Source organism: Pantoea sp. E2023-21, from assembly GCF_051302795.1.
Taxonomy (GTDB): domain Bacteria; phylum Pseudomonadota; class Gammaproteobacteria; order Enterobacterales; family Enterobacteriaceae; genus Pantoea; species Pantoea ludwigii_A.
Map to the genome: position 1 here is coordinate 1,772,506 of NZ_CP195344.1, position 57,671 is coordinate 1,830,176.

Consider the following 57,671-nt stretch of genomic DNA (forward strand, 5'->3'; position numbering starts at 1 on the left):
ATGTATGAGCTGTTTGGCCTCAGCCCACAGCAAACCCCCACCTACGATCTGTGGGTGCATCTGCTCGATCCGGACGAACGGGAAAGCGCCGCGCTGGCGGTGCAGCAAGCCATCGAACGCCGCAGCGCTTTCCAACTGGAATACCGGATCAATTTGCCGGAGGGTCCGCGCTACGTGCGCTCCGAGGCCAACCGCATCCTCAGCCAGGATGGGCACATCGAACGTATGCTCGGCATTTGTCAGGACATCACGCCGCTGCGCGCCTTGAATGAAGCGCTGTTCCAGGAAAAAGAGCGCATGGCGATCACCCTCGATTCGATCGGGGAAGCGGTGATCAGCACCGATGATGAAATGCGTGTCACCTTTATGAATCCCGTGGCTGAAACGCTGAGCGGCTGGCCCCAGGAAAAAGCCGCGGGCGTGCCGATTACAGAGCTGCTTAACATCACGCGCGGCGCGAATGGCCCGCGCGTCGATAACGTATTGCTGTGTCAGCTGCCGGGCGAAAAAATCTCACCCGATCTCGACGAAGAGTTGGTGCTGCACACGCCAGAGGGTGCGCGCGTTGAGATTCACTACAGCATCACACCGCTGAAAACGTTAACCGGCGCCAGCATTGGTGCGGTGATGGTTATTCAAGACGTTAGTGAATCGCGCAAGGTAATGAAACGCCTCAGCTACAGCGCCTCACACGATATGCTGACGCGCCTGCCGAATCGCCAGAGCTTCGAGCAGCGTTTAAAACATTTGGTTAACGATGCGGCGACCAACAAGACGCAGCACGTGCTGGTGTTTATCGATCTCGACAAGTTTAAAGCGGTGAACGATACCGCTGGGCACGCAGCAGGTGATGCACTGCTGCGCGAACTGGCTGAGCTGATGCCACATCATCTGCGCAGCAGCGATATGCTTGCGCGTTTGGGCGGTGATGAATTTGGCGTGTTGCTGCCGAATTGCGAGGTGGATCAGGTGCGCGATGTGGTGCAGCGCATTGTCACGGCGGTGAACGAATATTGTTTTGTGTGGAAGGAGCAGCCTTATCACGTCGGCGCGAGTGCCGGCATCACGCAAATTGATCAACATAACTTCATCAGCAATGTGGTGATGTCACAGGCTGATGTTGCCTGTTACAGCGCAAAACACGCGGGCCGTGGTCAGTATCACGTTTATCAGGAAGTGCAGCGGTAATCTGCCGCTTCTGCCCATTGCCAGCCCGCGCTGGCTGCGCTAAAGTCGCCCCCTTTTTTCCGGCATGGGGGATAAATATGTTTATCGGATTCGATTACGGCACAGCAAACTGTTCAATTGCAGTCAGTGATAATGGTACGCCGCGCCTGCTGACACTGGAGAATGGTCAGCGCCTGCTTCCCTCCATGATTTGTGCCCCGACGCGCGAAGCGATCAGCGAATGGTTATACCGTCATCATCAGGTCCCAACGCCAGACAGCGAAGGCACCGCCTTATTGCAGCGTGCGCTGCGCTATAACCGTGAAGAAGACATTGAGGTTCTGCCGGGCAGCGTGCAGTTCGGTTTGACGGCGTTGCAGCAATATATGGTCGATCCCGAAGAAGTGTGGTTCGTGAAATCACCTAAATCCTTCCTTGGTGCTAACGGCCTGAAGCCGCAGCAGATCGCCTTCTTTGAAGATCTGGTGTGCGCCATGATGCTGCACATCCGTCAGCAGGGTGAAACGCAGCTTGATCGCCCGATTGAGCAAGCGGTGATTGGTCGCCCGATTAACTTCCAGGGCTTAGGTGGCGAAGACGCCAACCAACAGGCGCAAGGTATTTTGCTGCGTGCCGCACAGCGCGCCGGTTTCCGTGATGTCGAGTTTCAGTTTGAACCCGTGGCAGCAGGGCTGGATTTTGAAGCCACGCTGCAGAAAGAGACGCGCGTGCTGGTGGTGGATATCGGCGGCGGCACCACCGACTGCTCGATGCTGCTGATGGGCCCGGAATGGCGCCATAAAACCGATCGCCGTGAAAGTTTGCTTGGCCACAGCGGTTGCCGCGTGGGCGGTAACGATCTCGACATTATGCTGGCGTTTAAAACCCTTATGCCGCTGCTGGGCCTTGGTGGCAATACGCAGAAAGGCACCGCGCTGCCCGCGCTGCCATGGTGGAATGCGGTCGCGATCAATGATGTTCCAGCGCAAAGCGATTTCTATTCTGCGGCCAGCGGCAAACTGCTGCGCGATTTGATTCGGGATGCCGAGCACAGTGACAAAGTGGCGCACCTGCTGAAAGTGTGGCAGCAGAAGCTGGGCTATCGTCTGGTGCGTGCGGCGGAAGAGAGCAAAATTGCGCTGTCTGATGTGAAAGAAACGGATGCGTCACTAACGTTTATCGCCGCACAATTGCAGGCGCAGATCAGCGCGACGCAGCTGGAAGAAGCGATTAATCAACCGCTGGAGCGTATTTTGGAGCAAGTGCATCTGGCGCTTGCCACCTGCGAAACCAAGCCGGAAGTGATTTATCTCACCGGCGGTAGCGCACGTTCTCCGGTGCTGCGTGCCGCATTGCAGCAGGCGCTGCCCGATACACCTATTGCCAGCGGTGATGATTTCGCATCGGTTACCGCCGGTCTTGCCCGCTGGGCAGAGGTGATGTTCGGTTAAGCGAATAGGGCGGCATAAATGCCGCCCCTACGATCGGATGAAGGGTCGTTATTGATGGCGACCCGCATTAAACATCAGAAATTCACGTTCGCACTGATCCCGCCGACAAACGCATCTTTCACTTCGCTCACCGCACCCGGCGCTACCACATATTGCAGGTTCGGACGCAGCTGCAGCCATTTGGTCAGCTGAGCGTTGTAGTAAATCTCATAGTTGTACTCAGAACCATCCTGAATCGGCAGATAGGTTGGGCTATTGAAGTCCGTTTCGCCGTTGGCGTTGTTCTGCTCACGCTGCGAGCGCGTATAAGCACTGTTGACGTGAATACGTGCCGCACCGACACCAATCTCATCCTGTGGACGCGCATCGAACGGCCCTTTCCAGGTAAAGCTCACCGACTGATAGTTATCGGTTTTTGAGGTTTTATGATCGTTCATCACCGCCTGCACGGTGACGCCTAAACCACGGCTGGCATCGCCGCCCTGCGCGGTCAACTGTTGTTGTAACAGCACGTAGCCGCCATACGCATGATCCTGGCTTTGATAAGCGCCATCGCGCCAGCTGCCGTAGTTGTCACCGTTAGCTGAGGAGTAGTAATAGCCAATGCGGTAGTTACCCGGCAGCTTGTCTGCACCTAAAGTCGGTTTCCAGCCCAACTCGACCGGCACCAGATTCCCTTCGGAGTTGCTGGTATCAAGACGGAAGCCGTCGCCGCGATCGTAGTTGGCGCGGTTCTGGTTATAGAAGCCCACCTGGAAGAACACGTCAGGTGTAAAGTTCACTTTTACGCGGCCGCCCCACTGGGAAACCGGCCAGTTGAACCAGCGATCGCCACGCCAGTTACCTGCCTGACCGCTACCGAATGCCAGGTTCTGGAATTTACTGTCAAAGTTATCGAAATCTTCACCGACGGTAACGCGACCGGCTTTCAGGTTAACCGTGTTATCGAACAGACCTTTGCTCAACCAGAATTGGGTTAAACGCCAGGTTTGGCCGCGACCGTAAACTTCCTGGGTCGAGGACAACATACCGGTACGACGATCGGCGACCTGGTCGGAGATGTTTTGACCATTACGATCGGTAATCGTCATCTGGAATTGCGCATCCTGCCAGTTGAGCAGTTTTTCCAGGTCAAAGTTGGCGCCAAACGCCCACTGATCGCTGTAACGCATTGAAGTATTGGTATCGGCGCCGCCCGCCAGATTGGAGGCGCTTTCCATGGTGTAGTTAACGTCGAATTTAATGCCGTCATTTTCCAACTGCGTGCGGTTGCCGCCCCAATCGCCAAACATATAGGGAGAGTCATAACTGAACGCATCAGCGGCTACCGCCGATGCACTCAGCATCGCAAACATCAGGGTTCCCGCTGCCAGGCGGGGTAAATGCTGCACTGCTTCTTTTCTGTTCATGATGGTTATTCTTATATGAAGTGACTGGAATGGATCGAACAGAGGATAGTGCTGAGGATTTGTCAATTTTTGCAAATATGTGCGCAGTTTACCGCAGGTTGATAGTGCGTCAACGCAATTGTGACGGTGGTCGATGATTGAAAATATTTTGCTGCAAATGGCATTTTTTGTGAGGCAGAGCAGAAAAATAGCGGGACGCCGCAGCGTCCCTGAAAACATTACAGTTTACTGGCGCTCACCAGCTCTTCAATTTCCTGCTTGCTGAGCTCCAGTTCGGTGGCTTTCACCAGCTCATCCAGCTGTTCCAGCGATGTCGCACTGACAATCGGCGCGGTAATGCTGGGACGCGCAATCTGCCACGCCAGCGCCACCTGCGTCGCCGATACATCGTGCGAGGCGGCGACATCTTCTAACGCTTCAACAATCCGCTTGCCGCGGTCGTTGAGGTATTTATCCACAATGCCCTGCCCGCGCTTACTTTTGCTGGCATCTTCCGGCTTTTTGTATTTACCGCTGAGGAAGCCGCTGGCCAGCGAATAGTAGTTGATCACGCCGAGGCCATTTTTCACCGCAACCTGCTCCAGACCGCTTTCATACTCCTGACGATCGTAGAGATTATATTCCGGCTGCAAGGTTTCGTAGCGTGCCAGTCCATGTTGCTTACTGACATCCAGCGCTTCCTGCAAGCGTGTAGCGTTGTAGTTGGAGGCGCCAATGGCACGAACTTTACCCTCTTTAATCAGCGAGTCGAAGGCTTTCAACGTATCAAGCAGCGGCGTGGTTTCATCATCACGGTGCGCTTGATAGAGATCGATGACGTCGGTTTGCAGACGGCGCAGTGAATCTTCCACCGCCTGACGAATGTATGCCGGTTTAAGGCCCGTTTTTTCCGGCGAAAGCTCCATGCCGACTTTAGTGGCCAGCACGATGCGGTCGCGCTTGCCGCTTTTCTTCAGCCATTTACCAATGATAGTTTCCGATTCGCCACCTTCGTTACCCGGCGCCCAGCGCGAATAGACGTCGGCAGTATCGATGAAGAACAAGCCCTTCTCAACCAGCGCATCCAGCAGTGAAAACGAGGTTTTCTCATCCACCGTCCAGCCAAATACGTTGCCGCCAAAGGTGAGACGGGGAACTTCGATACCGCTGTCGCCAAGCTGGCGGAGTTTCTGTTGACTCATTTTGTTCTCCTTATTCAAACGAGACAGGTCTGCATTGAGCTTAGCAAAGGAAAAACGGCACGCTTATGCGTATTCCTGCCAGAATATTTACAGAATATGAATACTTAGCATGGTTGGGGCGATATTCTTATTTCCTTCAATTTTTGCCCGGCCCGGGCGACTACAATCATTCGTTTGCGAAATAGGCGTGAGCCACAAGGGTATTTGATTTCGCATTTTGGGAAAACGACACGCTGGAGAGCACACACCTTGATCAACCGTCGACTTAAAACAACCTTACTGGCCGTAGCCGTGATTGCCGTGCTGGCGGGTGGATATTATTGGTGGCAGCATCCAGCGGAACCGAATAAACAGTCGCAGGCCGAAGGCCAGCAGCAACGTGGGCGCGGCGCGGGCAGCGGTGCGCGTCGTCCGTTAGCGCCGGTACAGGCGGCAAGTGCCACCACGCAAAGCGTGCCCTATTATCTCAGTGGCCTCGGCACCGTGACCGCCGCCAATACCGTCACGGTGCGCAGCCGTGTTGATGGGCAGTTGATGGCGCTGCACTTCCAGGAAGGACAGCAAGTGGCCGCTGGCGCACTATTAGCCGAAATCGATCCGCGTCCTTACCAGGTGGCATTAGCCCAAGCGCAGGGCCAACTGGCAAAAGACCAGGCAACACTCGCCAATGCGCGTCGCGATCTCAGTCGCTATGAAAAACTGGCAAAAACCTCGCTGGTGTCCCAGCAAGAACTCGATACGCAACGTTCGCTGGTGAGCGAAACGCTCGGCACCCTCAAAGCCGATGAAGGCAGTGTCGCCAGCGCCCAGCTTAATCTCACTTACAGCCGCATTACCGCGCCGATTGGGGGACGTGTGGGATTGAAGCAGGTCGATGTGGGTAACTACATTACGTCCGGCGATACCAGTGGTTTGGTGGTGATCACCGAAACACATCCAATTGACGTGGTATTCAGCGTCGCCGAGAACAACATTAGCCAAATCCTCAAGGCACAGAAAAGCGGGCAGCCGCTGATCGTTGAAGCCTGGGATCGCAGCAATAAAACGCGCCTGACCAGCGGTACGCTATTGAGTCTTGATAATCAGATTGATGCCACCACCGGCACCATCAAGCTCAAAGCGCGCTTCAGCAACGAAGATGACACGCTGTTCCCGAATCAGTTTGTGAATGCGCGTCTGAAAGTCGATACCTTACAGGATGCGGTGGTGATTCCGACCGCCGCACTGCAGATGAGCAACGATGGCCACTTTGTCTGGGTGGTGAACAGCGAAAATAAAGTCAGCAAAAAACGCGTCACCGCAGGTTTGCAGGATAGCCAGAAAGTGGTGATTAGCGCCGGTCTTGAAGCCGGCGATCGCGTGGTGACCGACGGGCTTGACCGCCTGACGGAAGGCGCCACCGTTGAAGTGGTGGCGCCGCAGAGCGCTGCAACACACAGCACGCGCGCCGCGCAGCCCGCACGCGGAGAGCGTCAATAATGCAGGTAATGCCTCCTGACCGCAGCGGCGGACCTTCGCGCCTGTTTATTCTGCGCCCGGTCGCCACCACGCTGCTGATGATAGCGATTCTGTTGGCGGGCGTGCTCGGCTACCGTTTTCTGCCGGTCTCCGCTTTGCCGGAAGTCGATTACCCCACCATTCAGGTGGTGACGCTCTATCCTGGTGCCAGCCCTGATGTGGTCACTTCGTCGATCACCGCGCCGCTGGAACGTCAGTTTGGCCAGATGTCGGGCTTGAAGCAGATGTCTTCGCAGAGTTCGGGCGGTGCTTCGGTAGTGACATTGCAGTTTCAGCTCACGCTGCCCCTGGATGTTGCCGAGCAGGAAGTGCAGGCGGCGATCAACTCCGCCACCAATCTGCTGCCGAGCGACCTTCCCAATCCGCCGGTTTACAGCAAAGTGAATCCGGCCGATCCGCCCATTATGACCCTCGCCGTCACCACCACCAGCATGCCGCTTACGCAGGTGCAGGACATGGTGGAAACCCGCGTGGCGCAGAAGATTTCTCAGGTCTCGGGCGTGGGTTTAGTGACGCTGTCCGGCGGACAACGTCCGGCGGTACGCGTGAAGATAAACACCCAGGCGCTGGCCGCGCTCGGCTTGACCAGTGAGTCAGTGCGCAGCGCCATCACCAATGCCAACGTCAACTCGGCGAAAGGCAGCCTCGACGGCCCAACGCGCTCGATTACCTTGTCGGCAAACGACCAGATGACCTCGGCGGAAGACTATCGCAAGCTGATCATCAGCTATACCAACGGTGCGCCAGTGCGCCTGGGCGATGTCGCCACCATCGAGCAAGGCGCCGAGAACAGCTGGCTGGGTGCCTGGGCAAACCGTCAGCAGGCGATTGTGCTTAACGTGCAGCGCCAGCCTGGGGCCAACATCATTGCTACCGCGGATAATATCCGCGCCATGTTGCCCGCGCTGACCGCCACGCTGCCGAAGTCGGTGGATGTGAAACTGCTGACCGACCGCACCACTAACATCCGCAATTCGGTCAGTGATACGCAGCACGAACTGATGCTGGCGATGGGCCTGGTGGTCATGATCATCTACTTGTTCCTGCGCAACGTCCCGGCAACCATCATTCCCGCCGTCGCCGTGCCGCTATCGCTGGTCGGTACCTTTGCCGCGATGTATTTCCTCGGCTTCTCAATCAACAATCTGACGTTGATGGCATTGACCATCGCGACCGGGTTTGTCGTCGATGACGCCATCGTGGTGATCGAGAACATCTCGCGCTATATCGAAAAAGGTGAAAAGCCTATGACGGCGGCCCTGAAGGGCGCAGGCGAGATTGGCTTCACCATTATCTCCCTCACCTTCTCGCTGATTGCGGTGCTGATCCCGCTGCTGTTTATGGGCGATGTCATTGGACGCCTGTTCCGCGAGTTTGCGGTGACCCTGGCGGTGGCGATTTTGATTTCTGCCGTGGTGTCGCTGACGCTGACGCCTATGATGTGCGCGCGCATGTTGAGCGCCGAATCACTGCGCAAGCAGAACCGTTTTTCGCGCGCCAGTGAAGCGATGTTTGAGCGCATCATTGCCCATTATGGTCGCGGTTTAACCCGCGTGCTGCTGCATCCGTGGATTACGCTATCGGTGGCGCTCGGCACCTTACTGATCACCGTGTTGCTGTGGATCATGATTCCAAAAGGCTTCTTCCCGCAGCAGGACAACAGCATCATTCAGGGCACCCTGCAGGCACCGCAGTCAGTTTCTTACGCCAACATGTCTGAGCGCACGCGCGATGTCGCTTCGATCATCATGAAAGATCCAGCGGTGCAGAGCATGACCTCGTTTGTGGGCGTCGATGGCACCAACGCCGCGCTCAACAGCGCCCGCCTGCAGATCAATCTCAAGCCGTTAAATGAGCGCGACGATCGTATCCCGGCCGTGCAACAGCGTTTGCAACAGGCGTTGGCCAAAGTGCCGGGCATCTCACTGTGGCTGCAACCGGTACAGGATTTAACCATTGATACTCAGGCGAGCCGCACGCCGTACCAGTTCACGCTGCAATCGGGCTCGCTGGAGTCGCTGAGTCTATGGGTGCCGAAATTGCTTGCGCAGTTGAACACGCTGCCACAGCTGCGCGACGTCAGCAGTGACTGGCAAGATCAAGGGCTGGAAGCCTTTGTGCGCGTCGATCGCGACAGCGCCAGCCGGTTAGGCATCAGCATGGCCGACGTCGATAACGCGCTGTATAACGCCTTTGGCCAGCGACTGATTTCCACCATTTACACCCAGGCCAACCAATATCGCGTGGTGCTGGAACAGAACAATGAGGCTACGCCCGGATTGGCAAGTCTCGACGGCATTCGCCTGACCAGTAGCGAGGGCGGCAGCGTGCCGCTGAGCGCCATCGCACAAATAGAGGAGCGCCACGCGGCGCTCAGCATCAACCACCTCGATCAGTTCCCGTCGGCGACCTTCTCGTTTGATGTCGCAGAAGGTTATTCGCTGGGCGACGCGGTGAAAGCGGTGAGCGCTGCGGAAGATCAGGTGGGCATGCCCGCGGAAATGATGACGCAGTTCCAGGGCAGCACGCTGGCTTTCGAAGCCGCGTTGTCCAGCACCGTATGGCTGATCGTGGCCGCCGTGGTGGCGATGTATATCGTGCTCGGCGTGCTGTACGAAAGCTTTATTCATCCAATCACCATTCTCTCCACGCTGCCCACCGCTGGCGTCGGCGCGTTACTGGCGCTGATGCTGAGCGGCAACGAGCTGGATATCATCGCCATCATTGGCATCATCTTGCTGATCGGTATCGTGAAGAAAAACGCCATCATGATGATCGACTTCGCGCTGGCGGCGGAGCGTGAGCAAGGCATGCCGCCGCGCGAGGCGATTTATCAGGCGTGTTTACTGCGTTTCCGTCCGATCCTGATGACCACATTGGCGGCGCTGCTTGGTGCGCTGCCGTTGATGCTGAGTACCGGCGTCGGCGCAGAGTTGCGTCGTCCATTGGGTATTGCGATGGTCGGCGGTTTGGTGGTGAGTCAAGTGCTGACCCTGTTCACCACGCCGGTGATCTACCTGCTGTTTGATCGCCTGTCGCACGCTACGCGCCGTCGCTTTAAGCGATCGGAGGCGCCGTCGTGAAGTTTTTCGCGCTGTTTATTCATCGCCCGGTCGCCACCACCTTGCTGACGCTGGCGATTGCACTGGCCGGTATTCTCGGTTTCCGCCTGCTGCCAGTGGCACCGCTGCCACAGCTCGATTTCCCGGTGATTCTGATTTCCGCCTCATTGCCCGGCGCGTCGCCGGAAACCATGGCGGCATCGGTGGCGACGCCGCTGGAGCGCTCACTTGGGCGCATTGCTGGCGTCAGCGAGATGACGTCCACCAGCTCGCTGGGTAGCACGCGCATCATTCTGGTGTTCGATTTTGACCGCGACATTAACGGCGCGGCACGTGATGTGCAGGCGGCGATCAATGCCGCTCAAAGCCTGTTGCCGACCGGCATGCCCAGCCGTCCGAGCTATCGTAAAGCCAACCCGTCCGATGCGCCGATCATGATTCTGACCATGACGTCCGACATTTATAATCCCGGTCAGCTGTATGATTACGCCTCAACGCAGCTGGCGCAGAAACTCTCGCAAATTGAGGGCGTGGGCGATGTGACGGTCGGCGGCAGCTCGCTGCCTGCGGTGCGCGTCGAGCTCAACCCGCAAGCGCTGTTCAATCAGGGCGTGTCGCTTGATGCCGTTCGCACCGCTATCAGCAACGCCAATCAGCGCCGTCCGCAGGGCGCCATTGATGATCTGCAGCAGCGCTGGCAGCTGCGTACCAACGGTGAATTACAAACGGCTAGCGAATATCAGCCGCTGGTGGTGCATTACAACAACGGTGCGGCGGTGCGCCTTAGCGATGTCGCCAACGTGCAGGATTCGGTGCAGGACGTACGTAACGCCGGTATGACCAACGGCAAAGCAGCGGTGCTGTTGGTGGTGCGCAAATCGCCGGAAGCCAACATTATCGATACCGTCGATCGTATCCGTAGCGAATTGCCAGAACTGCATGAGGTGATCCCCGCCGCTATCGACCTGCAAATTGCTCAGGATCGATCGCCCACCATTCGCGCCTCGCTGCATGAAGTTGAGCAGTCGCTGATCATCGCCGTGGCGCTGGTGATTCTGGTGGTGTTTGCCTTCCTGCGCGACTGGCGTGCCACGCTGATCCCCGCCGCCGCGGTGCCGGTTTCACTGATTGGCACCTTCGCCGCCATGTATCTGTGCGGGTTTAGCCTCAACAACCTGTCGCTGATGGCGCTGACCATCGCCACCGGTTTTGTCGTCGACGACGCGATTGTGGTGCTGGAGAACATTGCGCGCCACGTCGAAGCGGGCATGAAGCCGCTACAGGCGGCGCTGACCGGCGTGCGCGAAGTCGGTTTTACCGTGCTGTCGATGAGTCTGTCGCTGATTGCGGTGTTCCTGCCGCTGCTGATGATTGGCGGCATCATTGGCCGCTTCTTCTCTGAATTTGCCATCACGCTGTCGGTGGCGATTCTCATCTCGCTGTTTATCTCGGTCACGCTGACACCGATGATGTGTGCCTACCTGCTGAAGCCGCAGATCAAACGCAGTCAGCCGCGCACGCGTGGTTTCGGCAAACTGCTGATGAAAGTGCAAAACGGCTACGCGCGCTCGCTCGGCTGGGTGCTGAATCACGCCATTTGGGTGTTGATGCTGCTGCTCGGTACCGTGGCGCTCACCGTGTGGTTGTTCATCTCGATTCCGAAAACCTTTATGCCAGAGCAAGATACCGGCCGCTTACAAGGCTTTATTTCGGCGGACCAGAGCATTTCGTTCCAGGCGATGCGTGGCAAGCTACAGGATTTCATGAACATCATTAAGGCCGATCCGGCGGTGGATAACGTCACCGGCTTTACCGGCGGTTCGCGCACCAACAGCGGCTCAATGTTCGTCTCGCTCAAGCCGCTTTCCGAGCGCAGCGAAAGCGCGCAGGAAGTGATTGCACGGCTGCGCGTGAAACTGGCGAAAGAGCCAGGTGCCAATCTCTACCTCAATGCGGTGCAGGATATTCGTATTGGCGGACGTGAATCCAACGCCAGCTACCAGTACAGTTTGCTGTCGGATAACCTGAATGATTTACGTGAATGGGAGCCGAAGATTCGTCAGGCGTTCGCCGCCCTGCCCGAACTGGCGGACGTTAACTCCGATCAACAGGATAACGGCAGCGAAATGAATCTGACCTACGATCGTGAAAGCATGGCGCGACTCGGCATTGATGTTTCTGCCGCTAACGCCCTGCTGAATAACGCCTTTGGTCAACGCCAAATCTCCACCATTTATCAGCCGCTCAATCAGTACAAAGTAGTGATGGAAGTCGATCCGCGCTACACCCAGGACATCAGTTCACTCGATCAGATGTTTGTGATTAACAGCGACGGCAAAGCGATTCCGCTGAGCTGGTTTGCGAAGTGGCAACCGGCCAATGCACCGCTGTCGGTGAACCACGAAGGCCTGTCGGCGGCGTCGACCATTTCGTTCAACCTGCCGGAAGGTGTGTCGCTGTCACAGGCGTCGGAAGCGATCGATCGCTCGGTGACGGCGCTGGGCGTGCCTTCCACCGTGCGCGGCAGTTTTGCCGGCACCGCGCAGGTGTTCCAGCAGTCACAATCCAACCAGCTTTACCTGATGCTGGCGGCGATTGCGGCGGTGTATATCGTGTTGGGCATTCTGTATGAGAGCTACGTGCATCCGTTAACCATCCTCTCCACGCTACCCTCCGCAGGCGTTGGCGCGCTGCTGGCACTGGAACTGTTCAACACGCCGTTTAGCCTGATTGCGCTGATCGGCATTTTGCTGCTCATCGGCATCGTGAAGAAAAACGCCATCATGATGGTCGACTTTGCGCTTGATGCCGAACGCAACGGCAATTTGTCAGCGCGCGATGCGATTTTCCAGGCGTGCCAACTGCGTTTCCGCCCGATTCTGATGACCACCCTCGCCGCGCTGTTTGGTGCATTGCCGCTGGTATTAACCAGCGGTGACGGCGCCGAGCTGCGGCAACCGCTGGGTATCACCATCGCCGGTGGCCTGATAATGAGCCAGCTGCTGACGCTCTACACCACGCCGGTGGTCTATTTGATGATGGATAAGCTGCGGCGGCGGAAGAAAAAGGTATTGGTGACGGGTTAAGGGAGGTCGCCATGAATGGCGACCCTACGCATCCCATATTTGTAGGGTCGCCATTTATGGTGACCTAACGCATCCCACATTTGTAGGGTCGCCATTTATGGTGAGCGTATAACAGAGGAGATTCAGTGGACACGAAAAACGCCACCGTGCGCTGGCAGTTGTGGATCGTCGCGTTTGGCTTCTTTATGCAGGCGCTGGACACCACCATCGTGAATACCGCGATTCCGTCAATGGCGCGCGATCTCAACGTCAGCCCGCTGAATATGCACTCGGTGATCGTCTCCTATGTGCTGACCGTGGCGGTGACGCTGCCGATCAGCGGCTGGCTGGCGGATCGATTTGGCGTGCGCAATATCTTCTTCTGCGCCATTGTGCTGTTCAGCATCGGTTCGCTGCTGTGCGCCTTCTCCACCACGCTGGATGAGCTGATCATGGCGCGCGTGGTGCAAGGCATTGGTGGCGCGATGATGGTGCCGGTTGGCCGATTGACGGTGATGAAAATCGTGCCGCGCGAGCAATATATGTCAGCGATGACCTTCGTCACCACGCCGGGACAAATTGGCCCGCTGCTCGGCCCGGCGCTCGGCGGGATTTTGGTGCAGTACGCCAGCTGGCACTGGATCTTCCTGATCAACATTCCGGTCGGCATTATTGGCGCCATCGCTACGCTGACGCTGATGCCCAATTACACCATGCAGACGCGGCGTTTCGATTTCCTCGGCTTTGTGCTGCTGGCGGTGGGCATGGCCACGCTGACGCTGGCGCTCGACGGCCAGCGCAGTTCGGGCGGTTCGCCGCTGTTGCTCGGCTTACTGATAATGGTTGGGGTATTTTCGCTGCTGTTCTACCTGATGCATGGCCGCAACAACGATAACGCGCTGTTCAGCCTGAAACTATTTGATAACCGCATCTATTCGATTGGCCTGCTCGGCAGTTTTACCGGTCGCATCGGGAGCGGCATGTTGCCGTTTATAACGCCGATCTTCCTGCAGGTCGGCCTCGGCTACAGCCCGTTCCACGCCGGTTTAATGATGATTCCGATGGTGCTCGGCAACATGGGCACCAAACGCGTGGTGGTGCGCATCGTCAACCTGTTCGGCTATCGCAATGCGCTGGTCGGCGCCACCCTCGCGCTGGCGATGGTGGTGCTGCTATTCCCGCTGGTGGCGCTGCTCGGCTGGATCTGGCTGCTGCCGGTGGTGCTATTGCTGCAAGGCATGGTGAACGCCATCCGCTTCTCATCGATGAATACGCTGACGCTCAAAGAGCTGCCCGACGATCTGGCCTCGAGCGGTAACAGTTTGCTGTCGATGATTATGCAGCTGTCGATGAGTATCGGCGTAACCGTTGCCGGTTTGCTGCTCGGCGCTTTTGGCCACGGCGTCGTCACCGACAGCGCAGCCGCCCATCAAACCTTCATTTATACCTATCTGTGCATGGCGCTGGTCATTGTGCTGCCCGCGCTGGTGTTCTGGCGTGTACCGAAGAATGTCAGTAAAAACGTTGATCTTAGAGGCAGGAGTAAAGCATGAAGCGGCCGGTAAAATGGGGCATTGGCGCCAAACTGTTTGCGGCGATTTTCTCCACCTGCATGTTGGTGATCATCACCATGCATTGGGGCGTACGGCTTAGCTTTGAGCATGGTTTTGTCGATTACATTAAAAAAGGCAACGAGCAGCGTTTAACCCTGCTGAGCGATGCGCTGGCCGATCAGTATGAGCAGCATGGCAACTGGGATTTTCTGCGCAATAATGACCGGCTGATTTTCTCGATTTTGCGTTCGCTGGAGCAGAATCCTGGCAGCGTCAACCAGCTACCACCGCACGGCTGGCGCACGCAGTTCTGGATTATCGACCAGCAATACAAAGTGCTGTCTGGCCCACGTCAGCCGGTGCCACCGGAAGGGACCCGGCGCAACATCACCACCAGCAGCGGCAAGATTGTCGGCTGGGTGATTGCTTCCCCGGTCGAACGGCTAACGCGCAGCACCGATATCAACTTTGATCAGCAACAGCGGCGCACCAGTTGGCTGATTGTAGCGTTGACCGGTTTGCTGGCGGCGCTGGTCACCTGGCTACTGGCGCGCGGCCTGCTCGCCCCCGTTAAACGGCTAGTGGATGGTACGCACCATTTGGCGGCGGGCAATTTCGCGACCCGCGTGGAAGTGGGCAGCAGCGATGAACTGGGTCAGCTGGGCCGCGACTTCAACCAGCTCGCCAGCTCGCTGGAAAAGAATGAAAGCAACCGCCGCGCCTTTATGGCCGATATTTCCCATGAACTGCGTACGCCGCTGGCGATCCTGCGCGGTGAGCTGGAAGCGATGCAGGATGGCGTGCGCAAGCTGACGCCGGAAGCCATCAGCTCGTTACAAAGCGAAGTCTCGCTGCTGACCAAACTGGTCGACGATCTGCATCAGCTGTCGCTTTCCGACGCGGGCGCCCTCGCCTATCGCAAACAGCCGGTGGATCTGGTTAATCTGCTGGAAGTGGTGGCGGGCAGCTTCGGCGAACGTTACCGCAGCCGCGGTTTAACGCTCAATCTGGCGTTACCCGCGCAGGCGGAGAGCTTTGGCGATCCTGACCGCCTGATGCAGCTATTTACCAATTTGCTGGAAAACAGCCTGCGCTACACCGATGCCGGCGGCGCGGTGCAGCTTTCCATGCTGCGTGTTGGCGAATACTGGCAGCTGAGCTTTGCCGATAGCGCGCCGGGTGTTGATCCGCTCCATCAGGCCCAATTATTTGAGCGTTTTTTCCGCGCGGAAAGTTCACGTAATCGCGCCAGCGGCGGCTCTGGGCTTGGCCTGGCGATCTGTAAAAACATCGCCGAGGCCCATGCAGGCAATATTAGTGCGGATCACTCTGATTTAGGTGGACTGCAAATCACGCTAAACTTGCCGTATGTTCCTCACTAGACGCCACTTATGAGCCCGGAAAATAGCGATCCTCTGATCCTTGTTGTAGAAGATGAACCCAAACTGGCGCAGCTGATGATTGATTATCTGCAGGCGTCCAACTATCGCACTCACCACATTGCCGACGGTAACGAGGTGTTGAGTTACGTGCAACATACACCGCCGGATCTGGTGCTGCTGGATTTGATGCTGCCCGGCCGTGACGGCTTAACGTTGTGCCGCGAAATTCGCCGCTTCTCTGAGCTGCCGATTATTATGGTCACTGCACGCACTGAAGAGATCGATCGCCTGCTGGGACTGGAAATCGGCGCGGATGACTATGTCTGCAAGCCATTCAGCCCGCGTGAAGTGGTGGCGCGCGTGAAAACAATTTTACGCCGCGTCAAACGATCGCCGGAAGAGGCACAACAGGAATCGCATCTGCATATCGATGAGAGTCGTTTCCAGGCCAGCTGGCGTGAACAGCAGTTGGAATTAACCCCTGCGGAGTTTCGTCTGCTGAAAACCCTGGCGCTGGAGCCGGGCAAGGTATTCTCACGCGAGCAGTTGCTGAATCATCTTTACGATGATTACCGCGTGGTAACCGATCGTACCATTGATAGCCACATCAAAAATCTGCGTCGTAAGCTGGAAAGCCTCGATGCAGAACAGCCGTTTATCCGCGCGGTATACGGCATGGGTTATCGCTGGGAAGCTGACGTCTGCCGCTTGCTGTAGCCAGCAACGGTTTACATTGATCCAGGTCAATTTACATCGGGTGCGGCCCTGCCTACAATTCCCCACCTTTTGCAGGGCCGCTTGATGCGGCCGCTGCACCTGCCATCCGTGATGGCATGCTGACCTGACATCAGTGAGAAAATCCATGTTAAAACCTGAACTGCTTTCTCCAGCGGGATCGCTGAAGAATATGCGCTATGCCTTTGCCTACGGCGCTGACGCGGTGTATGCCGGGCAGCCGCGCTACAGCCTGCGCGTGCGCAACAACGAATTCACCCACGAGATTCTGGCGAAGGGCATCAATGAAGCCCATGAGCTCGGTAAAAAATTCTACGTGGTGGTCAATATCGCCCCACACAACGCCAAACTGAAAACCTTCATTCGCGATCTGACGCCGGTAGTGGCGATGCAGCCGGACGCGCTGATTATGTCCGATCCTGGTTTGATCATGCTGGTGCGCGAAGCCTTCCCGCAGATGCCGATTCACTTGTCGGTGCAGGCTAACGCGGTCAACTGGGCCACGGTGAAATTCTGGCAGCAAATGGGGCTGACGCGCGTAATTCTGTCACGCGAGCTGTCGCTGGATGAGATCGCCGAAATTCGCCAGCAGGTGCCAGCAATGGAGATTGAGATCTTCGTGCACGGCGCACTGTGCATGGCCTATTCCGGTCGCTGCCTGCTCTCGGGCTACCTCAATAAACGCGATCCTAACCAAGGTACCTGCACCAACGCTTGCCGCTGGGAATACAAAGTGGAAGAAGGCAAACAGGATGAGATTGGCAACATTGTCGGTTTCCATCAGCCGGTTAAGGTGCAGCAACCTACGCTGGGCGTGGGCGATACCACCGATCGCGTGTTCCTGCTGGAAGAGAAGATGAAGCCGGGTGAAGTGATGAGTGCCTTCGAGGATGAACACGGCACCTACATCATGAACTCAAAAGATTTGCGTGCGGTGGCGCACGTCGAACGCCTGAGCCAGATGGGCGTGCATTCGTTGAAAATTGAAGGCCGCACCAAATCCTTTTACTACTGCGCGCGCACGGCTCAGGTTTATCGCCGCGCCATTGATGATGCCGCGGCGGGTAAACCGTTTGATCCGGTGCTGCTCGAGACGCTGGAAGGTTTGGCGCATCGCGGTTACACCGAAGGTTTTTTGCGCCGTCATACGCACGACAGCTATCAAAACTATGAGCAAGGTTTCTCGATCTCCGAGCGCCAGCAGTTTGTTGGTGAATTCACTGGCGAACGTCGCGGCGACTGGGCGCAGATTGCGGTAAAGAACAAGTTTATGCTGGGTGATGCGGTTGAAATCATGACGCCGGAAGGCAACCTCAACTGTACGCTTGAAACCATGCAGAATGAGAAAGGATCGGCGGTGGACGTTGCGCCAGGTGATGGGCATCGCGTGTGGATCCCGGTGCCGGAATCGGTCAACCTTGCCTTTGCGCTGCTACTGCGTAACTTTACCGATGGCAATAGCACTTACGATCCACATGGAAAAAATCGCACTTAAAGAAAAGAAAATGGCGAAGTTAGATTAGGATCACAGACCCTCTCTTCGCCTCGCTTTAGAATCCCGCCTGCTGCTAACGAGTAACAATAAAAAGCAGGTAGTACCAGGAACCACCTCATTCACCCGCCCGGCTCCCCCGTGCGGGTTTTCTTTTTTTAATCCCCCACCGATAAAGTTCTCTCTGCAGCTATGCTATAACCTGTGCTCTGTATCTCGCATCAAGGAACTGATAATGCAAAACAAACCGCTGACGCTGCTGATCCTGAATGGGAAAGGCGCAGGTAATGAAGATTTGCGCGCTGCGGTGAACACGCTGCGTGATGAAGGCTTTAATCTGGCGGTGCGCGTCACCTGGGAAAAAGGTGACTGCGATCGCTATGTGCAAGAAGCGGTCGCTTTGCAGGCAGAAACCGTTGTAGCCGGTGGCGGCGATGGCACCATCAACGAAATCGCGACCGCGCTGGCGGGATTGCCTGCACAGCAGCGTCCGGCGCTGGGTATTTTGCCGCTCGGCACCGCCAATGATTTTGCAACCAGTGTGGGGATTCCCGAAGGCATGGAACCGGCATTGCGCCTCGCACTGGTGGGGAAAGCCAGCGCGATTGATTTGGCGCGCGTGAACGGCGATCGCTATTTTATCAATATGGCGACCGGCGGTTTTGGTACGCGCATCACCACCGAAACGCCTGAAAAACTAAAATCTGCGTTAGGCGGCGTGTCGTACTTTATTCATGGCTTGATGCGTGTCGATGCGCTGAAGCCCGACAGTTGTGAGATCAGCGGACCTGGCTTTAACTGGCAAGGCGATGCGCTGGTTATTGGCATTGGCAATGGACGTCAGGCCGGTGGCGGACAAAAGCTCTGCCCGGATGCACTGATCAATGACGGTCAGCTCAATCTCAGTATCGTCACGGCGCAAGAGCTGCTGCCAACGCTGTTGCATTCACTGACGCGTGATGACGAAAATCCGAATATTGTCACGGCGCAGCTGCAGTCGCTGACCATCCGTTCTCCCCATGAGATGACGTTTAATCTGGATGGTGAACCGCTAAGCGGCAGCGCGTTTGACATTGAGGTATTGCCGGGCGCGTTAAGCTGTCGTTTGCCGCCGCAGTGCCCGTTGCTGGCTTAATCCCGTATCCAGGTCGCCATGAATGGCGACCCTACGATTCTGCATAAGTCCTTGTAATTACACTTTCATCCAGCGGCGTTCCAGCGCGGAAATCGCTACCGCTTCCAGCACCTTCTGCACCTGCAACCCTTCGGCAAAATCCGGCCACATGCGATCGCCTGCAGCAATGCCATTAATCAAATCGCGAATTTCGACGGTTTTCTGATCGTTGAAACCGATACCGTGACCGGCTGAAACGCAGAAATTGGCGTAATCCGGATGCGCGGGACCGGTCAAAAGGGTTTTGAATCCCTGGCGCCCTGCCGGTTCATCATGGATATACAGCTCCAACTCGGCCATGCGTTCCTGGGAATAGCGCAGCGTGCCTTTGGTGCCGGTGACCACATAGGTCAGGCCCATTTTGCTGCCGCAGGCGATACGCGAGGTTTCAAACACGCCGTGTGCCCCATTTTTAAAGCGCAGTAAGGCGCTGGCCTGATCTTCGTTTTCTACCGGCAGCAGGCGCGAAGTCTCTTTCGGGTCCGGGCGCTCCTTGATCACCGTCATCATATCGCCACTGACTTCTTCAATATCGCCGACCAGATAATGCGCCATATTCACAATGTGCGCGGCCAGGTCGCCAAGCGCGCCCAATCCTGCCAGCGCTTTCTGGCAGTGCCAGTCTAGCGGTGTTTCCGGACGCGCCAGATAATCTTCATTGTGCGTGCCGTAGAAATGCACCACGTCACCAATTTCGCCACGAGCGATGATCTCACGCGCCAGCTGGCTGGTGGGGTTTTTCATGTAGTTAAAACCGACCAACGTTTTCACGCCCGCCTGCTGCGCCGCTTGCACCATCTCTTCCGCATCGGCCACAGACAACGACAGCGGTTTTTCAGAGTAGACGTGTTTACCGTTGCGAATCGCTTCCAGCGCCATCTCTTTGTGCAGGAAGTTCGGGGCGCAGATATCAACCACATCGATGTTAGGATCGCGCACCAGTTCACGCCAGTCACCGGTGGAACGTGTAAAGCCAAAGGTTGACGCCTGTTTTGCTGCCAGCTCTGGATTCACTTCCGCCAGCATCTCACGCACGATCTCGCCTTTAAGGGCAAAAACCGTGGGTGCCTGCGCATAAGCAATCGCGTGACAACGCCCGATGTAACCACTGCCAATCATACCGATTCTGACTTTGTTCATGACTTATCCCGCATTCGCTTAAGAAGTGAGTTGGAATATATGTTTCGCTTTTTACCTCTACAACGGCAAAATGAAATATCTGTGATCATGCATGCGAGGTATCTGACAAAATCGACAAATCAGAATGTAATTTTGCATAGTGATAGTGATCAAAATCACAAAAGTATCCTTACACAGCGTGATTTCTCGGTGCGAAACCAGTGTTGATCGCCTAATTGACGCTTTATTCAGCAGTCAGAGCGAATTGTGAAAAAAGAGCTTTGACAAGGCGGGGTCCGCTCGATAATATGCGCCCCGTTCAAACGATTCCTCTGTAGTTCAGTCGGTAGAACGGCGGACTGTTAATCCGTATGTCACTGGTTCGAGTCCAGTCAGAGGAGCCAAATTTAAAAACCCGCTCAGGGAAACCTGAGCGGGTTTTGTCGTTGTAGGGTCGTCATTTAGGGTGACCTCATATCACGGTCATCCTAAATGGCCTAATGCCGATCATTTAAGCCCCGAATTAATTACCGCACATTCCGTAGCGGCGCGATTTATCGCGCAATAAATTGCGCCGCTACAATATGTTCGCTAGGTCGTTGGAGTTTTCATCTCTTAACTGACAAGCATTACACTCTAAATGGCCACCCCCACGAAATCGTTCCCGGACGTCGTAATAACTCTCCTTCTGCGATCAACCCATAATCCACGCTCTGTGATTCTGTTCACAACTCTGTAACGCCGACTTGTATGGTAGTATTAGTGCGCGTATTTTTTCATCATTGCATTCCCGTTAAAGCCGGTTCGCCCTTCCAGCATGGCAGCCAGCAAGGAGTAGATGATGAAAAGTGTGGTGATTGAACAACCGGGTGAACTGGTACTGGCAGAGCGTCCACTGCCGCAACCCGCTGCAGGTGAAGTTCGCGTAAAGGTGCAATTCGCCAGCATCTGCGGGTCCGATGTGCATATCTGGCACGGTCATAATCCTTTTGCGAAATATCCGCGCGTAATTGGTCACGAATTTTTTGGCCGGATTGATGCCGTCGGTGATGGCGTTGCCAGCAGCCGTATTGGCGAGCGCGTCGCAGTCGATCCGGTTGTCAGCTGCGGTCACTGCTATCCCTGCTCCATTGGTCGCCCGAATGTCTGCAAAGCGTTGCAGGTGATCGGGGTACATCGCGACGGCGGCTTTAGCGAATATGCCGTGGCACCCGCGAAAAATGCCTTCCGCTTGCCGGATAGCGTTCCCGACAAACTCGCCAGCATGGTCGAACCTTTCACCATCGCGGCTAATATCACCGCTTTCCTCAAACCACAGCCAAACGATGTGGCGCTGATTTACGGTGCCGGCCCGATGGGCCTCACCGCCATTCAGGTGCTGAAAGGCGTGTACGGCGTTGAGCACGTATTGGTGGTCGATCGCCTGCCTGAGCGTCTGGCGCTGGCGCAGGAAAACGGTGCCGATCAAGTGTTCAACAACAGCGAGATTCCGTTAGCCGCGCAGCTGGAAGGCGTGCAGCCGACGCTGATTATCGATGCCGCCTGCCATCCTTCCATTCTGTCTGAAGCCGCTGCCCTCGCCTCACCGGCGGCGCGTATCGGCCTGCTGGGCTTTTCAGGTGAACCGTGCAGCATCACACAGCAAAGTCTCACCAGCAAAGAGCTGTCGTTGTTCACCTCACGCCTCAATAGCCATCGCTTCCCGCAGGTGATTGAGTGGATTGAGCAAGGCCAGATCCAGCCAGAGAAACTGGTCACACACTACTTCCCGCTGGCGGAAGTTGAGCAAGCCATGACGCTGTTCGAAAAAGATCCCCGCACCTGCTGCAAAGTGATCCTACAAATGGGTTAAGTTAACCCACACACCAGGTGTCCCCATGCCGGTCACTTACCCGCCGGCATTATTACTATAAAAAATGACGATGACGGAGTTTCTATGTTTAAGAACCTGCGCTGGACCCTCGTACTGCTGTTGTTCCTGGTGTTTATGATCAATTACCTTGATCGTATCGCCCTCTCTTTGACTGTACCGATGGTGGAAAAAGACCTGATGATCAACGCCGAACAGTTCGGCATGATTTTCGGCAGCTTCTTCTTCGGTTATGCCCTCTTCAACTTTATCGGTGGCCTGGCGACCGATAAATTCGGTCCCACCATCGTGCTCGGCACCGCCGTTGGCATGTGGTCGCTGTTCTGCGGCTTGACGGCGATGGCAACCGGCTTCTGGTCAATGATGATTCTGCGCGTGCTGTTTGGCATGGCGGAAGGCCCGATTTCTGCTTCAGCAAACAAAGCCATCAACGGCTGGTTCCCGAAAAAACAAGCTGCGACAGCGATGGGTTTACTGAGCTCAGGTTCGCCGCTGGGTGGCGCGGTTGCCGGTCCGATTGTCGGCTATCTGGCGCTGTCGTTCGGCTGGCGTCCAGCGTTCGTGGTGATCGCCGCGATTGGATTCGTCTGGCTGGCGCTGTGGTTCTTCTTCGCGTCAGATAACCCAGCGAAAAGCAAACGTATCTCCGCCGAAGAGCGTGCGTTAGTGGAAAAACTGAAAGCCGAAGAGCCGGCCGACGTGATTGATCCGAGCGGTAACGCGCACGGTTTGGGCTTCTATCTGCGCCAGCCGATCATTCTGGTCACCGCGTTTGCCTTCTTCTGCTACAACTACATTCTGTTCTTCTTCCTGAGCTGGTTCCCGGCGTATTTGGTGCAGGCGCACGGCCTCGACATCAAAGCGATGAGCATCACCACCATGATCCCGTGGATTGTTGGCTTCGTTGGCCTGGCGTTGGGTGGCTGGATCTCTGATAAAATTTTCAACATCACCGGTAAATTGCTGCTTTCACGCAAAATTGTGCTGGTGGTGTCACTTACCGCTGCGGCGATTTGCGTGGCGCTGGCGGGTACGATAAAAGAGGTCAACTCGGCGGTGATCATGATGTCGATCTCCATCTTCTTCCTCTACATCACCGGTGCGATTTACTGGGCGATTGTGCAGGATGTGGTGCACAAAAGCCGTGTCGGCAGCATCAGTGGCTTTATCCATCTGATTGGCAGCCTGTCAGGCGTTATCGGTCCGGTTGTCACCGGTTTCATCGTGCAGCACTCGGGTAAGTTTGACAGTGCCTTTATCCTCGCGGGTGCGGTGGCTGGCGTTGGTGCGCTGCTGGTGCTGCTGGTGATTCGTGAACCAAAAGCCAACAATAAACCGGTTTCTGTGTAAATCTCATGGGGCGCTGAGCGCCCCATTTGCGAAAAGGAATGACTATGTTAGAGCTTGAACGCCTCCCCGCTGATGTCCAACGCCCCGCTTATGACCGCACGCAACTCAAAACCCGCATGGTACACATCGGTTTCGGGGCGTTTCATCGGGCGCACCAGGCGCTGGCGACCGATAAACTGGCCGCACAGGGCAGCGATTGGGGTTATTGCGAAGTGAATCTCAATAGCGGCACGCTGATTCAGGCGCTGCGTCAGCAGGATCTGCTTTACACGCTGACCGAAATGGCCGATGAGAGCTTACACACGCGCGTGATTGGCGTAGTGACGCAAGCCCTGCACGGCAAAGGCGACGGCATCGAGGCGGTCATTGAAGCGATGAGTCAGCCGGAGGTGGCGATAGTCTCGATGACGGTGACCGAGAAAGGCTACTGCTACATGCCTTCAAGCGGCAAGCTCAACCCTGATCATCCTGACATTGTGCACGATCTCGCTAATCCTACTGAGCCACGCTCGCTGCCCGGCTTGATTCTGGCGGCGATTATCCGCCGCCGCCAACGCAATTTGCCGCCGTTTAGCGTGATGTCATGCGATAACATGCCGGAAAACGGTCATGTTACGCGCAACGTGATCACGCAGTTAGCCGAGCGCCATAGCACTGAGCTGGCGGGCTATATCCAGACGCATATCACCTTCCCTTCAACTATGGTGGATCGCATCGTGCCTGCAATGACCGATGCCGCGTTCGACACGCTGGCTGCGCGCTTAGGCAGCCGGGATCCGGTGGCGGTGGAAGCCGAGCCTTTCTTCCAGTGGGTGATTGAAGACAACTTTGTCAACGGTCGTCCGGCATGGGAAAACGCGGGCGCTGAGCTGGTCAGCGATGTGCTGCCGTTCGAAGAGATGAAGCTGCGTATGCTCAATGGCAGCCACTCATTCCTGGCCTATCTCGGTTATCTCGCCGGTTATGAGCACATCAGCGATTGTATGGCCGATGCCAGCTATCGTCAGGCGGCACGCGCATTGATGTTGCAGGATCAGGCGCCGACGCTGCGCACCCAGGGCGTCGATCTCGAGGCGTACGCCGATTCACTGATTGCGCGTTATGAGAACCGCGCCATCAAACATCGCACCTATCAAATCGCCACCGATGGCACACAAAAGCTGCCGCAGCGTCTGCTGGATAGCGCACGCTGGCATCTGCGCAAGGGTACCTCGTGCGATTTCGTGTTGCTGGGCGTTGCCGGTTGGATGCGCTACGTCAGCGGCGTGGATGAGCAAGGTCAAAGCATTGAGATCCGCGATCCACTGAAAGATCAGCTGGCAGACATCGTGGCTAACAGTGAGGAAGGTGCGGCGCGCGTTAAGGCGTTGCTCGGCCTAAACGCCGTGTTCGGCGACGATCTGCTGAAGGAAACCGTACTGGTCTCTCGCGTAACCGAACTGTATCTGCAATTGGTACAACAGGGCGCGCGCGCCACGGTTCAAAGCCTCGTCACACAAGGCTAAGCGCCTGCACAAATGTGTAGCGCAGACGCAGCGTGCTGATTAGACTGAACCTTTCTTAACGGGCTGGCAGATGCCAGCCGTAATACGGATATTGCTGCATGTCGACTGCCTATACCATAACCACCAGCGAACCGGTAAATCAGCAGATCTATCGTTATCTGCGCAAAGATATTGTGACTTGCGTTATTCATCCGGGCTCGCTGCTGTCGGAGAAGGAAGTGTCGGCGCGTTTTAACGTGTCACGTCAGCCGGTGCGTGAAGCCTTTATCAAGCTGGCAGAAGCCGGGTTGGTGCAGGTTTTACCGCAGCGCGGAACCTTCGTTCGCAAGATCTCCGCCCAGCGTGTGGCCGATGGTCGCTTTATCCGTGAAGCGGTAGAAATCGCCGTGGTACGCCGCGCTGCGCAGGAAATCGGTGCGACGGGATTGATGGCGCTGGAGCATAACTTACAGCTGCAGCGTCTCGCCGCTGAGCGTCATGACAGCCAGGCATTTTTAACGCTGGATGATGAGTTTCACCGGTTGATTGCTGAAGGGATTAACTGCCTGCTGGCATGGGAAACGGTGGAGAACATCAAAGCCACCATGGACCGCGTGCGTTTTCTGACGTTGAGCGAAGTGTCGCCGCCAGAGCGTTTAATTCAGCAGCATGAAGATATCTATAGCGCGTTGAAAGCACATGATGTCGAGGCGGCTGAAACCGCGATGCGCCGCCATTTGCAGGAGATGATTATGACCATCACGCCGATTGCCGAGCGTAACAGCGAGTGGTTTGAAGCGCCTTAATTTGAGAGCTCGCCATTCATGGCGTAATGCAGCTCACTTAAGCAATTAATTGCCTGGTTATGCAGGTGCGCATGAATGCGCACCCTACGATAACCCAGCTCTGTGAACGTAGGGTCGCCATTCATGGCGACCTTTCTCACATTTAAGCGATGGTAACGTCTTTTGACAAATACACATCCTGCACCGCATTAATCAGCTGCACGCCCTCTTTCAACGACTTTTTAAACGCTTTACGCCCGAGAATCAGCCCCATGCCGCCAGCACGTTTGTTAATCACGGCGGTACGCACCGACTCCGCGATATCGGTTTCTCCGGCCGATGCACCGCCAGAGTTAATCAATCCCGCACGTCCCATATAGCAGTTCGCCAACTGGTAACGCACCAAATCAATCGGGTTTTCTGTGGTCAGTTTGCTATACACGCGTTCATCGGTATGACCAAATTTCACCGCGTTATAGCCACCGTTATTTTCCGCCATCTTCTGCTTAACGATATCCGCTCCGATGGTGGCCGCCAGATGGTTGGCCTGGCCGGTTAAATCGGCGCTGGCGTGATAATCAACGCCCTCTTTCTTGAAAGCATCATTACGCAGATAAGCCCACAATACCGTCACCATGCCCAGCTCATGCGCACGTTCAAAGGCTGCCGAGATCTCTTCGATCTGCCGACGCGATTGTTCAGAACCGAAGTAGATCGTTGCGCCAACCGCCACCGCGCCCAGATTGAACGCCTGCTCAACGCTGGCATACAACGTCTGATCGTATTGGGTGGGATAACTCAGGGTTTCGTTATGGTTTAGCTTCACCATAAACGGAATGCGATGCGCATAGCGGCGTGCCACCGAGGCCAGCACGCCATAGGTGGATGCCACGCAGTTACAGCCGGCTTCAATCGCCAGCTCAACAATATTCTTCGGATCGAAATAGGCCGGATTGGCGGCAAAGGAGGCGCCCGCTGAGTGCTCAACGCCCTGATCGACCGGCAGAATCGATAAATAGCCGGTGCCCGCCAGACGTCCGGTGTTGTACAGCGTTTGCATATTGCGTAATACGGTGGGAGAGCGATTGTTGTCGATCATGACGCGATCGACATAATCCGCGCCGGGTAAATAGAGGCTATCCGCTGGAAGAGTCATGCAGCGATGTTGAAGAAGGCTGTCCGCTTCTTTGCCCAATAACTGTACGATGTCCGTCATGTTCGCTCCTGATAAATGGCTGGATTGGAACCGGCCGTTGCCGATTCGCCCCCAACAGCCTGGACCGGAATGCACCAGGCAGGCAAATTGCTGACTCCATTTTTCAGACGGATGCGCAATGAAAAAGCGGCAATCTGGCGTTACGCCCTACCACCACTGATGGAAATGGTGCACCGGCCCAATGCCTTTTCCTACTTCCAGCGAATCGGCGTGCAGCAGCGCTTGCTGCAGCCAGGCTTTGGCTTCTGCCACCGTCGTCACCCAATCATCATGACGCGGACGCAATGCGGCCAGCGCCGCCGACAGCGAACACCCCGTACCATGCGTGTGACGCGTGTTAACACGTGGCGCGGTAAAGCGCTGACGTCCGTCGCGGGTAATCAGCCAATCCGGGCTTTCGGCATCGCTAAGATGTCCGCCCTTCATCAGCACCGCTTCACAGCCAAGATCGAGCAGTGCATCGCCCTGCTGCAACATGGTTTTCTCATCCTGCGCCATCACGCGTCCCAACAGCGCGGCGGCTTCCGGCAGATTTGGCGTGATCAGCGACACCTGCGGCAGCAGCAATTCGCGCACGCTGGCTACCGCATCCGGCGACAGCAGCGCATCGCCGCTTTTGGCGATCATCACCGTATCCAGCACCACAAACGGCAAACGGGCCCGTTTTAGCCGCTCGGCCACCACTTCGACAATCGCGGTTTCTGACAGCATGCCAATCTTAGCGGCATCGATGCGCACATCATCCAGCACCGAATCGAGTTGTGCGCCAACGAAATCAGGTTCGATGCGATAGACCGACCGCACGCCGCAGGTGTTTTGTGCCACCAGCGCAGTGATAACGCTGGTGCCATAAGCGCCCAGCGCGGAAAAGGCTTTGAGGTCGGCCTGAATACCCGCGCCGCCGCTCGGATCGGTGCCAGCAATGGTTAACGCGTTGATGCGTTTCATGCATTCACCTCCAGCGTCCACAACGTATCAAGGAACGCGGCGACAAAACTGCCCGGCCCTTCGACTTTACGCGCGGCCAGCTCACCGGCCAGCGACATCACGCGGCAGGCCGCAGCGACATGTTGCAGGCGATCGCCCGGTAAGCTGCTAAAGGCGGCAACCACCGCCGACAGCGCGCAACCTGTGCCCACCACGCGCGTCATCAGCGGACTGCCACCGGGAATGGCCAGCGTTTGCACACCGTCAGTGACGTAATCGACTTCACCGGTAACCGCTACAACGGTTTGGTAATCACCTGCCAGTTGCTGGGCCGCACTTAGCGCAGCATCCGCCTGATGCAGGCTGTCCACACCGCGTCCGCCGCTTGCCTGGTTCGCCAGGGCGAGAATTTCTGAAGCATTACCGCGAATCGCCGCCGGTTGCAGGCTCAGCAACTGTTGGCAGAAGGCGGTGCGCAGCGTTAATGCGCCGACCGCCACCGGATCCAGCGTCCACGGCGTGCCTGCGCTTTGCGCGGCTTGCACCGCCGCTAACATGGCATCACGACGATTGCGCGTTAGCGTGCCGACGTTAATCAATAACGCATCGGCAAAACCCGCAAATTGTGCCGCCTCTTCAGGATCGATCACCATCGCAGGCGAGGCTTGCAGCGCCAGCAGCACATTGGCAGTAAAGGTTTGCACCACGTCATTCGTCATGCAGTGCACCAGTGGCGCTTGCTGACGCAGCAGTTGCAGTGAGTGCGCGAGTTGCGCAGGGGAAAGAAGGTCAGGCTTTTTCATAAGGCTCCCAACCGGCGATCAAGAAGGCGAATGCGGTCAGGCATCTGACTTCCCTACGCTGGCATTATCCAGATCAGGTCAGCGGGTGTATCTCAGCCCTGTTTACAGGGGCACCCCGAGTCATAGCATGCAGGTGTTGCTTCATGCCGCAGACAGGATAATGGCAGCGTTGAAGCTTGTAAATCAGCCGATGTGATGAAAGTGGCGCTGTTGAGTGCCAATTAAAAACCAATCATTTGAGACAAGACTCATTTCAACTTGATAAATATCAAGCTCATTTTGCGCAAAAAACGGCCTAATAGCCCTCCGGATTTGAAGAGAAACCCCGCCCACTCGATTCCGGTAGCGATAATGAAATTAAAATTCTTCAGCTTTATTCCACATGCGCATAAATGGCACAACATCCAAATATCCCGCAAGGGCGCGATTTCTCCCACCGGCAGAACTTATTTTTCCACTCACATTGAAGCGCGTTGTAAACGATGCGGCGAATATCTGAACAAGGTGTATTACCGCGATATCAGTGATGCCGAAGCAAAACGCTGGTTGGGTTAGCAACATCCATATATAAAAAAAGCCCTGCAACACAGATTGCAGGGCTGTTGCGTGGCTATCGCAAAAACTTATTCAGCCGGTTTGGTACGAATCAAATAATCAAAGGCGCTGAGTGAGGCTTTCGCGCCTTCACCGCTGGCGATGATGATCTGCTTGTACGGCACCGTGGTGCAGTCGCCGGCCGCGAACACGCCTTTCAGGCTGGTTTCACACTTGGCATCAATGATGATTTCGCCCATTTTGGTGCGCTCAACCGCACCTTCCAGCCAGGTGGTATTTGGCAACAAACCAATCTGCACGAAGATACCGCTCAGCGCGATTTCGTGGCTGGTCTGGTTATTACGGTCGATGTACGTCAGGCTGGTGACTTTGCTGCCGTCGCCTTTCACTTCGGTGGTCTGTGCATTCAGAATCACATCGACGTTTTTCAGGCTGCGCAGTTTGTCTTGTAGCACTTTGTCGGCGCGCATTTCGCTGGCAAATTCCAGCAGCGTAACGTGCTCAACAATGCCTGCCAAATCGATAGCCGCTTCCACGCCAGAGTTACCGCCGCCAATGACCGCGGTGCGTTTGCCTTTAAACAGCGGACCGTCGCAGTGTGGGCAGTAAGTCACGCCCTTGGTGCGATACTGCTCTTCACCCGGCACGCCCATATTGCGCCAGCGTGCGCCGGTGGCAATGATGATGCTGCGAGATTTCAATACTGCGCCAGATGCCGTTTCAATCGCGTGCAGACCGCCCTCTTTCACCGCTGGAATCAGCTTGATGGCGCTCTGGGTATCAATCACATCCACGTCGTAATCATCAACGTGGGCACGCAGAGAACCGGCGAGCTTAGCGCCTTCCGTTTTCGGCACAGAGATATAGTTTTCGATATCTACGGTATCCAACACCTGGCCACCGAAACGCTCGCCCATCAGGCCAGTACGAATACCTTTACGTGCCGAGTAGATGGCCGCTGCTGCGCCCGCCGGGCCGCTGCCGACGATCAGCACTTCGTAGGCATCACGCTTATTCAGCTCTTCCGCCGCGCGCTTATCGGCATTGGTGTCTACTTTACCGACGATTTCCGCCAGGCTCAGACGACCCTGCCCGAACTCTTTACCGTTCAGGAACACGGCCGGCACGCCCATCACGTTGCGCTCGGTGATTTCGTTCTGGAACATACCGCCGTCAATCGCGGTATGGCTGATACGCGGGTTCAGCACCGCCATCAGGTTCAGCGCCTGTACCACGTCAGGACAGTTGTGGCACGACAGTGAGTAATACGTTTCGAAGTGGAAGTCGCCTTCCAGCGCCACAACCTGATCCAGCAGGCTTTGCGCTTCTTTCGAAGGATGTCCACCGGTTTGCAGCAAGGCTAAAACCAGTGAAGTAAATTCGTGACCCATTGGCGAACCGGCAAAGCGCGGCCCACTGTTACGGCCTGGGTTGGTGATCAGGAAAGAGGGTTTACGAACCGGACGATCGTTCTCTTCACGGAAGCTGACTTTTTCTGACAAGCTCGCGATATCGGCCAGCAGAGTGCGAATCTCTGTGGATTTAGCGCCATCATCCAATGTGGCAATCAACTCAACCGGTTTCGTTAGTTTCTCAAGGTAAGCCTTGAGTTGGGTTTTTAAATTGGTGTCGAGCATAGTGAGTTCCTGTCATGAAAATCGGGTGCCGTAGCACCCGATAGAGAAAGATCGAATGGCGTGATGTTGGCTTAGATTTTGCCAACCAGGTCCAGTGATGGAGCCAGTGTTGCTTCGCCTTCTTTCCATTTTGCCGGGCAAACTTCACCTGGGTGAGAAGCAACGTACTGAGCGGCTTTCACTTTACGGATCAGGTCAGATGCGTCACGGCCAATGCCTTCTGCAGTGATTTCAATCGCCTGGATGATGCCTTCCGGGTCAACGATGAAGGTACCGCGGTCTGCCAGACCTTCGTCTTCGCGCATGATTTCGAAGTTACGGGTCAGCGCGCCAGTTGGGTCACCGATCATCGCGTATTTGATTTTTGCGATGGTGTCAGAAGAACCGTGCCAGGCTTTGTGGGTAAAGTGCGTGTCGGTAGAAACAGAGTAGATATCTACACCCAGTTTCTGGAATTCTTCGTGATGGTCTGCAACGTCACCCAGTTCGGTTGGGCATACGAAGGTGAAGTCAGCCGGGTAGAAGAAGAAAACACTCCATTTACCTTCAACGTCTTTCTCGGTGACTTCGATGAATTCGCCGTTTTTGAACGCTGCGTTTTTAAATGGTTTGATCTTGGTATTAATGATGGACATGGTGACCTCCGTTAAAAGATGTGATGCAAGTTACAGAATTTTCGGGCCAACTTCTAATATGCAGACGTTATCAATCAGATAACTAAAAGCTATCAAAGCGCCGACACCAGATTTCATGCGGCTCGCGGGGGCATTCTACACAAAAAGGCCCCGGTTCTGACAGGCTTTATCTTTTCAGGATGAAACTGCTACTTTAAGTAGCGTTGTTGCACGGATTTGTAGCGGCGCGATTTATCGCGCATCTTTTAGTCCGAACCAAACATCAACTGCGCGCAATAAATTGCGCCGCTACAGCATCTGCCTACCTCACTAAATGGAGCTCTCAGTTGCAAATACGTTCTTTTGACGAAACCGATCGCCCTTTTCTGCGCACGCTGTATCTTGCCGCCCGTCGCCATAACTGGACGTGGCTGGATGGCGATGATTGGCAGTTAGAAGATTTTGATGCGGTGATTTTGGGCGAAACCGTGCTGGTGGCCGAACAGGATGGGCATCGCGTGGGTTTTGCGGCGGTACTGGATAACGACAACTTCCTGCATAGCTTGTATGTTGATCCGGCTGCGCAAGGGCAAGGCGTGGGCAGCGCGCTGTTAGAAAAAGTGCAGTCGCGATTTAGCTCAACGGGCGCGCTGAAATGCCTGCAACAGAATCAGGCAGCTTTGGATTTTTATCTCAAACACGGCTGGCGCCGTGAAGCGGTCGGAGAAGGCGAGCAGGGAAAATATGTGCTGATGCATTTTCCGCTGGCGTCTGGCACCAGCGGAAATGGGCGGCGTTAAACCGCGCGGAACGCGATGTCGCCCGGAATGATTTCACCCTGCCAATAGAGCTGCGCCGCGACGCGTCCAGCCAACTGACGATAGAGAGCGGTAAAATCACTGTCAGGACGGCGCACCACGGTCGGTTCGCCATCATCCAGATCTTCACGCAGCGTCATGTGCAGCGGCAGCTGCGCCAACAAGCGGGTACTATAATCTTCCACCAGCTTCTGCGCGCCGCCGGTGCCGAAAATCGGCTCGTGGTGGCCGCACTGGCTACAGATATGCATGCTCATGTTTTCAACCACGCCCAATACCGGCACGCTGACTTTCTCGAACATCACCATCCCTTTACGTGCATCGATCAGCGCAATGTCTTGCGGCGTCGTCACCACCAATGCGCCGGTCACCGGCACATTCTGCGCCAGCGTCAGCTGAATGTCGCCGGTGCCTGGCGGCATATCAAGGATCAGATAATCGAGATCCGGCCATAGGGTTTCATTGAGCAGTTGCATCAGGGCTTTGCTGGCCATCGGGCCGCGCCACACCATGGCGTTGTCATCGGTGACCAGATAACCAATCGAATTGGTTGCCAGCCCGTGCGCCATGATCGGTGCCATATGCGTGCCATCGGGCGAGGTCGGACGCTGATTTTCGGTGCCGAGCATGTTGGGAATCGACGGGCCGTAAATATCCGCATCAAGAATCCCCACGCGCGCCCCTTCGGCAATCAGCGCCAGCGCCATATTCACGGCGGTACTGGATTTACCCACGCCGCCTTTGCCGGAACTCACCGCGATGATGTTTTTCACGCCGGTGGCACCCGGATGATTTTTCACCCGCTTCAGCGTGGCAATGTCATGGCGCAAGCGCCAGTCAATGGCGCTGGCTTCGGTCAGACGCAGCAATTCGGCGCTGGTTTGCGCTTTCAACTCTTCAAAGGCGCTGGCCCACGCGAACGGCATGATCAGCTCGATATGTAGCTTGTCATCCAGCAGCGCCACATGGCGCAAGGCTTTCAGCGTAGTGAGGTTGTGTTGCAGCGTCGGATGTTCAAAGTCACTCAGCACGCCGATAACCAATGCACGCAGCGCTTCAGGTGAATGATGTTGCTGGGATTGTGAAGTCATCCCTACTCCTTGTTTTTTCATCACGCCAGAATGCGGCGGTGTCTGTTCAATAATATCAGATAGGCGCTAAAAGTGACGCGGATGTCCTGCTGTGTTTACGTCAGAGGGTGCTTCGGTTAACATCAATCCCCGATTTTTTACTCACGGAACGCTACGCAATCATGACTCAAGTCGCTAAAAAAATTCTGGTAACGTGCGCACTGCCGTACGCAAACGGTTCAATCCATCTCGGTCACATGCTTGAACATATTCAGGCTGACATTTGGGTCCGTTACCAGCGAATGCGTGGCAACCAGGTTCACTTCATCTGTGCGGACGACGCCCACGGTACGCCAATCATGCTGAAAGCGCAGCAGTTGGGGATTGCGCCGGAGCAGATGATCGCCGACATGAAGCAGGAGCACGAAACCGATTTCGCTGGCTTCAACATCGGCTATGACAACTATCACTCAACCCACAGCGATGAAAACCGTCAGCTGTCCGAGCTGATTTATGGTCGTCTGAAAGAGAACGGTTTCATTAAGAACCGCACCATTTCGCAGCTGTACGATCCTGAGAAAGGCATGTTCCTGCCGGACCGTTTTGTCAAAGGCACCTGCCCGAAATGTAAGTCACCGGATCAGTATGGCGACAACTGCGAAGTGTGCAGCGCGACCTATAGCCCAACCGAGCTGATTGACCCGAAATCCGTAGTTTCTGGCGCGACGCCGGTGCTGCGCGATTCCGAGCACTTCTTCTTTGATCTGCCGTCCTTCAGCGCGATGCTGCAGGCGTGGACGCGCTCAGGTGCGCTGCAAGAGCAGGTGGCGAATAAGATGCAAGAGTGGTTCGAGTCTGGCTTGCAGCAGTGGGATATCTCACGCGATGCGCCTTACTTCGGCTTCGAAATTCCTGGTGCACCGGGCAAATACTTCTACGTCTGGCTGGATGCGCCAATCGGTTACATGGGTTCATTCAAAAACCTGTGCGACAAGCGCGGCAACATCGATTTTGACGAGTTCTGGAAAAAAGATTCCACGACCGAGCTGTATCACTTCATCGGTAAAGACATCGTCTATTTCCACAGCCTGTTCTGGCCAGCGATGCTGGAAGGCAGCAACTTCCGCAAACCCACTAACCTGTTCGTGCACGGTTATGTGACGGTGAACGGCGCGAAGATGTCCAAATCGCGCGGCACCTTTATTAAAGCCAGCACCTGGTTGCAGCATCTGGATGCCGACAGCCTGCGTTACTACTACGCGGCCAAACTCTCTTCGCGCATCGACGACATCGACCTGAATCTGGAAGATTTCGTACAGCGCGTGAATGCGGACGTGGTGAACAAAGTGGTGAATCTGGCATCCCGTAACGCGGGCTTCCTGACTAAACGCTTTGGTGGCAAATTGGCCAGCGAACTGGCCGATCCGGCGCTTTATCAAACCTTTGCTGATGCGTCCGAGAAGATCGGTGAAGCCTGGGCCAGCCGCGAATATAACCGTGCGATCCGTGAAATTATGGCGCTGGCCGATCTGGCTAACCGCTATGTCGATGAGCAGGCACCTTGGGTGGTGGCGAAGCAAGAAGGCCGTGATGCCGATCTGCAAGCAATTTGCTCAATGGGCATCAACCTGTTCCGCGTATTGATGACCTGGCTGAAGCCGGTATTGCCATCGCTGACCGAACGTACTGAAGCCTTCCTGCAAAGCGAGCTGAGCTGGGATGCGATTGCGCAACCGCTGCTGGATCATGAAGTAGCACCGTTCAAAGCGCTGTATGGCCGTATCGAAATGGCCAAAGTTGAGGCACTGGTTGAGGCGTCGAAAGAGGACGCAGCGGCGGCCAACAAGCCTGCTGCAACCGGTCCGCTGGCCGATGCACCGATTGGCGACACCATCACCATCGATGATTTTGCCAAAGTCGATATGCGTGTGGCGCTGATTGAGAAAGCCGAGCTGGTGGAAGGCTCCGACAAGCTGCTGCGTCTGGAGCTGGATGTGGGCGGCGAGAAACGTCAGATTTTCTCAGGCATTCGCGCAGCCTATCCGGATCCATCCGTGCTGGTCGGCAAGATGACCATCATCGTTGCTAACCTCGCGCCGCGTAAAATGCGCTTCGGTATTTCAGAAGGCATGGTGCTGTCAGCGGGGCCGGGCGGTAAAGACCTGTTTGTGCTGTCCGTTGATAGCGGCGCAGTGCCGGGTATGCCGGTTAAGTAAGCTAACAAGCCGCCTGAGGGCGGCTTTTTTATGCCCATGGATCCGGCGCATTGTAGGGTCGCCATTTAGGGCGTAATGCCGCTCACTTAAGCAAGGTGCGCATGAATGCGCACCCTACGAAAATCCAGCGAAATACATGTAGGGTCGCCATTCATGGCGACCAGGTTAGACATTCTTGTGATCGCTAGCACGCTATTGGCTTAATGCGTATGATAAAGCGCTACGAAAACAGGAGCCTGACATGCCTGCCGTTCTCTCTGCTTGTTGGCGCTATGTACGCGCCTTCGCCATTATTTATGCGGCGCTGTACACCGGTATAGGGATATCTTCCCTGCTTCCGATTACGATTCCCGGCAGCATCATCGGCATGCTGCTGCTGTTCCTGCTGCTGGCGCTGCATATTATGCCGGTTGAATGGGTGAAACCTGGATGCCATTTGCTGATTCGCTATATGGCGCTGCTGTTTGTTCCGATCAGCGTCGGCGTGACGAGCTATACCGATATTCTCACCGCCCAGTTCGGGCCGATTGTGGTGTCCTGCATTGTCAGTACCTTTATGGTGCTGCTGATTGTCGGTCTCAGTGCGGAAAGATTACAGCGCCCGCGGGAGGAAAAACCGCATGATTGATGCCTGGTGGTCGCTGCCGTTGACCGTGTTCGCCTATTTCCTGGCGCGTAAACTGGCGGCAAAAATCAATATCTCCATCGTCAATCCATTGCTGGTGGCGATGGCAATTGTCATCCCCATTTTGCTGCTAACCAACCTGCCTTATACGCGCTATTTTGCTGGCAGCAGCCTGCTCAATCAGTTGCTGCAACCGGCGGTTGTCGCGCTGGCATTGCCGCTGTACGAGCAGATGCATCAGATTCGCGCGCGCTGGAAAACCATCATCAGCGTCTGTTTCATCGGCAGCATCACGGCGATGGTGTCGGGCACCGCGATAGCGCTGTGGATGGGGGCAACGCCGGAAATCGCCGCCACCATTATGCCGAAATCCGTCACTACGCCGATTGCGATGGCAGTCTCCGCATCGCTACACGGTATTCCCGCCATCAGCGCCATCTGCGTGTTAATCGCTGGCGTGCTGGGCGCAGTGTTCGGCCATATGCTGCTCAATCTGTTTAAGGTGAATAACAAATCTTCGCGCGGATTGGCGATTGGCAATGCCTCACACGCATTAGGCACCGCGCGCGCAGCCGAGATCGATTATCAGGAAGGCGCATTCAGCTCACTGGCTCTGGTCATTTGCGGCATCATCACCTCGTTGCTGGCACCGTTCCTTTTTCCACTGTTAATGCATTGGTGGGGCTGAAACTTGCGAGAGATCTCGCAAAGTTGAAACAACCCAATCAGCTTACATTGTCAGAGCGACTTGGATCACATATAAAACGTCAGGCGGCGCATCGCCGCTAACGCGTAACTGAGGCCATCACATCATGCATTCACGATTCCTTACTGCTTTTTCCGCCCTGCCCGCCGCGCTGCAAGCGGCGATTCAGCCGCTGATGGATGCGCCGGATTTCCACGGCATGTTGCGTCCGCAGGATGTCGCACAACTGAAACAGCTTACCGGTCTGGATGATGATGCGCTGGCGTTGGAACTGCTGCCGCTGGCGGCAAGCTGCGCGGTGGCAACCGTATCGCATTTTAATGTCGGCGCGATTTCGCGCGGCGTCAGCGGCCATTGGTACTTCGGCGCCAACATGGAGTTCCTGCACACGCCGCTGCAGCAGACGGTCCATGCTGAGCAAAGTGCCATTACCCATGCATGGTTGCGCGGAGAAGAGAAACTGGCGGCGATTACCGTCAACTACACGCCGTGCGGACATTGCCGTCAGTTTATGAACGAGCTGAACAGCGGCACGGCGATTCGCATCAGCCTGCCGGGACGCGCCGTTAGCACGCTGGTCGACTATCTGCCGGATGCGTTTGGTCCAGCCGATTTGAATATTACCGAGCGCTTGCTGACGCCGGTCGATCATGGTTTTGCTGTTGAAGGCGATGCGTTGCAACAGGCCGCCATTGCCGCCGCCAATCACAGTCACGCACCTTATAGTCAAAGTTACAGCGGCGTGGCGCTGCGCAGCCAAAGCGGCAGCATCTTTACCGGTCGCTATGCAGAGAACGCCGCCTTCAACCCAAGCTTGCCACCGTTACAAGCCGCACTGATTTTGATGAACATGAGCAACGAAGCGCTGGACACTATTCAGCAAGCGGTTTTGGCGGAATGTCATGGCAGTACGCTGAGTCAGCTGGATGCCACGCGCGCTACGCTTGCCGCGTTGGGATGTGAGGATTTCTCACTTACTTTAGTTTCGAAAACATCAGTTTAGTGATCCTTTTACCGCTTTTGTGACCTTCTGTTAACAAAAGCTGTACATCTGCAGGAATTTTCATAGGATCGGGCGCCAGAACCTCTTCACTTCAAGATGGACTGGCGTTACCTTTTCCCGGCGATACGTCAGAAAACACTGCAACCGGAGCAAGCACTGCATGGAACTCGACTACGAAAGTAAACGCCCGCTGTATATTCCTTATGCGGGTCCGATCCTGCTGGAATTTCCGCTGTTGAATAAAGGCAGCGCCTTCACCCTCGAAGAACGTAACGAATTCAACCTCAACGGCCTGTTACCGGAAGCGGTAGAGACCATTGAAGAGCAGGCCGAACGTGCCTGGCGCCAGTTCCTGGATTTCAAAAACAATAACGACAAGCATGTCTATCTGCGCAACATCCAGGATACCAACGAAACCCTGTTCTACCGCCTGCTCGACAATCATCTGGAAGAGATGATGCCGATCATCTATACCCCAACAGTTGGCGCGGCGTGTGAACACTTCTCAGAAATCTACCGTCGCGCGCGCGGCGTGTTCATCTCTTACAACAACCGCGACCGCATTGAAGACATGCTGCAGAACGCCACCAAGCAGAATGTGAAAGTGATCGTAGTTACCGATGGCGAGCGTATTCTTGGCCTCGGCGACTTAGGTATCGGTGGCATGGGCATCCCAATCGGTAAACTGTCGTTGTATACCGCGTGTGGTGGCATCAGCCCGGCTTACACCCTGCCCGTGGTGCTGGATGTCGGCACTAACAACCAGCAGCTGCTGAACGACCCGCTCTACATGGGCTGGCGTCATCCGCGTATTACCGGCGAAGAGTACGAAGCGTTCGTTAACGAGTTCATCCAGGCAGTGAACCGTCGCTGGCCGAACGTGCTGTTGCAGTTCGAGGACTTCGCGCAGAAAAACGCCATGCCGCTGCTGGAACGTTATCGCGATGAGATTTGCTGCTTCAATGATGATATTCAAGGCACCGCCGCGGTGACCGTCGGCACCCTGATCGCCGCTAGCCGCGCCGCCGGCAGCCGCCTGTGCGAACAGAAAGTGGTGTTCCTCGGTGCCGGTTCTGCCGGTTGCGGTATCGCCGAGCAGATCATCGCGCAGATGAAGTCGGAAGGGTTGAGCGATGATGAAGCGCGTGGCCGCGTGATGATGGTGGACCGATTTGGTCTGCTGACCGACAAACTGCCGAACCTGCTCAATTTCCAGAGCAAGCTGGTGCAGAAGAGCGAAAACTTAAAAGAATGGGACACCAGTAGCGACTCAATTTCTCTGCTCGACGTGGTGCGCAACGCCAAGCCTGATATTCTGATTGGCGTATCAGGTCAACCTGGCCTGTTCACCGAAGAGATTATTCGCGAGATGCACAAGCACACCAAGCGTCCAATCGTTATGCCGCTGTCGAACCCGACTTCACGTGTTGAAGCGACGCCAGCCGATATCATCGCCTGGACCGATGGCGCCGCGCTGGTTGCCACCGGCAGCCCGTTCTCGCCGGTGACCTGGAAGGGGAAAACCTATCCGATCGCCCAGTGCAACAACTCGTATATCTTCCCTGGCATTGGTTTGGGTGTCATCGCTGCAGGCGCGAGTCGCGTAACAGATTCGATGCTGATGACGGCTAGCCGTGCCCTGGCCGACTGCTCACCGCTGGTGAACGATGGCGAAGGCCCGGTTCTGCCGGAAATCAAAGACATTCAGGGTGTTTCAAAACTGATTGCCATCGAAGTGGGTAAAGCGGCCCAACTGGCTGGCGTGGCGGTGGTCACTTCTGAAGATGTGTTGTCGAAAGCCGTCAGCAACAACTTCTGGCTGCCGCAGTATCGTCACTATCGTCGTACTTCGATCTGATTCACCTACCCTAAATAATTCGAGCTGCAGGAAGGCGGCAAGTGGGTTCATCCCCGGGAGCTTACTCAAGTAAGTGACTGGGGTGAATGCACACAGCCAACGCACCTGTAGCTTGAAGTATGCCGGTAGATCCGGCCATGCTTAAAAATCCAGCGCATAATTGCCCTTAGCTTGCTTCCCTCGCTCGCCTCAAGTAGCCTTTATCCATTCTGAATTCTGCCAACCGAGTGCCCGCGCGCATGATTAAACGCGTTTTCTTTGGTCTGTTTTTCATCATCTTACTGATGGTAGCGACCGCGCTCGGCCTCGATCGCTGGATCAGTTGGAAAACCGCGCCCTTTATTTACGAAGATGTCACCTCGCTGCCGCATCGTCAGGTCGGCGTGGTCTTGGGCACGGCGAAGTATTACCGCACAGGTGTAATCAATCAGTATTACCTCTATCGCATTCAAGGCGCGTTGAACGCGTACAACAGTGGCAAGGTGAATTACCTGCTGCTGAGCGGGGATAATGCGCAGCAAAGCTATAACGAACCGATGACCATGCGCCGCGATTTGATTAAAGCGGGCGTTGCGCCGTCGGACATCGTGCTGGATTATGCCGGTTTCCGCACGCTGGACTCGATTGTACGCACGCGCAAAGTGTTCGATACCAATGATTTCATCATCATTACCCAGCGCTTCCACTGTGAACGCGCGCTGTATATCGCCCAGCATTTGGGTATACAGGCACAGTGTTATGCGGTGCCATCGCCGAAAAACATGTTGTCGGTGCGTTTTCGCGAAGTGGGTGCGCGTTTAGGCGCGCTGGCGGATTTGTATTTGATGAAGCGCGAGCCGCGTTTCCTCGGCCCGTTAGTGCCGATTCCTGCGGTGCATGAAGTGCCGGAAGATGCCCAGAGTTATCCGGCGGTGACACCAGAGCAGCTTTTGGAACTGGAAGAGAAACTGCAGAAATAAAAAGGGTCGCAAGCATGCGACCCTTTTTTTTGCGGCTGTTTATTACTTCTTACGCGCGTATTTCAATGAATCCAGCGCCACAGCGAAGATGATGATGCCGCCTTTGATGATGTACTGCCAGTAAGGGTTGACGCCGATGTAGGTCAAACCGTAGTTGATCACCGTAAAGATGATCACACCGGTCACCACGCCCGCCACAGAACCCACGCCACCGGCAAACGACACGCCGCCGACCACGCACGCTGCAATCGCATCCAGCTCATACATAAAGCCAAGGTTGTTGGTGGCGCTGCCGATACGGCCCGCTTCCAGCATGCCGCCGAACGCATAGAACACACCAGACAGTGCATACACCAGAATCAGGTTGAACGGTACGTTTACACCGGACACTTTCGCCGCTTCCGGGTTACCACCGATAGCAAAGATGTTTCGACCGAAACGGGTTTTATTCCACAGTACCCAAACAAATACGATGGCAATGACGGCGTAGAAGGTAATGAACGACAGTTTGAAATCACCGAAACGCAGGAAGCCTTGGGCAAATTTGGAGAAACCAGGATCGAAACCGGCAATCGGCGATGCGCCCACAAAATCGTAATAGAGTGAGTTGATACCGTAAACGATAATCATGGTGCCCAGTGTGGTGATAAATGGCGTTACCTTGAGGTAAGCAATGATCACGCCGTTCACCAGACCAATCACGCCGCCGATGATGCACACGGTCAGGATAACAAGCGGAATTGGCACGGTATCCAGATGCGGGAACACCTTGTTAGCGTTATCCATTGCCTGCAGCAGCGTCGCTGCAACCACCGCCGCTAAGCCCACCTGACGACCTGCCGAAAGGTCAGTACCCTGGGTGACAATCAGACCCGCCACGCCCAGCGCGATAATAATACGCACCGAAGATTGGGTCAGAATGTTACTGAGGTTCATTAAACTTAAGAACGTTGGATCCTGGAAAATAATAATTGCCAGCAGTACAAACAGGACAACGTAAATGCCGCCCTCTTTTAACCAGGTTAGCGCATTCTTTTTAGTAGTCGCTTTCATGTTAAAGCCCTTGCTTCATTAAAGGTGTAATGACGCTAAACGCAGGATTTCATTCTGCGAGGTCGTTTTGGTATCAACAATGCCTGCTACCTGGCCATTACTCATCACTAAAATACGATCGGTAATACCCAACAGTTCTGGCATTTCAGAAGAGATAATAATGATGCCCTTCTCTTTCTTCGCCAACTCAGCAATAAGTTGGTAGATTTCGAATTTCGCGCCTACATCTATCCCACGCGTCGGTTCATCAAGCATCAATATTTCCGGCTGCGTTAATAACCAGCGACCAATAATCACTTTCTGTTGGTTACCACCGGAAAGCGAACCAATTTGAGTATGATGACCCGGCGTTTTCACGCGCATCGAATCAATGACCCACTGGGTATCGCTCTTCATACGTTTATTATCGAGCAGGCCCATACTGGACTTATACTTTTTAATATTGGAGATAAGCGAGTTAAAACCTATATCCAGATAAGCATAAATACCGGTGGAACGACGCTCTTCCGTCACCAGCGCGAAACCGTGGTTAATGGCTTCATTGGCGCTGTGGTTATTAATATTTTTCCCGTGCAGCTTAATGGTGCCGCCCGACTTTTCGCGAATGCCAAACAGCGTTTCGACGATGTCAGTACGCTTCGCGCCCACCAATCCCGCAATACCCAGAATCTCACCTTTGTGCAGATCAAATGAGATATCGCGAATCGACGGCTGACGCAGCGAGGTTAAGTGACGCACCTCAAGAATCACTTCGCCCGGCACGTTGGTTTTGTCTGGGAAGCGCTGGTTCAATGAACGGCCAACCATCATGGAGATGATTTTATCCATGTCCAGCCCTTCCAGCGGCTGGGTCGCGATCCACTGTCCGTCGCGCAAGATGGTAATCTCATCACACAGCTGGAAAATCTCTTCCATCTTATGCGAGATATACACAATCCCGCAGCCACGATCTTTCAGCTTACGAATAATCGTGAACAGATGATTCACTTCTTTTTCAGTCAGCGATGAGGTCGGCTCATCCATGATGACGATTTTGGCGTCATAGGAGAACGCTTTGGCTATTTCAATCATCTGCATTTGAGAAACAGATAAGGTCGCCACTTTATCGCGTGGATCGATATCAATATCTAATTCATCAAAGATCGCTTTAGTATCGCGATACATTTTATCCTGATCGACAAACACGCCTTTACGCGGATAACGGCCCAGCCACATGTTATCCATGACGTTGCGCTGCAGAACCAGGTTTAATTCCTGATGCACCATTGAAACGCCATTTTCCAGCGCCTCTTTGGAGCTCTTATAATCAATCTCTTCACCCTGAAACAGGATGCTCCCCGTATCCTTTTTATAAATCCCAAACAGACATTTTAATAATGTAGATTTCCCGGCGCCGTTTTCTCCCATTAATGCATGAACGGAGTGCGGCCGCACTTTTAAATTCACATTATCTAAGGCTTTAACCCCTGGAAATGATTTCGAGACATTCGTCATCTCCAGCAGATATTCACGCTGTGTGGTCGGATTCTCACTGGCCATAATTTACCTGGCTAAATAAAGCGTTGGTCAGATGCAATAAGGCGCGGCGAAGTGCCGCGCCCAGGATGAATTACTTCACGAACTGTGACAGATTTTCTTTATCTACTGGTACGTAAGGAACACGTACGATTTTGTTTTCCATCTTAAAGTTGGTTCCTGCAGTTGGCTCTTTGCCATCCGCCAGGTTTTTCGCGATATCCAGCGTCGCTTTCGCCTGGTTTTCCGCATCGTTCAACACGGTACCGGCCAGTGCGCCCGATTTCACCAGCGCCAGTGCTTCTGGCAGTGCATCGACACCAAACACCGGAATGCTGGTTTTGTTATGCGCTTTCAGCGCTTCAACCGCGCCCATCGCCATTGCATCGTTGTTGGCGATGATCACTTCGATTTTGTTGGCGTTCGGGCCAGAGAGCCAGGCGTCAACTTTGTCTTTTGCCTGAGCGGTATCCCACATCGCGGTATCCATCGCCAGCTGCTGCGTTTTCAGACCGTCTTTGTTCAGGGTATCGATCACGTATTTGGTACGCGCTTCGGCATCTGGATGGCCTGGCTCACCTTTCAGCAGCACGAACTGAATCTGACCATCTTTGTTCAGATCCCATGCGGGCGTCGCTTTCCAGTGTTTCTCAATCAGCTGACCCTGGATAATGCCTGACTCTTTAGAGTCGGTACCGACGTAGTAGGCTTTCGGATAGCTCGCCAGCACTTTGGCATTTGGCTCTTTGTTGAAGAACACCACTGGCACGTCGTTGCCACGCGCTTTATCAATCACCACTGCCGCAGCAGCCGGATCCACCAGGTTGATGGCCAACGCTTTTACGCCTTTCGCCATCAGCACGTCGATCTGGTCGTTCTGCTTGGACTGGTCGTTCTGCGAGTCATTCATCAGCAACTGAATGCCGCCCAATGATTTCGCTTCTTTCTCAATGTCCTTACGCACCATCGACATGAAGTTGTCGTCGTATTTATAAATGGTCACGCCAATGCGGGTATCGGCGGCGTGCGCAGTTGCACCAAACATCATGCTGGCAACCAGTGCTGTGAGCGTGAAAACCTTCTTATTCATGGTATCTCCGGTTTTTATGTAGGGCATTTCATTGCGCCGTGTTGCCTGAGGCAACCAGCGCCGTCGGTTGTAACCTGATAATGGGCGGACGCGTAACGCAAAGCCGGGCCACCATCGCAATCCTGACTTCCCTGTAGGTAAACGCTTCCTGAAGAGTGTTGTGAACTATTTCAATCGGCTACTGAAACCTGCCGGGAGAAGGCGTTCACGGCGTTACATGATGTTTCAGTCCGGTAAGACGCTGCCATCATAGTGAGCGGCATGTTAATTAACTGTGAATGCAATCACAGATTGGAAACGGTTACACTGAGCTATCGCCTGAATTAGTGACCGACTCCACAATTTGCCGTTGGGCAACAGAATGGCGCCGTACCAGCGTCGGCATAAAGCAGTGTGTAGCCAGCTGATCCAGCTCGCCTGCCGCACCTTTTAGCGCCAGCTCAGTGGCGAGTTTCGCCATAGAAACAATAGGATAGCGCACCGTGGTTAGCTGAGGATCGGTGTAACGTGAGATGGGAATATCATCAAAGCCAATGACAGAGAAATGCTGTGGAACCTGGATGCCGTTATCTTTTAACGCCGTCAACGCACCCGCTGCCATGCCGTCATTGTAAGAAAATACGGCTGTTAAATGTAAGTTACGGCCAAGCAGTTCCACCATCGCTGCTTCGCCGCCTTGCATATCAGGTTCAGCATGGGCAATCCATGACTCCTGCGGGCGAATACCCTGCTCTGACAAGGCCTGCAGCCAGCCTTCGCGCCGTTGTGACACATCCTCAATCGGATGACTGGAGCTAAGAAAGCCGATGCGTTGATGACCTTGTTGTAACAACATGCGTGTAGCCACCTGCGCACCGGTAACGTTATCAAGGCAGACACAGCGATGCTCATAACCCGGAATTGTACGATTAATCAGTACCATACCGGGAACATGATCCATAAACTGGGTCAATTCTCCGTCTGAAAGCGTTTTCGCGTGTACCACCAAAGCGTTACACCGTTGACGTATCAGCACCTCAATTGCGTGACGTTCTTTCTCTTCCTGATGCCAGGAGTTGCTAATTAACACATGTTTATGCACGCGCTGCGCCACGGTATCGACCGCTTTCACCAACGCGCCAAAGAAGGGATCGGAGACATCCATCACCACCACGCCGATGGTGTCGCTGATTTGTGTCGCCAGCGCCTGCGCGTTGGCGTTCGGGCGATAGCCTAGCGCGTCAACCGCTGCCAGCACGGCATCACGGGTATCGGCGGTGACTGCACTGCTGTTATTGAGCACACGCGACACGGTGGCTACTGACACACCGGCCTGACGGGCGACATCACGAATCGTTATCATGCAGCTGTTCCACAGAGGCTGAAAATGCGCGACAAGCGCGTAACGGCGCTATTCTGTCAGGGCATCGGGAACGACTACGTGAATCACGTCACAGCAATGAAAACGGTTACATACAATTCTGCAACCTTTGTGATGAACATCATTATCTGAGTGAAGAGGATGGGTCTGGTTTTCCGGCGGCAAGACGCGTCAGTTTACGCCATAGCCACTCCATTGGCCCCTGCGGGAAGACGCGTAGCCACAGCACGGAAAACAGGATATTGACCAGCCAGATAGCCGGTACAAAGGCCAGCAGCTGTAGGCGATCAAACTTGAGGAAAAGGTCAAAGCGGTAGAACAGCGTGGTGCAAATCAGCGTTTGTAACAGGTAATTGCTCAATGCCATGCGGCCAACGCATTGAATGGCATAACTGAAACGCGTTGCCGCAATGTGCGGCCAGAATCCCAGGCAAAGTGCGGCATAGCCAAGGCTGATAAACGGGCTGGCAAGATCGCGCGGCACCTGCAGGAAGAAGCCGGTCCAGCGGAATTCCCAGCCAATCATCCACTGTGCGGCGATGCCAGGAATGGCGATCAGCCAGCCAATGGTCAGCAACAGCGCCGCCGAACGGCGATAGTGTTGCACGCTGAATTTACCGCTAAGCCAGCCGCTGCGCATTAATGCCGCACCAATCAACATCAAACCCGCCAGCTGCCAGCCATATTGTGACGCCAGCGCCATCAAGCCCGATGACAAGTGATCGAGCCGATTCTGCACCGCTTCCCAGCCGCCGAGCAATTTCCAGTAGCTTTCATATTGCAGGTCGGCCGCGCCCGGCAACCAGGAACGCGTTGGGTTCGGGCTGGAGACCGCGCCGAATATCAGCAGCACCGCGCAGCCGACTAAATAGAGTAATGCGCCGGTTTGTAACAGCGCGCGGTCAGACGGTACATCACGCAGCATGCGCCAGATAATCAGCCCTATCAGACCGTAATCCAGCAGGATGTCGCCTTCCCAGAAAAAGATGCCGTGAATGAAACCGAGCAGCACCAGCAGCGTCAACCGTGCCGACATCCAGCGGCTGCCGCGTGGCGCCTGCATGTAAAGGCCAGCACCAAACAGCAAGGCAAACAGCGTGAGGAATTTAAGCTGTGCCAAACCATCCATGATCGCCCATGTCCAGGCATCGGAGGTTGAAGCTTCCCCTCGCCACGCCGGATTGAGATAGGCCGCCGACGGCAACGCAAAGCCAACGATATTCAGCAGCAAGATGCCGAGAATGGCGCAACCACGAATAAAATCCAGCGCGAGATAGCGTTGCATCGAGTGCCCTGCAGGAGAGAGGAAATCGGGCGACGAACTGTCGCCCAAATATTAGCTGTGGCGAACCGCGCGCAGGAACTCCTGACGCGTGTTCTGGCTGGATTTGAACAAGCCACCCAGCGAGGTGGTGGTGGTGGCGCTGGTGGCATCTTTTACGCCACGCGCTTTCACACAGTAGTGCACCGCATCAATTGAGACGGCAACGTTAGTGGTACCCAGTAGCGTTTGCAATGCCACCAGCACTTGCTGCGTCAGGCGTTCTTGCACCTGCGGACGCTGGGCAAAGAACTGCACAATACGGTTGATTTTCGACAGACCAATCACTTTCTCTTTCGGGATATAAGCGACGGTGGCTTTGCCATCGATAATGACAAAGTGGTGTTCGCAGGTGCTGGTCAGCGTGATGTCACGCACGGTTACCATCTCATCCACTTTCATCTTGTTTTCGATGACGGTGATCTTTGGAAAGTTGGCGTAATCGAGACCTGAGAAAATTTCATCCACATACATCTTGGCGATGCGGTGCGGCGTTTCCATCAGGCTGTCATCTTCCAGATCCAGGTTCAGCAACTGCATGATTTGGGTCATATGACCGGCGATTTCACGCTTACGTGCTGCGTCATCCATCTCACGCACCGGGGCGCGTAATGGCGTTTCCAGACCACGCGCCAACAGCGCTTCGTGAACCAGGGCGGCTTCCTGACTTAAGGTGCTCATCTTACTCTTCTCCGGCAGGTGATGCGCCCGCAGGTCTAAACCCACGGGGGAAATTCTGAGCGCGTATTGTGAAATACTCCGCGCCCTTAATCCAGCAATCATTCCGATAGAAAGTGAAAGCTATTCATCGCGGGTGACGGCGTAGAACCAGCATCCCCGCAAGGATTAAGCTGGCTCCCGCCACCCACAGCGCAGGTTCCAATCGATGCCACAGCATGCTGGAAATCCACGACAGCAGCGGCCCGCCGAGCTGTCCGACCGCATAACCCGTGGTGAGCAAGCCGGCTAAATAACGCGCGTGCTGTGGTGCCAGCTCGCGACCATATTGCAGCGCCAGCTGCACCACACACAGGAAGCCGCCGCCAATCAGTACTGCGCCAAGCATGAGACCATTCAAACCCGGCAGGACAATCGCGGCGATAACGCCCAGCGCTTGCGCCCACAGCACCATTGCCAGACGCGCATGGCTGCTGCCCCAATGGCGCGTCAGGATGCCTAACACAATCCCAATCACCGCCGCACCACCAAATACTGGCCAGACAAACTGAGCAAATGCGCTGTCTGGAAAACGCGCCGCCGCCATTTGCGACATAAAGGTGGCGGGCAGAATGTAACCAAATCCGGCAAGGCTATAGCTCAGCACCAACCGTTTAAGATCGCCATTCAGCACCAGCGGCGCAGCGGCTTGATTGGGCCGGTGCAGTTGGCCGGTACGCGGCAGGAAACGCGCAATGGCTGCAATCAATAACAGCGCCAGCAAACCATAAGCCGCCCAGGCAAACGCTGCGCTGACGCCGCTGGCATGCAGCGCCACGGCCAGCATGCCGCTGATAAAAATTCCGGTGCCCGGACCGGCAAACACGGCGGCCAGCAGGCCCGGACGCCCATGATGGTGCAGTTGTTCGCTCGCCCAGGCCGCCAGCAATACCATTGCCCAGCCGCTGGCCCAACCGATCAGGAAACGAATCAGGCCGTGTAGCCACGGACCGCTGACGCACGCCGAGAGTAGCGTTAATACCACCGCGCCCCACACGCCCGCCTGTAAGCGCCATTCCACGCGTTTGCGCGCCCGCATCGCATCAAAAGAGCCAAACAGATAACCAAGATAATTGAATGCGGCCACCAGACTGGCGCTGGTGAGCGTCAATTGATGGTCGTGAATCATCAGCGGAACCTGCGGCGTGAAAGCAAATCGCCCAATCCCCATCGCAACCACTAAACTTAAGAACGCGCTAAGCGCGACACGAAACGCCATACCGACCTCAGGATGTTTTATCACTTGTCACTAGCATGCATGACGTTTAGACTCACGGAAAGTGAATAATACTAACCAAGTTGTTTACGAGAAGAGAATATGGATTTAGTACAGCTCCGCATGTTTTGCTCCGTGGCCGAATCCGGTTCGCTGGCCCGTGCCGCCGAGCTACTCCATCGTGTACCTTCCAATCTCACCACGCGTCTGCGTCAGCTGGAAGATGAAATTGGCGTTGATCTGTTTATTCGTGAGAAGCAACGCATTCGCTTGTCGCCGATGGGCCATAATTTTCTTAACTATGCGCAACGGATTCTGGCACTGAGCGATGAAGCGTTAAATATGGCGCGCGCTGGTGAACCCGGCGGCAATTTCGCGCTCGGCTCGATGGAGAGCACCGCGGCGACGCGTCTGCCAGCGCTATTGGCGGCGTATCATCAGCGTTTCCCGGCAGTTGAGCTGTCGCTGATCACTAACACTTCTGGCGAGATCATCGACAAGGTGCGCGAAGGCACGCTGGCGGCCGCGCTGGTGGATGGCCCGGTGGCGCACGACGATCTTAATGGTTGCATCGCTTTTAACGAGCAGATGGTGCTGATCACCAGTCCGGAACACGCGCCAATTGCCAGCGCACGCGATGTGCAAGGCGACACACTGTTTGCCTTCCGCAACAGTTGTTCTTACCGCACCAAACTGGAAGCCTGGTATCGTGAAAGCCAAACCGCGCCGAGCAGCGTGATGGAGATTCAGTCCTATCACGCAATGGTGGCGTGCGTAGCGGGTGGCGCGGGGGTGGCGATGATTCCTGCCTCGGTGCTGGCGCAGATGCCCGCGCGCGCGCGCGTGCAGGAACATGCGTTACCGCCCGCTTACCGCGATACCGCCACCTGGCTGATGTGGCGCCGCGATGCGTTCACCCCCAACGTGGAAGCGTTGAAGTATTTGATTATTGAATTGTTTGACGATCGCCCGGTTAACGATGAATTACGGCATCCGCTGCACGTGACCGAGTGAGTTTCTTTTTATCGATATCACGACCATCGGGGCCACTGGCCCGCATCTACAGGAAGAGGGATTGCATGAACATGATTAAAACCCGCGCCGCCGTTGCCTGGGCAGCTGGCGAACCGCTGAAAATCGAAGAAGTGGATCTGATGCCACCGCAAAAAGGTGAAGTGCTGGTGCGCATCGTGGCCACCGGCGTGTGCCATACCGATGCTTACACCTTGTCTGGACAGGATCCTGAAGGCGTATTCCCGGCGATCCTCGGCCATGAAGGCGGTGGCGTGGTGGAAGCGGTCGGTGAAGGCGTGACCAGTGTGGCCGTGGGCGACCACGTGATTCCGCTTTACACGCCAGAATGTGGCAAGTGTAAGTTCTGTCTCTCCGGCAAAACCAACCTGTGTCAGGCGATTCGCGCCACCCAGGGCAAAGGTTTGATGCCTGACGGCACGACTCGCTTCTTTAAAGACGGCAAGCCGATTTTCCACTACATGGGCACCTCAACCTTCTCTGAATACACCGTGGTGCCGGAAATCTCACTGGCGGTAATCAGCAAGGAAGCGCCACTGGAAGAAGTGTGCCTGCTGGGCTGTGGCGTCACCACCGGCATGGGCGCCGTGATGAACACCGCGAAAGTGAAAGAAGGCGATACCGTGGCGATCTTCGGTCTGGGCGGCATTGGCTTGTCCGCGATTATCGGCGCGAAAATGGCGAAAGCGGGTCGCATCATCGGTATCGATCTCAACACCAGCAAATTCGATCTGGCGCGCAAATTGGGTGCGACCGATCTGATTAACCCGAAAGATCACGATAAGCCGATTCAGGATGTGATTGTTGAACTGACCGACGGCGGCGTCGATTTCTCCTTTGAGTGCATCGGTAACGTCAATGTGATGCGTTCGGCGCTGGAGTGCTGCCACAAAGGTTGGGGCGAATCGGTAATTATTGGCGTTGCTGGCGCGGGCCAGGAGATTTCTACGCGTCCATTCCAGCTGGTCACCGGTCGCGTCTGGCGTGGTTCTGCTTTTGGGGGTGTTAAAGGCCGTTCACAGTTGCCGGGCATCGTGCAGGATTACCTCGACGGTAAGTTTGCGCTGAACGATTTCATCACCCACAACCTGCCGCTGGAAGAGATTAACGACGCCTTTGATTTGATGCATGAAGGGAAATCAATCCGAACGGTAGTGCATTTTACTAAGTAATCAGGAGACGTTATGGCTTCCACTTTGGAGCTGTTAGAAGAGCATCGCATCTTTGGTGGCTGGCAACAGCGCTGGCGTCATCAGTCAGAGGTGTTGAACTGCCCAATGACTTTCAGCATTTTTCTGCCGCCGCCGCAGAATGACGCAGCGCCGCCGGTGGTGTGGTTCCTCGCCGGGCTGACCTGCAGCGATGAGAACTTCACCACCAAAGCCGGTGCGCAGCGCGTCGCCGCTGAGTTAGGCCTGGTGTTAATCATGCCCGACACCAGTCCACGCGGGGATGATGTCGCCAACGATAGCGGTTACGATCTCGGTCAGGGTGCCGGTTTCTACCTCAACGCCACCCAGCAGCCGTGGGCGGCGAACTTCCGCATGTTCGACTACCTCAGCGCAGAGCTGCCAGCGCTGGTGGCGGATAACTTTAAGCTGAGCGATCGTCAGTCGGTAATGGGGCATTCGATGGGCGGACACGGCGCGCTGGTGCTGGCACTGCGTCTCGGCGGGCGTTTTGCATCTGCTTCCGCCTTCGCGCCCATCGTCAATCCCACCGAAGTGCCGTGGGGCCAGAAAGCGTTTGCAGCCTATTTGGGAGACGATCGTCAGACGTGGCGGGAATGGGATAGCTGCCTGTTAATGCGTGACGCAGAACAGCGCCTGCCGATTCTGATTGATCAAGGAGATAGCGATCAGTTCCTCGCCGATCAGCTGCGTCCAGAACGTCTGGAAGTGGTGGCGCGTGAACAAGGTTTCCCGCTGGAGTTACGTATTCAGCCGGGTTATGACCACAGCTACTTCTTTATCGCCAGCTTCGTGGAAGACCATCTGCGCTTCCACGCGAAGCATTTGTTGGTGTAACTGGGCTGGATTGTGCTGGCTGTCCCCCTCCTCGGTCCTCCCCCATAAATGGGGGAGGCCGGGATGGGGGACAGCGTGCACCTTATAAGGCAGGACAACGTGCACCTTACCTAAACCAGCGTCTCCGCCAATCCATCGATCATCACCTGCGGCATGCCGCGTGAGCAGTGTTCAATACGACCCCGCACGCCATACACTTGCGCCAGCGTCTCTGGCGTAATCACCTGCGACGGCTCGCCGTCAGCCAGCAGATTGCCATCCTTCAGCATCAGCGCATGATCAGCATGCCGCAGCGCGATGTTGATATCGTGCACCACCACCACCGTGACGATATTGCGCAGCCGGGTTTCGCGACGCACCAGATCCATCACGTGGAACTGATAATTGAGGTCTAACGCGCTGAGCGGTTCATCCAGCAGCAGCAGTTCCGGACGACGAATCAGCGATTGCGCCAGGCCAACTAACTGCTTCTGCCCGCCCGACAGCTGATCGAGATAGCGCATGGCTAAATGCGCGATGCCGAGCTGCTCGAGCAGATGCATGATTTCTGCTTCACTTGCGGCGCTGTGCAAGCCACCTGACGCGCGCTGCGCCACGATAATCGATTCCAGCACGTGCAGATGCACGCCCGCTGGCAAACTTTGTGGCAGATAAACCACGCGCTGCGCCCGGCGGCCAAACGGCTGGCTCATCAGTTCTTCACCGTTTAACCACAGCTCGCCCTGCCCTTTGCCCAGTCCGGCAAGCGCGCGCAATAGCGTCGATTTGCCGCAACCGTTAGGTCCAAGCAACACGGTGATTTTGCCCTGCGGCAGTTGCGGCACGTTCAGATCGTCGATGACCTGACGTTTCGGATAACCGGCGCTGAAATGACTCAGACGTAATCCCTGCTCCATTACACCGTCCCCCGATGACGCAGAATAATGCTGAGGAAGAACGGCACGCCCACCAGCGAAGTTACAATCCCCACCGGAATGATCACGCCGGGAATCAGGTTTTTCGATGCCACTGACGCCAGCGACAGCACCAGCGCACCGACCAGCGCACTGGCTGGCAGGTAATAGCGGTGATCTTCACCAAACATCATGCGCGCAATGTGCGGCGCGACCAGACCAATAAAGCCAATCGGTCCGACAAACGCCACCGCCAGTGCAGAGAGAATGCTGATGCGCAGCAGCGTCGCCAGGCGCAGACGGCGCACATCGATACCAAAGCTCACGGCGCGATCTTCGCCGAGGCGCAGTGCGGTCAGTTTCCAGCTACTGAGCATTGAGATGGGAATCAGGATGGCAAAGGCGGCGGTTAATACGCCGAGCTTTTCCCACGAAGCGCGCGCGAGGCTGCCCATGGTCCAGAATACTAAGCCTTGCAGGGTATCTTCGCTGGCGATGAACTGCATCATCGATACCAGCGCGTTGAAGGTGAACACCAGCGCGATACCAAACAGCACCACGCCAGAGGTTGAAACTTTGGTCCAGCGCGTTACGCCATCCAGCATCAAGGCGGCGAACAACGCGAATACAAACGCGTTGGCGGAGATAAACCACTGATCCGGCACGCCAGGAATGCCGATACCGAGTACGATTGCCAGCGCCGCGCCGAAGGCCGCCGCCGACGAGACGCCGAGCGTAAACGGGCTGGCGAGCGGATTATTCAGAATGGTTTGCATCTCTGCCCCGGCAAGGCCGAGGGAGAAGCCCACCACCACTGCCATCAATGCGTATGGTAAACGGATATCCCAGACGATGACGCGCGTGCCCGCATCGACCGCATCGGGATGCGTGAGCGTTTGCCATAAGGTATCGAGGGAAAGCCCAGCCGGGCCGAGCGTGAAATCAAGAATCACTGAGGCCAGTATCGCCAGCACCAGCACGCCAATCAACAACAGTCGCTGGCGCAGTACCTGACGATAACGTGTCATGGTATCGGTTTCGGGGCCGTTTTCCGCCAGCAACGTGGCATCCGTGGTACGCATTGTTCTACCCATTACGTGTCGAAATAATAACGGCAGCCACAATAGTGCAGGTGATAATAATTATCAATTATATCCAGGTAACAAATGTTAAAAAAAAAGCGCGCATAATGCGCGCTCTGTGTCGTAGGGTCGCCATTCATGGCGACCACTGGCGACTCACTCTTTAAACGTTGGAAATTCCATTTCACTGTATTTCACGAAGCGTGAGCCGCGCGTCAACTTGTAGCCCAACCAAATAATCAGGAACAGCGGCAGACCAATATAAGTCGCTGCTACGCCATACCAATCAATGCGGTCGGCCAGGAACGCCTGATAGTTCTGGCCCAGTGTAATGATCAGACACAGAACGAAGGCGAAAATCGGTCCCAGCGGGAAGAAGCCGGAACGGTAAGGCAAATCGGCCAGGCTGTTGCCCTGCGCGATATAACCGCGACGGAAGCGGTAATGGCTGATCGCGATGCCTAACCAGGCGATAAAGCCGGTCATGCCTGAGGTGTTCAGCAACCACAAGTAGACTTCCTGGTTACCAAATTTTGAGCTCAGGAAGCACAATCCCGCCACCACGGTGGTCGCAATCAGTGCGTTACGCGGCACGCCACCTTTCGACAATTTGCCGAAAATGCGTGGTGCTTTACCTTCACGAGCCAGGTTGAACAGCATACGCGTTGAGGCGTACATGCCTGAATTACCCGCCGACAACACCGCCGTTAAAATAACCGCGTTCATCACCGCCGCCGCAGACAGCAGACCGGCGTTCTGGAACACCAGCGTGAACGGGCTGATGGCGATATCGGTGACATCGTTATGCAACAGCTTCGGATCGGTGTACGGCAAAATCAGGCTGATGATCAGAATGGCGAAGATATAGAACAGCAGAATGCGCCAGAACACCTGGCGTACCGCGCGCGGAATGTTTTTGGCCGGATCTTGTGATTCACCTGCTGCAATACCAATCAGTTCGGTGCCCTGGAAGGAGAAGCCGACGATCATCGCCACGCCAATCATCGCGGCAAAACCACCGGCAAACGGCGCTTCGCCCACGGTCCAGTTGTGCCAGCCGGCGTTTTCAGCACCGCGCATAATGCCGGTGATCATTAATACGCCAACCACGATAAAGATAATGACGGTGGTCACTTTGATCAGCGAGAACCAGTATTCCGCTTCGCCGAAGCCTTTGACTGAGATGTAGTTGAGCAGGAACATCAGGCCGAGGAACAGCGCGCTCCAGATCCAGCCGGGCGTGTCCGGGAACCAGTAATTCATGACGAGCTGCGAGGCGACGAGGTCAACAGCGATGGTCACCGCCCAGTTGTACCAATAGTTCCAGCCCAGCGCGAAGCCGAAGCCTTCTTCTACATATTTAGAGCCGTAAGTAGAGAAGGAGCCGGAAACCGGCATAAATGCCGCGAGTTCGCCAAGGCTGGTCATCAGGAAGTAAACCATCAGGCCAATCAGCGCATAGGAGAGCAGCGCGCCGCCAGGTCCGGCCTGAGAAATGGTGGCACCCGAGGCGACAAACAGGCCGGTACCGATGGATCCACCAATGGCGATCATGGTGAGATGACGCGCTTTTAATTCACGGCGCAATCCAGGTTGTTGTGTTGTTTTTGAGTCATTATGCATGTGTAAACGCTATGCTGGATAAAAATGAGGCGAGATTGTAGCAGTTAGCCCCAAGCTGTATAGCATTCACGTCGGGTTATTAGTTACCTTCATGATCGGCGAGAAATTATTAGCCGCAGCATAATGAAAGCCGCGATTATTCGCGGCAATACGATAAGAAACGGCTTAATGCTTTCGAGACATGCTTCTGTCGATGATGGATGCGATACAGCGTGCGCGTCAGGCGCGGCAAGGGGATCGCCACTTCCACCAGCGTGCCAGCGTCCAATAAGTCTTCAATCACCCGACGCGATAAACAGCTAATGCCCATGCCGTGACGCACGGCGTGCTTGATGGCTTCAGAATTGCCCAGCTCCATGCCGAGTTGAAACTTTGGCAGATGCGATAGCAGCAAATAATCGACGATTTCACGCGTACCTGAACCGCGCTCACGCAGAATCCACGGTGCGGCGGCGAGTGCTTCAAGGGTGATCGGCTGCTGCAGGATCGCCGCATCAGGCGCAGCAAACACCACCAGCTCATCTTCCAGCCACGGCTCGCTGATAATATCCAGCTCGTGGCACGGCCCTTCAATCAGGCCGATATCGACACGGAAATCGGCCACCGCAGTGATGGCATCCTGACTGTTGCCCACGCTCAGTTCCAGCGGCAACGCGGGGAAATCACGGCGATAGGCGGCGATCATGCCTGGCAGCATATAATTGCCGATGGTGCTGCTGGCAAACAGGCGAATCGCCCCGTTATCTTCTTTAAATAGTTGCTCGATTTCGCCCGCCTGCTCCATCAAGCCCACGGCGCGCGGATAGAGTAAACGACCATGCTCATTCACCACCAGCCGTTTGCCGACACGATCAAACAGCTGCACGCCGAGCTGGTTTTCCAAATCCGCTAGCGCAGCGCTTACCGCCGACTGCGACAGCGCCAACACCTGCGACGCCTGCGTGGTTGAGCCGCTTTTCAACACTTCGGTGAACACTTCAATCTGACGCAGCGTGATGTGCATATGCCACCCTCATCTATCACTTATTCCGGTTAATTATAAATATATTATCAATTTTACTTTTAAACCAGTGCGGCGCAGGCTTACGCCAGAGAGATAACGTAAGAAGGTCGGCATGAATGCCGTAATGCCACTCAATTAAGTAAATCATTGCCTGGTTATGCAGGTGCGCATGAATGCGCACCCTACGAAAACCCAGCTCTGTAAACGTAGGGTCGCCATTCATGGTGACCGATTAACGCTTAACTGACGAGCATTACGGCATGAATACCGCCCCTACAGGAGAGAAATATGGCTGAGTTAAGCGTCAATAAAACCCCGTTTCATCTGCATCATTGGCTGCCTGGTTTACTGCTGACCGCCGCGATTGCCGGTGGCGCTGGCTGGTTAGCCAATCAACCATGGCTGGCCGGTGCCGGATTCGGGGCGCTGACCTTAGCGATCATTTTAGGGATCGTGCTGGGCAACACGCTGTATCCGCCGCTTGCGGACACTTGTGACCGCGGCGTGCTGCTGGCGAAGCAGCGTTTGCTACGCCTTGGCATCATTTTGTATGGCTTTCGCATTACCGTGCAGCAGATTGCCGATGTCGGTCTCAGCGGCGTGTTGATTGATGTGCTGGTACTCAGCTCGACGTTTCTGCTGACCTGTTTCATTGGCATTCGTCTGCTGAAGATGGATCGCGAAACCGTGTGGCTGATTGGTGCAGGCAGCAGCATCTGTGGCGCGGCGGCGGTGCTGGCGAGTGAACCTATCGTTAAAGCTGCGCCGTCAAAAGTGGCGGTGGCCGTGGCGACGGTGGTGCTGTTTGGTACCGTGGGCATCGTACTTTATCCGCTGCTGTGGTCTCAGCTGCCAACGGTCAGCGCGGAACATTTCGGTATCTTCACCGGTTCTACGCTGCATGAAGTGGCGCAGGTTGTTGCTGCCGGGCATGC

At 55.4% G+C, this 57,671-nt stretch carries 46 protein-coding genes, 1 tRNA gene and 1 riboswitch (2 of these 48 only partly in view); of the genes, 27 read left to right on the forward strand and 20 right to left on the reverse strand.

What is annotated here, in order from left to right:
- A protein-coding gene (locus ACRQ84_RS08430; protein ID WP_483817735.1) for a diguanylate cyclase crosses the window boundary here: on the forward strand, positions 1-1,188 show its end. Its footprint begins 1,377 nt before the window's first position; 1,188 of the gene's 2,565 nt are visible here — the last part of the coding sequence; the start codon falls outside the window, past its left edge; its stop codon occupies positions 1,186-1,188.
- Between the two features lie 77 nt (positions 1,189-1,265).
- Positions 1,266-2,618, forward strand: coding sequence for a molecular chaperone (gene yegD, locus ACRQ84_RS08435; protein WP_483817736.1), 1,353 nt, complete (start codon positions 1,266-1,268; stop codon positions 2,616-2,618).
- A gap of 74 nt (positions 2,619-2,692) precedes the next feature.
- On the opposite strand, the gene ACRQ84_RS08440 is transcribed toward yegD, so the two are convergent.
- Together ACRQ84_RS08440 and ACRQ84_RS08445 are read right to left on the reverse strand one after the other, a co-directional pair.
- The gene (locus ACRQ84_RS08440; RefSeq protein ID WP_064739239.1) at positions 2,693-4,027 is read right to left on the reverse strand and encodes a carbohydrate porin; all 1,335 of its coding nucleotides are present in this window, start codon (positions 4,025-4,027) and stop codon (positions 2,693-2,695) included.
- Positions 4,028-4,245: 218 nt separating this feature from the next.
- On the reverse strand, positions 4,246-5,208 hold the full coding sequence (locus tag ACRQ84_RS08445; protein WP_483817737.1) for an aldo/keto reductase: 963 nt from the start codon (positions 5,206-5,208) through the stop codon (positions 4,246-4,248).
- A gap of 252 nt (positions 5,209-5,460) precedes the next feature.
- Between ACRQ84_RS08445 and ACRQ84_RS08450 the strand changes: the two genes are divergently transcribed.
- The 8 genes from ACRQ84_RS08450 to yegS all read left to right on the forward strand — a co-directional run bounded on the left by ACRQ84_RS08450 (position 5,461) and on the right by yegS (position 19,150).
- On the forward strand, positions 5,461-6,687 hold the full coding sequence (locus tag ACRQ84_RS08450; RefSeq protein ID WP_064739665.1) for an MdtA/MuxA family multidrug efflux RND transporter periplasmic adaptor subunit: 1,227 nt from the start codon (positions 5,461-5,463) through the stop codon (positions 6,685-6,687).
- A complete protein-coding gene (locus ACRQ84_RS08455; protein ID WP_483817738.1) occupies positions 6,687-9,809 on the forward strand; it encodes an MdtB/MuxB family multidrug efflux RND transporter permease subunit in 3,123 nt (1,040 codons plus the stop codon). Before ACRQ84_RS08450 ends, ACRQ84_RS08455 begins: the two co-directional genes overlap by 1 nt.
- Positions 9,806-12,874 (forward strand): multidrug efflux RND transporter permease subunit MdtC, encoded by a 3,069-nt coding sequence (gene mdtC / locus ACRQ84_RS08460; protein WP_483817739.1) that lies wholly within the window; start codon positions 9,806-9,808, stop codon positions 12,872-12,874. Before ACRQ84_RS08455 ends, mdtC begins: the two co-directional genes overlap by 4 nt.
- A 185-nt stretch (positions 12,875-13,059) precedes the next feature.
- A complete protein-coding gene (gene mdtD / locus ACRQ84_RS08465) occupies positions 13,060-14,406 on the forward strand; it encodes a multidrug transporter subunit MdtD (RefSeq protein ID WP_483817904.1) in 1,347 nt (448 codons plus the stop codon).
- Positions 14,403-15,788, forward strand: coding sequence for an envelope stress sensor histidine kinase BaeS (gene baeS, locus ACRQ84_RS08470; RefSeq protein WP_483817740.1), 1,386 nt, complete (start codon positions 14,403-14,405; stop codon positions 15,786-15,788). The genes mdtD and baeS overlap by 4 nt, the downstream gene beginning before the upstream one ends.
- Positions 15,789-15,797: 9 nt before the next feature.
- Positions 15,798-16,505 (forward strand): envelope stress response regulator BaeR, encoded by a 708-nt coding sequence (gene baeR / locus ACRQ84_RS08475; protein ID WP_483817741.1) that lies wholly within the window; start codon positions 15,798-15,800, stop codon positions 16,503-16,505.
- Positions 16,506-16,650: 145 nt separating this feature from the next.
- Complete coding sequence (trhP, locus tag ACRQ84_RS08480; RefSeq protein WP_483817742.1) at positions 16,651-18,018, forward strand: prephenate-dependent tRNA uridine(34) hydroxylase TrhP; 1,368 nt, start codon at positions 16,651-16,653, stop codon at positions 18,016-18,018.
- A gap of 232 nt (positions 18,019-18,250) precedes the next feature.
- On the forward strand, positions 18,251-19,150 hold the full coding sequence (gene yegS, locus ACRQ84_RS08485; RefSeq protein ID WP_483817743.1) for a lipid kinase YegS: 900 nt from the start codon (positions 18,251-18,253) through the stop codon (positions 19,148-19,150).
- Between the two features lie 57 nt (positions 19,151-19,207).
- Here yegS and ACRQ84_RS08490 read toward each other — a convergent pair whose 3' ends face one another.
- Positions 19,208-20,329: a Gfo/Idh/MocA family protein gene (locus tag ACRQ84_RS08490; protein ID WP_483817744.1), complete on the reverse strand. Its 1,122-nt coding sequence runs from the start codon at positions 20,327-20,329 to the stop codon at positions 19,208-19,210.
- Between the two features lie 307 nt (positions 20,330-20,636).
- Here ACRQ84_RS08490 and ACRQ84_RS08495 point away from each other — a divergent pair.
- The 5 genes from ACRQ84_RS08495 to ACRQ84_RS08515 all read left to right on the forward strand — a co-directional run bounded on the left by ACRQ84_RS08495 (position 20,637) and on the right by ACRQ84_RS08515 (position 25,818).
- Positions 20,637-20,712, forward strand: a tRNA-Asn gene (locus tag ACRQ84_RS08495).
- Positions 20,713-21,149: 437 nt separating this feature from the next.
- The gene (locus tag ACRQ84_RS08500) at positions 21,150-22,160 is read left to right on the forward strand and encodes a Zn-dependent oxidoreductase (RefSeq protein ID WP_483817905.1); all 1,011 of its coding nucleotides are present in this window, start codon (positions 21,150-21,152) and stop codon (positions 22,158-22,160) included.
- 84 nt (positions 22,161-22,244) lie between these two features.
- The gene (locus ACRQ84_RS08505; protein WP_483817745.1) at positions 22,245-23,528 is read left to right on the forward strand and encodes an MFS transporter; all 1,284 of its coding nucleotides are present in this window, start codon (positions 22,245-22,247) and stop codon (positions 23,526-23,528) included.
- A 44-nt stretch (positions 23,529-23,572) separates the two neighbouring features.
- Entirely contained in the window at positions 23,573-25,033 is a 1,461-nt protein-coding gene (locus tag ACRQ84_RS08510) for a mannitol dehydrogenase family protein (protein ID WP_483817746.1), read from the forward strand.
- 98 nt (positions 25,034-25,131) lie between these two features.
- Entirely contained in the window at positions 25,132-25,818 is a 687-nt protein-coding gene (locus ACRQ84_RS08515; RefSeq protein ID WP_064739253.1) for a GntR family transcriptional regulator, read from the forward strand.
- A 142-nt stretch (positions 25,819-25,960) separates the two neighbouring features.
- Here the strand turns inward: ACRQ84_RS08515 and fbaB are convergent, their stop codons facing one another.
- From fbaB to thiM, 3 genes are all read right to left on the reverse strand, one after another.
- On the reverse strand, positions 25,961-27,013 hold the full coding sequence (gene fbaB / locus ACRQ84_RS08520) for a class I fructose-bisphosphate aldolase (RefSeq protein ID WP_483817747.1): 1,053 nt from the start codon (positions 27,011-27,013) through the stop codon (positions 25,961-25,963).
- 147 nt (positions 27,014-27,160) lie between these two features.
- Positions 27,161-27,961, reverse strand: coding sequence for a bifunctional hydroxymethylpyrimidine kinase/phosphomethylpyrimidine kinase (gene thiD / locus ACRQ84_RS08525; protein ID WP_483817748.1), 801 nt, complete (start codon positions 27,959-27,961; stop codon positions 27,161-27,163).
- Positions 27,958-28,743, reverse strand: coding sequence for a hydroxyethylthiazole kinase (gene thiM / locus ACRQ84_RS08530; RefSeq protein ID WP_483817749.1), 786 nt, complete (start codon positions 28,741-28,743; stop codon positions 27,958-27,960). Before thiM ends, thiD begins: the two co-directional genes overlap by 4 nt.
- Positions 28,744-28,776: 33 nt before the next feature.
- Positions 28,777-28,871, reverse strand: a riboswitch (TPP riboswitch).
- A 223-nt stretch (positions 28,872-29,094) separates the two neighbouring features.
- On the opposite strand from thiM, the gene ACRQ84_RS08535 reads away from it, so the two are divergent.
- Entirely contained in the window at positions 29,095-29,298 is a 204-nt protein-coding gene (locus tag ACRQ84_RS08535) for a hypothetical protein (protein WP_483817750.1), read from the forward strand.
- A gap of 68 nt (positions 29,299-29,366) precedes the next feature.
- Here ACRQ84_RS08535 and ahpF read toward each other — a convergent pair whose 3' ends face one another.
- Both ahpF and ahpC read right to left on the reverse strand, forming a co-directional pair.
- Positions 29,367-30,935 (reverse strand): alkyl hydroperoxide reductase subunit F, encoded by a 1,569-nt coding sequence (ahpF, locus tag ACRQ84_RS08540; RefSeq protein ID WP_064739258.1) that lies wholly within the window; start codon positions 30,933-30,935, stop codon positions 29,367-29,369.
- A gap of 71 nt (positions 30,936-31,006) precedes the next feature.
- Positions 31,007-31,570 (reverse strand): alkyl hydroperoxide reductase subunit C, encoded by a 564-nt coding sequence (ahpC, locus tag ACRQ84_RS08545; RefSeq protein ID WP_007889514.1) that lies wholly within the window; start codon positions 31,568-31,570, stop codon positions 31,007-31,009.
- A gap of 326 nt (positions 31,571-31,896) precedes the next feature.
- Here ahpC and ACRQ84_RS08550 point away from each other — a divergent pair, with 326 nt between their 5' ends.
- Positions 31,897-32,349, forward strand: coding sequence for a GNAT family N-acetyltransferase (locus tag ACRQ84_RS08550; RefSeq protein WP_064739259.1), 453 nt, complete (start codon positions 31,897-31,899; stop codon positions 32,347-32,349).
- Here ACRQ84_RS08550 and apbC read toward each other — a convergent pair.
- Complete coding sequence (gene apbC, locus ACRQ84_RS08555; protein WP_483817751.1) at positions 32,346-33,458, reverse strand: iron-sulfur cluster carrier protein ApbC; 1,113 nt, start codon at positions 33,456-33,458, stop codon at positions 32,346-32,348. The genes ACRQ84_RS08550 and apbC overlap by 4 nt on opposite strands.
- A 161-nt stretch (positions 33,459-33,619) precedes the next feature.
- On the opposite strand from apbC, the gene metG reads away from it, so the two are divergent.
- From metG to sanA, 6 genes are all read left to right on the forward strand, one after another.
- On the forward strand, positions 33,620-35,653 hold the full coding sequence (gene metG / locus ACRQ84_RS08560; RefSeq protein ID WP_483817752.1) for a methionine--tRNA ligase: 2,034 nt from the start codon (positions 33,620-33,622) through the stop codon (positions 35,651-35,653).
- A gap of 241 nt (positions 35,654-35,894) precedes the next feature.
- Positions 35,895-36,281 (forward strand): CidA/LrgA family protein, encoded by a 387-nt coding sequence (locus ACRQ84_RS08565; protein ID WP_483817753.1) that lies wholly within the window; start codon positions 35,895-35,897, stop codon positions 36,279-36,281.
- Positions 36,274-36,966, forward strand: coding sequence for a CidB/LrgB family autolysis modulator (locus ACRQ84_RS08570; RefSeq protein ID WP_064739263.1), 693 nt, complete (start codon positions 36,274-36,276; stop codon positions 36,964-36,966). Before ACRQ84_RS08565 ends, ACRQ84_RS08570 begins: the two co-directional genes overlap by 8 nt.
- A 124-nt stretch (positions 36,967-37,090) precedes the next feature.
- Complete coding sequence (gene cdd, locus ACRQ84_RS08575; protein ID WP_483817754.1) at positions 37,091-37,987, forward strand: cytidine deaminase; 897 nt, start codon at positions 37,091-37,093, stop codon at positions 37,985-37,987.
- 160 nt (positions 37,988-38,147) lie between these two features.
- Positions 38,148-39,845: an NAD-dependent malic enzyme gene (locus ACRQ84_RS08580; protein WP_483817755.1), complete on the forward strand. Its 1,698-nt coding sequence runs from the start codon at positions 38,148-38,150 to the stop codon at positions 39,843-39,845.
- Positions 39,846-40,084: 239 nt separating this feature from the next.
- Positions 40,085-40,804: an outer membrane permeability protein SanA gene (gene sanA, locus ACRQ84_RS08585; RefSeq protein ID WP_008104952.1), complete on the forward strand. Its 720-nt coding sequence runs from the start codon at positions 40,085-40,087 to the stop codon at positions 40,802-40,804.
- 42 nt (positions 40,805-40,846) lie between these two features.
- Here sanA and mglC read toward each other — a convergent pair whose 3' ends face one another.
- From mglC to ACRQ84_RS08620, 7 genes are all read right to left on the reverse strand, one after another.
- A complete protein-coding gene (gene mglC, locus ACRQ84_RS08590; protein WP_064739266.1) occupies positions 40,847-41,857 on the reverse strand; it encodes a galactose/methyl galactoside ABC transporter permease MglC in 1,011 nt (336 codons plus the stop codon).
- Between the two features lie 18 nt (positions 41,858-41,875).
- Positions 41,876-43,396: a galactose/methyl galactoside ABC transporter ATP-binding protein MglA gene (gene mglA, locus ACRQ84_RS08595; RefSeq protein ID WP_483817756.1), complete on the reverse strand. Its 1,521-nt coding sequence runs from the start codon at positions 43,394-43,396 to the stop codon at positions 41,876-41,878.
- A gap of 70 nt (positions 43,397-43,466) precedes the next feature.
- Complete coding sequence (gene mglB, locus ACRQ84_RS08600; RefSeq protein WP_483817757.1) at positions 43,467-44,462, reverse strand: galactose/glucose ABC transporter substrate-binding protein MglB; 996 nt, start codon at positions 44,460-44,462, stop codon at positions 43,467-43,469.
- Positions 44,463-44,763: 301 nt separating this feature from the next.
- Positions 44,764-45,804 carry an HTH-type transcriptional regulator GalS gene (gene galS, locus ACRQ84_RS08605; RefSeq protein WP_483817758.1) on the reverse strand — a complete coding sequence of 347 codons (1,041 nt, stop codon included), beginning with the start codon at positions 45,802-45,804 and terminating at the stop codon, positions 44,764-44,766.
- A gap of 142 nt (positions 45,805-45,946) precedes the next feature.
- A complete protein-coding gene (gene yeiB, locus ACRQ84_RS08610) occupies positions 45,947-47,107 on the reverse strand; it encodes a DUF418 domain-containing protein YeiB (RefSeq protein ID WP_483817759.1) in 1,161 nt (386 codons plus the stop codon).
- Between the two features lie 51 nt (positions 47,108-47,158).
- Complete coding sequence (gene folE, locus ACRQ84_RS08615; protein WP_064739271.1) at positions 47,159-47,824, reverse strand: GTP cyclohydrolase I FolE; 666 nt, start codon at positions 47,822-47,824, stop codon at positions 47,159-47,161.
- A 124-nt stretch (positions 47,825-47,948) separates the two neighbouring features.
- The gene (locus ACRQ84_RS08620; RefSeq protein WP_064739272.1) at positions 47,949-49,079 is read right to left on the reverse strand and encodes a YbfB/YjiJ family MFS transporter; all 1,131 of its coding nucleotides are present in this window, start codon (positions 49,077-49,079) and stop codon (positions 47,949-47,951) included.
- Positions 49,080-49,178: 99 nt separating this feature from the next.
- Between ACRQ84_RS08620 and ptrR the strand changes: the two genes are divergently transcribed.
- From ptrR to fghA, 3 genes are all read left to right on the forward strand, one after another.
- Positions 49,179-50,090, forward strand: a complete 912-nt coding sequence (ptrR, locus tag ACRQ84_RS08625; protein ID WP_064739273.1) for a putrescine utilization regulator PtrR — start codon at positions 49,179-49,181, stop codon at positions 50,088-50,090.
- Between the two features lie 65 nt (positions 50,091-50,155).
- Entirely contained in the window at positions 50,156-51,280 is a 1,125-nt protein-coding gene (locus tag ACRQ84_RS08630) for an S-(hydroxymethyl)glutathione dehydrogenase/class III alcohol dehydrogenase (protein WP_064739274.1), read from the forward strand.
- A gap of 12 nt (positions 51,281-51,292) precedes the next feature.
- The gene (gene fghA, locus ACRQ84_RS08635) at positions 51,293-52,135 is read left to right on the forward strand and encodes an S-formylglutathione hydrolase (RefSeq protein WP_483817760.1); all 843 of its coding nucleotides are present in this window, start codon (positions 51,293-51,295) and stop codon (positions 52,133-52,135) included.
- 110 nt (positions 52,136-52,245) lie between these two features.
- Here fghA and ACRQ84_RS08640 read toward each other — a convergent pair whose 3' ends face one another.
- The 4 genes from ACRQ84_RS08640 to yieE form a co-directional block, all read right to left on the reverse strand.
- A complete protein-coding gene (locus ACRQ84_RS08640) occupies positions 52,246-53,031 on the reverse strand; it encodes an ABC transporter ATP-binding protein (RefSeq protein ID WP_483817761.1) in 786 nt (261 codons plus the stop codon).
- On the reverse strand, positions 53,031-54,110 hold the full coding sequence (locus ACRQ84_RS08645) for a FecCD family ABC transporter permease (RefSeq protein WP_064739277.1): 1,080 nt from the start codon (positions 54,108-54,110) through the stop codon (positions 53,031-53,033). The genes ACRQ84_RS08640 and ACRQ84_RS08645 overlap by 1 nt, the downstream gene beginning before the upstream one ends.
- 156 nt (positions 54,111-54,266) lie before the next feature.
- Positions 54,267-55,733, reverse strand: a complete 1,467-nt coding sequence (locus ACRQ84_RS08650) for an amino acid permease (protein ID WP_064739278.1) — start codon at positions 55,731-55,733, stop codon at positions 54,267-54,269.
- A 136-nt stretch (positions 55,734-55,869) separates the two neighbouring features.
- The gene (yieE, locus tag ACRQ84_RS08655; protein ID WP_064739279.1) at positions 55,870-56,736 is read right to left on the reverse strand and encodes a DNA-binding transcriptional regulator YeiE; all 867 of its coding nucleotides are present in this window, start codon (positions 56,734-56,736) and stop codon (positions 55,870-55,872) included.
- A gap of 288 nt (positions 56,737-57,024) precedes the next feature.
- On the opposite strand from yieE, the gene ACRQ84_RS08660 reads away from it, so the two are divergent.
- Positions 57,025-57,671, forward strand: partial view of a YeiH family putative sulfate export transporter gene (locus ACRQ84_RS08660; protein WP_483817762.1) — the 5' portion only. 400 nt of this gene lie beyond the right edge of the window; 647 of the gene's 1,047 nt are visible here — the first part of the coding sequence; it begins with the start codon at positions 57,025-57,027; its stop codon lies beyond the right edge, outside the window.

Bases quoted from the DNA above. Each gene is read 5' to 3' on its own strand.
- yegD (WP_483817736.1), top strand. From the start codon at position 1,266: ATGTTTATCGGATTCGATTACGGCACAGCAAACTGTTCAATTGCAGTC.
- ACRQ84_RS08440 (WP_064739239.1), bottom strand. From the start codon at position 4,027: ATGAACAGAAAAGAAGCAGTGCAGCATTTACCCCGCCTGGCAGCGGGA.
- ACRQ84_RS08445 (WP_483817737.1), bottom strand. From the start codon at position 5,208: ATGAGTCAACAGAAACTCCGCCAGCTTGGCGACAGCGGTATCGAAGTT.
- ACRQ84_RS08455 (WP_483817738.1), top strand. From the start codon at position 6,687: ATGCAGGTAATGCCTCCTGACCGCAGCGGCGGACCTTCGCGCCTGTTT.
- mdtD (WP_483817904.1), top strand. From the start codon at position 13,060: ATGCAGGCGCTGGACACCACCATCGTGAATACCGCGATTCCGTCAATG.
- baeS (WP_483817740.1), top strand. From the start codon at position 14,403: ATGAAGCGGCCGGTAAAATGGGGCATTGGCGCCAAACTGTTTGCGGCG.
- baeR (WP_483817741.1), top strand. From the start codon at position 15,798: ATGAGCCCGGAAAATAGCGATCCTCTGATCCTTGTTGTAGAAGATGAA.
- trhP (WP_483817742.1), top strand. From the start codon at position 16,651: ATGTTAAAACCTGAACTGCTTTCTCCAGCGGGATCGCTGAAGAATATG.
- yegS (WP_483817743.1), top strand. From the start codon at position 18,251: ATGCAAAACAAACCGCTGACGCTGCTGATCCTGAATGGGAAAGGCGCA.
- ACRQ84_RS08490 (WP_483817744.1), bottom strand. From the start codon at position 20,329: ATGAACAAAGTCAGAATCGGTATGATTGGCAGTGGTTACATCGGGCGT.
- ACRQ84_RS08500 (WP_483817905.1), top strand. From the start codon at position 21,150: ATGAAAAGTGTGGTGATTGAACAACCGGGTGAACTGGTACTGGCAGAG.
- ACRQ84_RS08505 (WP_483817745.1), top strand. From the start codon at position 22,245: ATGTTTAAGAACCTGCGCTGGACCCTCGTACTGCTGTTGTTCCTGGTG.
- ACRQ84_RS08510 (WP_483817746.1), top strand. From the start codon at position 23,573: ATGTTAGAGCTTGAACGCCTCCCCGCTGATGTCCAACGCCCCGCTTAT.
- ACRQ84_RS08515 (WP_064739253.1), top strand. From the start codon at position 25,132: ATGTCGACTGCCTATACCATAACCACCAGCGAACCGGTAAATCAGCAG.
- fbaB (WP_483817747.1), bottom strand. From the start codon at position 27,013: ATGACGGACATCGTACAGTTATTGGGCAAAGAAGCGGACAGCCTTCTT.
- thiD (WP_483817748.1), bottom strand. From the start codon at position 27,961: ATGAAACGCATCAACGCGTTAACCATTGCTGGCACCGATCCGAGCGGC.
- thiM (WP_483817749.1), bottom strand. From the start codon at position 28,743: ATGAAAAAGCCTGACCTTCTTTCCCCTGCGCAACTCGCGCACTCACTG.
- ACRQ84_RS08535 (WP_483817750.1), top strand. From the start codon at position 29,095: ATGAAATTAAAATTCTTCAGCTTTATTCCACATGCGCATAAATGGCAC.
- ahpF (WP_064739258.1), bottom strand. From the start codon at position 30,935: ATGCTCGACACCAATTTAAAAACCCAACTCAAGGCTTACCTTGAGAAA.
- ahpC (WP_007889514.1), bottom strand. From the start codon at position 31,570: ATGTCCATCATTAATACCAAGATCAAACCATTTAAAAACGCAGCGTTC.
- apbC (WP_483817751.1), bottom strand. From the start codon at position 33,458: ATGACTTCACAATCCCAGCAACATCATTCACCTGAAGCGCTGCGTGCA.
- metG (WP_483817752.1), top strand. From the start codon at position 33,620: ATGACTCAAGTCGCTAAAAAAATTCTGGTAACGTGCGCACTGCCGTAC.
- ACRQ84_RS08565 (WP_483817753.1), top strand. From the start codon at position 35,895: ATGCCTGCCGTTCTCTCTGCTTGTTGGCGCTATGTACGCGCCTTCGCC.
- ACRQ84_RS08570 (WP_064739263.1), top strand. From the start codon at position 36,274: ATGATTGATGCCTGGTGGTCGCTGCCGTTGACCGTGTTCGCCTATTTC.
- cdd (WP_483817754.1), top strand. From the start codon at position 37,091: ATGCATTCACGATTCCTTACTGCTTTTTCCGCCCTGCCCGCCGCGCTG.
- ACRQ84_RS08580 (WP_483817755.1), top strand. From the start codon at position 38,148: ATGGAACTCGACTACGAAAGTAAACGCCCGCTGTATATTCCTTATGCG.
- sanA (WP_008104952.1), top strand. From the start codon at position 40,085: ATGATTAAACGCGTTTTCTTTGGTCTGTTTTTCATCATCTTACTGATG.
- mglC (WP_064739266.1), bottom strand. From the start codon at position 41,857: ATGAAAGCGACTACTAAAAAGAATGCGCTAACCTGGTTAAAAGAGGGC.
- mglA (WP_483817756.1), bottom strand. From the start codon at position 43,396: ATGGCCAGTGAGAATCCGACCACACAGCGTGAATATCTGCTGGAGATG.
- mglB (WP_483817757.1), bottom strand. From the start codon at position 44,462: ATGAATAAGAAGGTTTTCACGCTCACAGCACTGGTTGCCAGCATGATG.
- galS (WP_483817758.1), bottom strand. From the start codon at position 45,804: ATGATAACGATTCGTGATGTCGCCCGTCAGGCCGGTGTGTCAGTAGCC.
- yeiB (WP_483817759.1), bottom strand. From the start codon at position 47,107: ATGCAACGCTATCTCGCGCTGGATTTTATTCGTGGTTGCGCCATTCTC.
- folE (WP_064739271.1), bottom strand. From the start codon at position 47,824: ATGAGCACCTTAAGTCAGGAAGCCGCCCTGGTTCACGAAGCGCTGTTG.
- ACRQ84_RS08620 (WP_064739272.1), bottom strand. From the start codon at position 49,079: ATGGCGTTTCGTGTCGCGCTTAGCGCGTTCTTAAGTTTAGTGGTTGCG.
- ptrR (WP_064739273.1), top strand. From the start codon at position 49,179: ATGGATTTAGTACAGCTCCGCATGTTTTGCTCCGTGGCCGAATCCGGT.
- ACRQ84_RS08630 (WP_064739274.1), top strand. From the start codon at position 50,156: ATGAACATGATTAAAACCCGCGCCGCCGTTGCCTGGGCAGCTGGCGAA.
- fghA (WP_483817760.1), top strand. From the start codon at position 51,293: ATGGCTTCCACTTTGGAGCTGTTAGAAGAGCATCGCATCTTTGGTGGC.
- ACRQ84_RS08640 (WP_483817761.1), bottom strand. From the start codon at position 53,031: ATGGAGCAGGGATTACGTCTGAGTCATTTCAGCGCCGGTTATCCGAAA.
- ACRQ84_RS08645 (WP_064739277.1), bottom strand. From the start codon at position 54,110: ATGCGTACCACGGATGCCACGTTGCTGGCGGAAAACGGCCCCGAAACC.
- ACRQ84_RS08650 (WP_064739278.1), bottom strand. From the start codon at position 55,733: ATGCATAATGACTCAAAAACAACACAACAACCTGGATTGCGCCGTGAA.
- yieE (WP_064739279.1), bottom strand. From the start codon at position 56,736: ATGCACATCACGCTGCGTCAGATTGAAGTGTTCACCGAAGTGTTGAAA.